The sequence below is a fragment of the Parabacteroides sp. AF21-43 genome (assembly GCF_003635435.1).
Classification (GTDB): domain Bacteria; phylum Bacteroidota; class Bacteroidia; order Bacteroidales; family Tannerellaceae; genus Parabacteroides; species Parabacteroides distasonis.
The window spans coordinates 1-57,671 of record NZ_QTMG01000025.1 but is presented as its reverse complement, the minus strand read 5'-3'; the positions used below and the strand labels follow the sequence as shown (position 1 = coordinate 57,671).

Annotated in this window: 39 protein-coding genes and 1 pseudogene (1 of these 40 running past the window's edge); 20 read left to right on the top strand and 20 right to left on the bottom strand. The window is 45.5% G+C overall.

Going from position 1 to position 57,671, the window contains the following annotated elements:
• The 7 genes and pseudogenes from DWX84_RS16075 to DWX84_RS16045 form a co-directional block, all read right to left on the bottom strand.
• Nucleotides 1-4,683, bottom strand: partial view of a hypothetical protein gene (locus DWX84_RS16075; protein ID WP_048926884.1) — the 5' portion only. It extends 1,152 nt beyond the left edge of the window; only the first 4,683 of its 5,835 coding nucleotides appear in the window; the start codon lies at nucleotides 4,681-4,683; its stop codon lies off the left edge, out of view.
• A 37-nt stretch (nucleotides 4,684-4,720) separates the two neighbouring features.
• Nucleotides 4,721-6,357 (bottom strand): annotated as a pseudogene (locus DWX84_RS22225) (hypothetical protein).
• Between the two features lie 24 nt (nucleotides 6,358-6,381).
• Nucleotides 6,382-7,491 carry a FimB/Mfa2 family fimbrial subunit gene (locus DWX84_RS16065; RefSeq protein WP_048926885.1) on the bottom strand — a complete coding sequence of 370 codons (1,110 nt, stop codon included), beginning with the start codon at nucleotides 7,489-7,491 and terminating at the stop codon, nucleotides 6,382-6,384.
• Between the two features lie 167 nt (nucleotides 7,492-7,658).
• Nucleotides 7,659-9,770, bottom strand: coding sequence for an Mfa1 family fimbria major subunit (locus tag DWX84_RS16060; RefSeq protein ID WP_048926886.1), 2,112 nt, complete (start codon nucleotides 9,768-9,770; stop codon nucleotides 7,659-7,661).
• A 63-nt stretch (nucleotides 9,771-9,833) separates the two neighbouring features.
• Complete coding sequence (locus DWX84_RS16055; protein ID WP_081024258.1) at nucleotides 9,834-11,303, bottom strand: DUF3868 domain-containing protein; 1,470 nt, start codon at nucleotides 11,301-11,303, stop codon at nucleotides 9,834-9,836.
• A 19-nt stretch (nucleotides 11,304-11,322) separates the two neighbouring features.
• Entirely contained in the window at nucleotides 11,323-11,913 is a 591-nt protein-coding gene (locus DWX84_RS16050) for a DUF3575 domain-containing protein (RefSeq protein WP_048926887.1), read from the bottom strand.
• A gap of 610 nt (nucleotides 11,914-12,523) precedes the next feature.
• Nucleotides 12,524-13,483 (bottom strand): site-specific integrase, encoded by a 960-nt coding sequence (locus DWX84_RS16045; RefSeq protein WP_048926888.1) that lies wholly within the window; start codon nucleotides 13,481-13,483, stop codon nucleotides 12,524-12,526.
• Between the two features lie 118 nt (nucleotides 13,484-13,601).
• On the opposite strand from DWX84_RS16045, the gene DWX84_RS16040 reads away from it, so the two are divergent.
• The 3 genes from DWX84_RS16040 to DWX84_RS16030 all read left to right on the top strand — a co-directional run bounded on the left by DWX84_RS16040 (nucleotide 13,602) and on the right by DWX84_RS16030 (nucleotide 16,572).
• Nucleotides 13,602-14,966, top strand: coding sequence for a sodium-dependent transporter (locus DWX84_RS16040; RefSeq protein WP_005863916.1), 1,365 nt, complete (start codon nucleotides 13,602-13,604; stop codon nucleotides 14,964-14,966).
• A gap of 77 nt (nucleotides 14,967-15,043) precedes the next feature.
• Nucleotides 15,044-15,772: a helix-hairpin-helix domain-containing protein gene (locus tag DWX84_RS16035; RefSeq protein ID WP_044545995.1), complete on the top strand. Its 729-nt coding sequence runs from the start codon at nucleotides 15,044-15,046 to the stop codon at nucleotides 15,770-15,772.
• Nucleotides 15,773-15,807: 35 nt separating this feature from the next.
• On the top strand, nucleotides 15,808-16,572 hold the full coding sequence (locus DWX84_RS16030) for an AAA family ATPase (protein WP_005863912.1): 765 nt from the start codon (nucleotides 15,808-15,810) through the stop codon (nucleotides 16,570-16,572).
• A 2-nt stretch (nucleotides 16,573-16,574) separates the two neighbouring features.
• Here DWX84_RS16030 and DWX84_RS16025 read toward each other — a convergent pair whose 3' ends face one another.
• Both DWX84_RS16025 and DWX84_RS16020 read right to left on the bottom strand, forming a co-directional pair.
• On the bottom strand, nucleotides 16,575-17,081 hold the full coding sequence (locus DWX84_RS16025) for a flavin reductase family protein (protein WP_008778870.1): 507 nt from the start codon (nucleotides 17,079-17,081) through the stop codon (nucleotides 16,575-16,577).
• A 39-nt stretch (nucleotides 17,082-17,120) separates the two neighbouring features.
• Nucleotides 17,121-19,448, bottom strand: a complete 2,328-nt coding sequence (locus tag DWX84_RS16020; protein ID WP_048927201.1) for a TonB-dependent receptor — start codon at nucleotides 19,446-19,448, stop codon at nucleotides 17,121-17,123.
• A 175-nt stretch (nucleotides 19,449-19,623) separates the two neighbouring features.
• On the opposite strand from DWX84_RS16020, the gene DWX84_RS16015 reads away from it, so the two are divergent.
• Both DWX84_RS16015 and DWX84_RS16010 read left to right on the top strand, forming a co-directional pair.
• Nucleotides 19,624-21,024: a sodium:alanine symporter family protein gene (locus DWX84_RS16015; protein ID WP_057327057.1), complete on the top strand. Its 1,401-nt coding sequence runs from the start codon at nucleotides 19,624-19,626 to the stop codon at nucleotides 21,022-21,024.
• Nucleotides 21,025-21,044: 20 nt separating this feature from the next.
• Nucleotides 21,045-22,256, top strand: a complete 1,212-nt coding sequence (locus DWX84_RS16010) for an acyloxyacyl hydrolase (protein WP_048926890.1) — start codon at nucleotides 21,045-21,047, stop codon at nucleotides 22,254-22,256.
• Between the two features lie 50 nt (nucleotides 22,257-22,306).
• On the opposite strand, the gene DWX84_RS16005 is transcribed toward DWX84_RS16010, so the two are convergent.
• The 6 genes from DWX84_RS16005 to DWX84_RS15985 form a co-directional block, all read right to left on the bottom strand.
• A complete protein-coding gene (locus DWX84_RS16005) occupies nucleotides 22,307-22,789 on the bottom strand; it encodes a hypothetical protein (protein WP_034526594.1) in 483 nt (160 codons plus the stop codon).
• Nucleotides 22,790-22,810: 21 nt separating this feature from the next.
• Nucleotides 22,811-25,015 (bottom strand): peptidase domain-containing ABC transporter, encoded by a 2,205-nt coding sequence (locus DWX84_RS16000; RefSeq protein WP_008778874.1) that lies wholly within the window; start codon nucleotides 25,013-25,015, stop codon nucleotides 22,811-22,813.
• 12 nt (nucleotides 25,016-25,027) lie between these two features.
• Complete coding sequence (locus DWX84_RS15995) at nucleotides 25,028-27,352, bottom strand: outer membrane beta-barrel family protein (RefSeq protein WP_158556954.1); 2,325 nt, start codon at nucleotides 27,350-27,352, stop codon at nucleotides 25,028-25,030.
• A gap of 29 nt (nucleotides 27,353-27,381) precedes the next feature.
• Nucleotides 27,382-28,704 (bottom strand): radical SAM/SPASM domain-containing protein, encoded by a 1,323-nt coding sequence (locus DWX84_RS15990; RefSeq protein ID WP_048926893.1) that lies wholly within the window; start codon nucleotides 28,702-28,704, stop codon nucleotides 27,382-27,384.
• A gap of 110 nt (nucleotides 28,705-28,814) precedes the next feature.
• On the bottom strand, nucleotides 28,815-28,994 hold the full coding sequence (locus DWX84_RS21435) for a hypothetical protein (RefSeq protein ID WP_129984287.1): 180 nt from the start codon (nucleotides 28,992-28,994) through the stop codon (nucleotides 28,815-28,817).
• Nucleotides 28,995-29,094: 100 nt separating this feature from the next.
• Complete coding sequence (locus tag DWX84_RS15985) at nucleotides 29,095-29,256, bottom strand: bacteriocin (protein ID WP_008778879.1); 162 nt, start codon at nucleotides 29,254-29,256, stop codon at nucleotides 29,095-29,097.
• A 237-nt stretch (nucleotides 29,257-29,493) separates the two neighbouring features.
• On the opposite strand from DWX84_RS15985, the gene DWX84_RS15980 reads away from it, so the two are divergent.
• The 3 genes from DWX84_RS15980 to DWX84_RS15970 all read left to right on the top strand — a co-directional run bounded on the left by DWX84_RS15980 (nucleotide 29,494) and on the right by DWX84_RS15970 (nucleotide 32,624).
• Nucleotides 29,494-30,753 carry a sensor histidine kinase KdpD gene (locus DWX84_RS15980; protein WP_229040573.1) on the top strand — a complete coding sequence of 420 codons (1,260 nt, stop codon included), beginning with the start codon at nucleotides 29,494-29,496 and terminating at the stop codon, nucleotides 30,751-30,753.
• Between the two features lie 20 nt (nucleotides 30,754-30,773).
• Nucleotides 30,774-31,460, top strand: coding sequence for a response regulator transcription factor (locus DWX84_RS15975; protein WP_048926895.1), 687 nt, complete (start codon nucleotides 30,774-30,776; stop codon nucleotides 31,458-31,460).
• Nucleotides 31,461-31,646: 186 nt separating this feature from the next.
• On the top strand, nucleotides 31,647-32,624 hold the full coding sequence (locus tag DWX84_RS15970) for an ATP-binding protein (RefSeq protein WP_121961345.1): 978 nt from the start codon (nucleotides 31,647-31,649) through the stop codon (nucleotides 32,622-32,624).
• Here the strand turns inward: DWX84_RS15970 and DWX84_RS15965 are convergent.
• Nucleotides 32,621-33,841, bottom strand: coding sequence for a pitrilysin family protein (locus DWX84_RS15965; protein WP_048926896.1), 1,221 nt, complete (start codon nucleotides 33,839-33,841; stop codon nucleotides 32,621-32,623). The genes DWX84_RS15970 and DWX84_RS15965 overlap by 4 nt on opposite strands.
• Before the next feature lie 174 nt (nucleotides 33,842-34,015).
• Between DWX84_RS15965 and DWX84_RS15960 the strand changes: the two genes are divergently transcribed.
• From DWX84_RS15960 to DWX84_RS15920, 9 genes are all read left to right on the top strand, one after another.
• Nucleotides 34,016-35,584, top strand: coding sequence for an ATP-binding protein (locus tag DWX84_RS15960; RefSeq protein ID WP_048926897.1), 1,569 nt, complete (start codon nucleotides 34,016-34,018; stop codon nucleotides 35,582-35,584).
• Between the two features lie 4 nt (nucleotides 35,585-35,588).
• A complete protein-coding gene (locus DWX84_RS15955) occupies nucleotides 35,589-37,235 on the top strand; it encodes a M20/M25/M40 family metallo-hydrolase (protein WP_048926898.1) in 1,647 nt (548 codons plus the stop codon).
• Between the two features lie 94 nt (nucleotides 37,236-37,329).
• Nucleotides 37,330-37,941 (top strand): SIS domain-containing protein, encoded by a 612-nt coding sequence (locus tag DWX84_RS15950; RefSeq protein ID WP_005860581.1) that lies wholly within the window; start codon nucleotides 37,330-37,332, stop codon nucleotides 37,939-37,941.
• An 18-nt stretch (nucleotides 37,942-37,959) separates the two neighbouring features.
• Nucleotides 37,960-38,889 (top strand): carbohydrate kinase, encoded by a 930-nt coding sequence (locus DWX84_RS15945; protein WP_005860579.1) that lies wholly within the window; start codon nucleotides 37,960-37,962, stop codon nucleotides 38,887-38,889.
• 73 nt (nucleotides 38,890-38,962) lie between these two features.
• The gene (locus DWX84_RS15940) at nucleotides 38,963-40,018 is read left to right on the top strand and encodes a tyrosine-protein phosphatase (protein ID WP_005863891.1); all 1,056 of its coding nucleotides are present in this window, start codon (nucleotides 38,963-38,965) and stop codon (nucleotides 40,016-40,018) included.
• A gap of 123 nt (nucleotides 40,019-40,141) precedes the next feature.
• Complete coding sequence (locus tag DWX84_RS15935; protein ID WP_048926899.1) at nucleotides 40,142-41,914, top strand: DEAD/DEAH box helicase; 1,773 nt, start codon at nucleotides 40,142-40,144, stop codon at nucleotides 41,912-41,914.
• A 120-nt stretch (nucleotides 41,915-42,034) separates the two neighbouring features.
• Nucleotides 42,035-43,075, top strand: coding sequence for a S9 family peptidase (locus DWX84_RS15930; protein ID WP_048926900.1), 1,041 nt, complete (start codon nucleotides 42,035-42,037; stop codon nucleotides 43,073-43,075).
• Nucleotides 43,076-43,102: 27 nt separating this feature from the next.
• On the top strand, nucleotides 43,103-44,713 hold the full coding sequence (locus tag DWX84_RS15925; RefSeq protein WP_121772798.1) for a dipeptidase: 1,611 nt from the start codon (nucleotides 43,103-43,105) through the stop codon (nucleotides 44,711-44,713).
• A gap of 73 nt (nucleotides 44,714-44,786) precedes the next feature.
• The gene (locus tag DWX84_RS15920; RefSeq protein WP_048926902.1) at nucleotides 44,787-45,956 is read left to right on the top strand and encodes an aminopeptidase C; all 1,170 of its coding nucleotides are present in this window, start codon (nucleotides 44,787-44,789) and stop codon (nucleotides 45,954-45,956) included.
• Between the two features lie 139 nt (nucleotides 45,957-46,095).
• On the opposite strand, the gene DWX84_RS15915 is transcribed toward DWX84_RS15920, so the two are convergent.
• Nucleotides 46,096-48,228 (bottom strand): S46 family peptidase, encoded by a 2,133-nt coding sequence (locus DWX84_RS15915; RefSeq protein ID WP_349213355.1) that lies wholly within the window; start codon nucleotides 48,226-48,228, stop codon nucleotides 46,096-46,098.
• Nucleotides 48,229-48,257: 29 nt separating this feature from the next.
• Nucleotides 48,258-49,616, bottom strand: a complete 1,359-nt coding sequence (locus DWX84_RS15910; RefSeq protein WP_048926904.1) for a TIGR00341 family protein — start codon at nucleotides 49,614-49,616, stop codon at nucleotides 48,258-48,260.
• Between the two features lie 132 nt (nucleotides 49,617-49,748).
• Between DWX84_RS15910 and DWX84_RS15905 the strand changes: the two genes are divergently transcribed.
• A complete protein-coding gene (locus DWX84_RS15905) occupies nucleotides 49,749-51,836 on the top strand; it encodes a sensor histidine kinase KdpD (protein WP_048926905.1) in 2,088 nt (695 codons plus the stop codon).
• Here DWX84_RS15905 and DWX84_RS15900 read toward each other — a convergent pair.
• Complete coding sequence (locus DWX84_RS15900) at nucleotides 51,833-53,329, bottom strand: lipopolysaccharide biosynthesis protein (protein ID WP_008778664.1); 1,497 nt, start codon at nucleotides 53,327-53,329, stop codon at nucleotides 51,833-51,835. The two genes, DWX84_RS15905 and DWX84_RS15900, sit on opposite strands and share 4 nt — an antisense overlap.
• Nucleotides 53,330-53,340: 11 nt before the next feature.
• Nucleotides 53,341-54,366 (bottom strand): Holliday junction branch migration DNA helicase RuvB, encoded by a 1,026-nt coding sequence (gene ruvB, locus DWX84_RS15895; protein WP_008778665.1) that lies wholly within the window; start codon nucleotides 54,364-54,366, stop codon nucleotides 53,341-53,343.
• A 128-nt stretch (nucleotides 54,367-54,494) separates the two neighbouring features.
• On the opposite strand from ruvB, the gene DWX84_RS15890 reads away from it, so the two are divergent.
• Nucleotides 54,495-55,670: a 6-bladed beta-propeller gene (locus DWX84_RS15890; protein WP_048926906.1), complete on the top strand. Its 1,176-nt coding sequence runs from the start codon at nucleotides 54,495-54,497 to the stop codon at nucleotides 55,668-55,670.
• 283 nt (nucleotides 55,671-55,953) lie between these two features.
• On the top strand, nucleotides 55,954-57,522 hold the full coding sequence (locus DWX84_RS15885) for an ATP-binding protein (protein ID WP_048926907.1): 1,569 nt from the start codon (nucleotides 55,954-55,956) through the stop codon (nucleotides 57,520-57,522).
• Nucleotides 57,523-57,671 lie beyond the last annotated feature (149 nt).

Here is a 57,671-nt window from a genome sequence, read left to right as displayed (position 1 = left end):
TCTCAATGTAGCGTTTTTCGTCTCCGGTTTCCACGGTTCATAGTCGTAAGAGTCATCCGCTTTCGGCAGGCGTACCAAGACATTTCCATTCAAAGCATCCGCATTCTTCTTTTCTACGCTGGCATAGAATCCCTTTCCTAATGCGTAAGGGACGTTCACATCGTTGTATTCACGGCTCCAGTTGGATTGGACTACCTCGTAATGAGTTGTATCCAAACCATTCTCCGGAAAAGAAGCTATTTGATCTGCTTCGCTCTTCGGCACGTACATCGTGATCGCCTTGTCCCAAGCTTTCTGGTAGAAGGCAGGAGCTTGGCGGTCGTTGTCAGCCGTGCTGTAGGTGATATCGGCGAAAGCATTGGTGTTCTGACGGCCCGTGTTCTTCACGGTGTACATATCGCCGGCGAATACGCTTTGCAGGGGCGATGCCATCCAATATTTCGCATTAGGTGTCATCTCGAATTCCACGCGGGCGGTGTCGTACGTCAGGAGTTGCTGACGGCGTAACTGCGCCTCGGGTTTGAAATAGATAGCCTTTACCTTATTTATATAGTACGGAGCTACGATAAGTCCTTTATCATTCTTATTTACCGCCATATCATATTGGATATATTGGGTAGCCTTTGTTTTAGATGTCGTATCAATTCCTTGCAGTAAATTCTTATCCTCTTTCAAGTCTTCCAATTCCAGCGTCTGCCCTCCCGGGATCGTGATACGGGTGAAATGAAGCGGGGCGAAGGCGGCAGTCACAAGATCTTTACCGTTGGCATCCGTACCGTCTGTTCCGTTCGGATCTATATACAATTCCCCTTTCGTGGATTGATGCCAGTTCATGTCATTATACCATGCCTCGCCGGTGTTTGTACCCTGCCAAGTCAGATACTCCGGTACGATCTTGACAAGCAAGGTAGCATATCCCTCGCAAGAGCCTTTTACGAAAATTCCGTCCTTATATTCACCGAATGGAATATAGAGTGAATAGATTTGGCCTTCGGCGAATTCTTTATAAGCATCCTCATTAAAGGTCATCGAGAATAATCCGCCGCCATAATCTTTTTCACTTTTAGCTTTCGCAAACAAAGCCGTCAAATCACCTACCTCTGTATAAATCTGCCCTTGCCGCAAGAATATAGTCGTAGCGTCACCGTTGGGCTTACCCAATTGGTTAGATCCTTTCATACCCATTGTCAAGCCTTCTCCTTGAATGGGAATATCCGTTATGCTTCCCTCCATGATATTCGGCAAGCCGATACGCAGGGGTACATGGGGATAATGCTCCATTCCTTCCGGGTACTCCACATCCGGGAAACCGGCAAGTAGTGTCGGAGCGGGAGCGGCTTCCATTGTTAATTCGTGAGGCTCATTACAAAAGAGCCATATACGTCCCTTTTCATCCTCATGATCATCAGGCAAGTAAGGAATCGCCACCACCTTTTCTGTCCAGCGGAACTCTGCTTTTCCATACTCACCACCAATCACTAATCGTGGCTCGTTGTCTACATCACCCAAAAGCAATTCCTTCAATTGTCGGGTTACCTCTTCCTTGTAGTTTTCTTCGCAGTACCGAATCAAACCATCCGCAGAAGCTTCAGAACCCTTAAGCTCATCTCTATAAGAGCGCAATATATCCGTTAACCCCAGCTTTCCGTCAAGAGTTGCAAAAGCCGACGAATCTCCCAAGAACCAATCGAATGTATATGGAACATCAGGGAAAACTTTTTCAAACTCATCTGTTACCCCAAGTGAATTATTGTCGTCATCTACTTCTTCCACCAACACGGTAGCCTTTTCAATCACGCTGATCCGTCCCTCGCAAGCGATCGCACCCTCCGGGAACTGGGTCTTGGTATTTGCCACGATCGTAACGGATGGGAGTACGGTGAAAGGAACCGTCAGAAGGCAAGGATCGTCGAAGCCATATCCCGCATAGGCATTCGGGAAATTCACCACTTCATCACTAGTCACTGTTGCGGCCGCACTAAATATCACCACATCATACTTGCCGGAAGCAGGCTCTACCTGCGTCCCGCTTCCGTATGGTTTCTCACCTTTATATTTCAGCTCCGTCTTATTCACATCAATGGCACCCAACTGGATGATATTTGTATTTTCCGCATCCCACCAAGGCACACGAGGACGAGAGATACCCATCACCGAACATACGGCTCGTATCAATTGTTCATATATCTCATAGCCGTTTATGACCGCATCTATATTAATATTTTGCGGATCCGGTACGATATAGTCCCAATTTTGTTTTTGACAAAGTGTTTTCAAACCCTCTGTCAAATAGTTGATATAGGCTGCCTTATCCTCGTATAGTCCACCATATTTTTTTGTAACGAGTGTGTCTATATCCGCATTCCAAACGTTGCTCTTGGCATCGTATAAGAAATCATTGATCATACGTAGGTTGACAACAATCTGCCGATGCATTGCGGTCTCATAACTTGTCAGACCTTGAAATCCATCATGATTTAACCCTTTCTCTGTCGGAACGATGATACGATACACTTTGCTTCGATTGTTATAGTTCTCATTCGCATAGTCCTTCAAATCCGTCTTCAATGTAATCCAGTCTTCAGGCTTGTCTATATCCCCGGTTTCCTTTTTATCGGTAGCTCCGACATAAACGTTTCCAATCGTTTCATTAAGACTCTCTTTTCTTTTCTTCGGATCACTCCCCATCAAACCATAGCGGTATTTCCATATATGCTTTGAGTCTTCCGTAACACCGTCTTTCATTCTATCTTTAATGGTAGCCAACGCATCCGGTTGAATGCTCCAGCCCATATTCTGAAGCAAAAGCTCATATTCCGTAGAAACGGTCAGGTTGGCAGAAGAACACACGTCTACTCGTTTCACGTCGATCTTGGGCTTGGTGCGGTAGATACGCAGACCATCGATGGCGTAGTCCGCACCGTTAGAGTGAAGGGTGTTGTTTTGTACTTCCAGATAATATTTTTCATAACCAACAAGCGATTCGGGCACAGAGAAGGTGTACATTAATTGTTGCCATTTGCCGATGTTACGATTTGTCCAAGATCCCCCATTTACAATTGAATCTTGGAGCGCATTTCCCGAAGAAAAACGGTGTAAAATGACTTCAACCTCTTTACCATCCTCCCCCTTCTTCACTCCGATAAAATTCATATTAATATTAGGAGGAAGAGTACTTCTAGCGGAGGAAAGAGTCATATCATTCACCCAAAAATTAACCAGAATACCAGTATGCTGGCATATCGTACCATCCAATTCCATTTTCACCAAGCGTCCCGGCAAATTCGCTGCATCTACATAAAAGAAATAGCCTAATGATTTTTTTCCCGTATTATAATAAGTCCGATCGTAGATTCCTTCTTTACTAGGAGAGCTACCAAGGAGCATAATCCAACGATATTTTCTGTTAGCAATTGATTCATTATTCGTTGATATTCCCTCTATATTCGCAGTACGAAATAATCCATATTGATTTTGCAGGGGTTTAAGATTATTTTCTATGATGTGATTCTTATAATCATACGGGGCATACTCTGTAATTCCCAAATCCAACCATTTCCCGCTTTCTGGAAAACCAATCGGTGCTATATTGTTCTCCGAGTTTAACTCATCTACGGATATAGTATCACCCCGGTCGAAATTTATATGCCCGATTCTCTCATAAAGATCCGGATGATTATCCGGGTTACGTCTTGTATCATCGGATATTTCTTGCCCCGACTGCAACATAAAACCATAATCACCGGGGATAAGCTTGTATTGAGCTAGCACAGGACTCTTCTTGCCACTTGCACTTATCGCCCGCACATCATACTTCACAAAATCCGTGTTTACCTCTATCGAACTTATCATCTGCTTCCAATGAAGTTTATCTCCCGATTCAATATTTGTCCATGTCCCTCCATCTTTGCGATATTGGTAATAATCTCCCTGCACAATAGTTCTATTATCATCATCGTACCACGCATAGTTATTGGCAATTTGGCCCAATTGTATATTGATCGTCTTGCTGTTTTCAGGAACGTATATATCCTCTTTAATAAAAGGAATCATATCATTCGCTCCGGAAGCTTTTATTCGCTCAGCGATCTCCTTAGCCGGACGAATAACGAACTTATAGCGTACGGAAAGGGTTGGTTCTGTAAATTCCTTGGAAGCTATGTTTTTATCATTATAATCTGTATTTTGGCTCACATCACAAAAAACAACATCGTCTTTCACCGTCTGTACTTGATATTCAATCGTAGACGCTCCCGGTACATTTTTGCCTGTGGCAAAACCTTTATACCAAAAAAGAGAAGTTCCTGCATCCCGTAAACAAGTAGGATACTTGTTCGGTTCTAAGGAACCTCCCTCCACAAAAGAACCATCATCCATAGGATTTACATCTTTACCTTTTATATTATCCTTTGTCAAGGTTTCACCATCCAATCGATACCAACGGACATACCAATCATACTCTGATAGATGAACACTTCTTAACTCCGGAATAAACAACTCCCTCGCTTCCCCGTCCGCTATATACACCGTATCCACACGTTCTGTAATATCGGTTTGGGGTGAACCATTCTTATAATTGATTGTGTACGTCTGCCCCCACGCCGACGCAACCGTACCGGCGGACAGGATCAGCAAGCAAGTTAATAACAGGGATTTATATCGTAGGTTGATTGATGGTTTCATCCGTCAGGTCCTCCTTTCTTAGTTTGTTGTTGTTATATTATGGTTGTTGTTGTTTTTCGTAGTTTCTTATTTGAATGGTGTAAGGGATTTGCATCTCTTGCTCCATGTTCTCGCCGTATTTTATCACGAGTGTGAGGACGACCGTGGCATCCGCTTCTCCGCCCAGTTCTTGGGTACGGATCGTGAAAGAGCCGGCTTTCTTCAGACCGCCTTGTCCCGTACCCGGCGTAAGCGCAGTTTCGGGAATATCCAATTCCGCATCCGTCTCAAAGCTCGTTCTGTCTACGTTTATGGCCGTGATTAGCGGTTTATTCGCATCGGCATTCTTCCAGCTGACGGAACTGTACTTCTCTGTCGCGACATTTCCCCCCTCCTTTTCCTCATAGCCCTTGATGGAGAAATCTCCTGTCACGCCATCTATGCCGGATATCTCGAAACGGATCGACAAGTCGCCGGCGGCTTGCAGGGTGTGTTCTACAGGTGTCAGGATCTGCACGCCCGTCTTCTCACCATAGACCAAGGCGGTCGGGTAGACTCCGATGGGGAGGCGTTGCTCGGCTACTTCCAATTTTGTCGTGATGTTGGTTATCAAGACCGGGATAATCAGCAGGTCGTTGCGGCGCACGAAACCGAAGCTCGTGGTATGCTCCGTGCGAGGACGGCCTTCGATATCGACACCCAGCAGGATCTCTCTCGCCCCCGCATTGCCTTCGGGGATGTAGCGGGTATAAGTCTTTATGTTGTGGCCTTCCGCACCGTCCTTGATCTTCGCAGGTACCTCTTGATTCGCTTCGGAAGGGATGATCTCCTCTTTAAATAAATCCGTTTCCTCTACCGTCTCTCCAGTCGGAAGATTCGGGGCAGTCGCTCCGCACCACCTTCTCCGGCAGTCTCCAAATACTTGTTATTTCCCCAAGGCAAGAGCCAGATCGGCAGGCTTCCCTTGCGGAGGTTCATGATGTCCAATTGTTTTACGGTTATAGGTTTGTCTAAGTTGTTAGTTATCTTCACTTGTACCTTGCCGATCATGCGGATCAAGGGAATCTCGAATTTGTTCTCTGCCGGAGCGGGTTTCAGCGTATACTCCTGGGCGTAGCTGCTCATGGGGATGCGCTTTCGAGACGCTTCCTCGCCTCCGAATTTACCCTTTTTCTCCTCATTCCTTGTATCGATACTCGTTCCCGAGTCCAATATCTTCACCTCCGACAGTTCCGCCAAGGAATGTGCCCCGGTAATTTTTTGATACAACGATGTACCATCTTCCAGCGACTGCAAATTGGCGAACGCATAAAAAGAGTATTTGCCGAGGGGTAACCTCATCTCTACCTCCGTATGAGAATCATCAGGATCATTGACATCCGGCGTCCACGTACCCTCTCTAGATGTATATCCGGCCAATTCAGCGTTCTCATCATCATACGCCACCACCAGCCAGTCCGTGATGTCTCGCTCGTATTCATCATCATCTTCCCAAGTAATTGTCTCGCCGGCTTTCGTTTGCGGCGGTCGTGCCGAGCGGGAAGTCCGCAGGGTGATGGTCACGACACAACTGTTCGGGTCGTCGTCGGGGAGATCGCCCCGCCGGTCTTCGCCGCAGGCTACGCAGAGCCAGCAGAGGCAAAGACCGGCGGCGACCGCCATCAATTGGTTATATAGGGTATAACGTCTCATCATTCGCGCTATTTAATAAATCTCAGTTTACAATATACCATCGTTGATACGGATCACCCAGTCTTTCACCTGTATCTTGAAGCAGGCGTACCCCACGATCGTAGGGTCTTCCGGATCAGGCCCATCGGGATTATCCGGGTTGTCAGGATTGTCAGGTCCCGGCGGATCCGGAGGCGTAGGCTTATCCGGGCAATCGGGGCATACCTTCGGCGTAAGGAAGAAGATGATCGAGTACTCATCCTGCCGGTCCAGATACTCCTGCGGGGAGATACGGTGCCCCTCCATCTTGGTGAGAAGGAGGTAATCGTTGAGGTTCACGTTCAGCACATCCTTCTCCCATCCGTGGTGACGGATGATGAGGCGGTAGTTGCGGCCCGCCATCAGGCGCATGGTGTTCATCTCGGCCACGGCCACGTATTGCCCGCCCACGGTAGCGCCGGGGGTCGGGTCGGCTCCCAGCTCCACGTTCTCCGTATAATAAGGCAGGTAGTGGATGGTGGGATCTTGCAGCAGGGAATTGTCGTAATCCATATACCCGTTGTCGGCCACGATCCGGAAGGAGAAGTTATTCACGTCCATGTCCTCCCCCATCACGTTTTGCAGCACGACACGTAGCTTGTTGGTATTCTTGGCGAGGCTGATCACCTTCTCCTCGGGCATGTCGCGCGTCACGGTGAAGGTATCGAGGCTATGCCAAAGCGGGTGCAGCTCGTTGGGTTGTGTCGTATCGTCCTCACGCAAGGTACGTACCTTGACGTCTTGCGCCCTCTCGACAGCCCGCGACGCCTCGGCGGGATCGTTCCATGCGTAACTGCCCTTGTCCAGCCCGGCCCAAGTGACTACCTGATAGGTACCCGGCTCCATGTCGAGGGCGATGGAGTTCCGCTCGTCCAGCTCGCTCTTCTCGATCCGCCGCTGGAAGAGGAAGTTCCCTTCTTGGTCGCAGAAGAAGAGCGTAACGAAGTCTACCTCATGCTGGAAAGCGTCGGCGAATTTCATATTATAGTCGTACTTGAAATACAGCCGGAACTCGCAAAGCGGCAGCGAGTCGTCGTGTATCCAATCGCAAGCGTATAGCCCCACGGACAAGGCAGCTACGCCAATCAACTGTTTGCAGGTATGAAATAAACGGTTCATAATCATTTTATTAAGATACACAGTAATCCTCCGCCCGTACTACCGGGGATGGAGGTAAACCATGATGCCCATTATAAGGTTCTTATGATGGGCATCGTAAGGTGGCTTGGATGGGCATCGTAAGGAGCTTACAATGCCCATCGTAGGAATCCCCCGGAGGGGTAGGGTTAAATAATGATGTCTTTGTTCGTGCGTTTCACCCAATCTTTCACGTAGATGGTGACGTCGATGGTAACATCATCCGTCTCATCCGGTTTGTCCGGCGTATCCTTACCCGGCGTGTAAGGCAGCGGGTCACCTAAGCCACGCACACCCGTCACGTACAATTGGTACACGTTGTTACGCACGATACAGAACTCCATCACGCCCATCATACCATCGTTCCCGTTATCGTTATGACGGATCCAGAACTTGTAATAGCTCTTTCCGCCTTTGTATAAGGAAACGTTGTAGAATTGGTACAAATTACCGATCTGATCCGGGGTGAAATCATTCGGATCAGTGTAGGTATCAGGGAGATGACCACCGCCATTCTCATTTTGTTTCTTTCTAAATTCAGTATAGCATAGGCGCATTGTTAGCTCTTCCTTCCAGTTTGTTTCGCCCTTAATCATGTCACTAAGATATTTCTTAAACGCGATCTCAAATCCGTTCTGATCAGACATGGAATTAATCGCCTTTTGTACATCAGCAAAATTCGGTAATGTTATCCCATCCCAGCCATTCATTAAGCCTTTCAATAAATTAGGATTCGAACCCTCTTCCAAATTAAATGCGCAAGCGGCAACAGACGGAAGATCTTTATAGACAGAACGGACAGTCGCACCCTCACCGTTCTTATGGACTGCCAAAAGGAATGTTTTATTGTTATCTAAAGGAACAGACTCAATAGAACCCGCATCTTTATTATAGAAACTGACTTTAAAATTATCACCATCTGGCATAAACTCAGACTCGAAAATAACGCCGGTAGAATAACCATTTACTTGCGCCTCACGATCCAACGTGTTCTCCTTGGTGTACACGACGGGGTAATATATTCTATCATTCAATCCTTTATAAAAAGCTTCAGTATTAGCATCAGGAATCTTAGCCATATTCTCAACCCTATTTAAGTCTTTGTTTTCCGGATTAAAATAGTTGATATAAGAGTCCTCGAATTGAGTCCAAGGATCATCGCCTTCATTCATAGGTACCTTTTTTCGGTTGATCGACGGATCCAGCACATAATTATAAGAGCCATCCGCATTATTTAGCACCGTCATAGACCATACTTCATCACCCAAATATTTAAAGTCATTACCACTTTTAGTATAACTTCCAACCATCGCATCCGTTAAACTTGACCCTTCGCCAAAGTTCTTTGTCGCTTTAGGAGAGACCTGCTTAAACACGTAGCAGTTACCCTTCCATTGGTTCACGACCTTGTAACCCGTCAATTTGAATGAGCCTTTATTCTTTACCGGAGAGCTTTCGAGTATTTTATCTGTCTCTAATACAGCAGCATATCCCAAGTCGATACGTGCGGCCATACGCTCCACGAATACGGTTGTTGTCGCCGGTTTCGTCTCATCTGTATTTTCCACGGAAATGCGAACAAGCGAATTCCCTATGCCATCTACGCCTTTCATCTTGTGCGTAGACATAATGAAGTGATCCGCTTTCGAAACCTGATTAGTGCCAGTCCATAAATCCTTTAAAGTTACTCTGTCTCGTAAGTCACCCAAAGTAGTAATACCCTCTATTCTATTTCCGGCATTAACTACTGTAAAGACTTGATACGTATGTCCTTCTGTTGTCAGCTCCTCATTCATCGTCACCTTCATCGTCACTTTTCCGGCACTGTCATGATTAGGCTCGCCACCTCCACTCGGATCAACACCGGTCTTAGATTCATACCAACCCTGTCCGGCAATCTCTAAACTTTTATTTACGTCATCATTAAAGAAGTCCAAGGGGTTAGAGTCAAATGTATTACCGTCATATTTCACCAAGAAGATATTAACATCATACACCTTACCCTCATTAGCGCCATCGAACTCTTCCAAGAAACCGTTGCCGTCCTCGCCCCAGCCGGCACCATCGTTATTAGGATTAGAAGGAGTTCCTCCCGCCTTCGTCAATGCCCCCTTCGACACCGTGGAGACGTTCACTGTCATATAGACTTTGCCGCTATCGCCCTCACCACCGGAATTGCCTCCGTTTTCGATATCATCGGAGCAACCCGTAACCGCCAGCAAGAAAGCGGCAGCCGCACTTAATAAATAATTCTTTTTCATGTTTCTCATCCGTTTTTATATTTGACACTCATTATTATCATCCTACGATCACGACTCTCGTCATCAATCAGCCAGTTCCTCCCGCTTCGCGGCGATCTGCCTCAAGTTCTCCTCAACCTGCGAGGCTACGGAAGGATCGTCGGACAACTTACCCAGCAGAGCCTCCGCCTCGTCCAAGCGGTTCTCCAGCATGGCGATGGCCGCCTCCGCCAAGGTACGCTCCGCGGAATCGGAAGTCTTCGCCAGATAACGGTGGGCCGATTCCAGGCGACCCGCGTCGATCGCCGTAAGGGCGGCGTTCAGGTTCGATACCGGATCGTCCGGATACATGCGCACGGCAATCTCGAACACCTCGCGGTAAGCGTCGCTACCCGGTTCCATCGTCTGCGCCACCCGGAACATCTCGTTTAGACTCAACTGCCTAGGGTCCGAATAGATCAACTCACGGGCCTCTTCTACCGTAAACGAACGGATCGTGTAGCGCACCGCGTAATCCGAATGGCGCAAGGCTGGATAAATATCGCGCAAGAGCACCCGATACGAGGCCCCCCCGTTCAACGCCTTCAGCTTCGCCTCGCGGCGGTCGTAATCCTTCGGTTCGTCCGCACGGATGATGGCCAGCAGCTCCTCCTTGTCCGCAAGCGAGGAGTTCTCCACCCGTTTCTCCAATCCGGCCCAGTCCTCCGGCTCGAAATCCACCGTGAAACGGGCCTGCTCGAAGTGGTAAAGACCCTTCACATATTCGATCAACGCCTTGGCGCGATGCTCGGCCAAATAAGTGTTATGCTTATAGGTACCTTCCGGCGACGCGAAACCCTTGATATATACCTCCGTGATGGTAGCGTAAGGATCCTCCTTCACCGATGACACGGTCTCGAGGATCTTGCGTAACTCCGAGGGATTGTCGCGATACTCGGGATATATCTCCGTGCGGTTTACCGGGAAGTCGAGGAAGGCGCTTCCTTCCTTCACACGCTCTTTCACACGTTCCGCCTCCGGCGTGACGTAGGCCAAAAGCGGCCGCAATACCACAGGCTCCGCGATTCGGATCGGGAAAAGCGGCGACTTGTCATTACTCAACGCCTCCCAGCCGCAACCGCAAAAATCGACTACCAGCGACACCTCCGAACGCTCCATCCACTTGGCGAAAGGAATGGAGGCATGGTAATCGAACGTCTGCTCCTTCCCATTGTAACGGCGTAAGACAAACTCCCCGTTCGCCGCCGCGTCGCGCCCGGACCGGTCGTACTGGATCTGGCGGTTACGCCCGTTCACAATCACGGGAGGCAAAGCCCTTACGCTATCGCCCCGCTCGATCAGCGGCGTACAGACCAAACTCCGGTTGGCCGATAGCGACAACTCGTCCAACGCTAGTTTCATATCAATTATCAAGCGATCGCCCACATGCTCCACCAACCGCTCCTTCACGACGATGGCGGTAGCCGTCTGCTGCGCCTGTACGGGAATCGTAGTACCCACACAACCGGCCAAACATGCGATCCCAAGTATCATCCATCCTTGTAGATTCTTCATTTTTCAGTCCTCCATCGATTTAAAATTGGTAAATGAGATTGATCGCCGCCTGCGTAGGCCCGAAGTAATGCTTCTTGATCCCTTCTTGCTTGCGGCCGCAATTTGCGCAGGGATACTTGTCCGACTTCAAGTACAGATAGCCCACGCCCACCGTGGCCTCCAAGTTCCAATGGCGAGACAGCAGCCACGAGTATCCATAACTGATACCGGCTCCCGCGCCCCATCCCTGGTGACGCTCGCCCTCTGTACCCAGCCATTTGATATCGGTTACATTATATAATAGGTACGGAGTATGCACGCCGAGGAAATGGCCGTTAAACGTCTCGCAAAACCAATACCTCAACTCCGGGTGCAGACGCAAATGCTTCAGTGAGCGGCCATAACTCCCATCATCGTTCTTGCCGCTGAACGGATTCAAGCCTGCCTCCAACTCAAGTGTCCAATGACGGGCGAGATAAACTTCAGCCCCCAAATTAAACGTGGCAGTAGCCCAATAAGGAATATTACTCTTGATCCCAATCATGGAGCCTTTCCCTTCGACCGGCACCCCCTGCGCTCTCGAAAGAAACGGGACTGACAACAAGAATAGCATGAAAATCGTCTTCTTCATTCTTTCTTATTCATTATGGTTGTTAATCTTATATCTTCTCACCCTTCTGCCCCTCAAGACCCAACTTCCTAAAATCAACTAACGGCAAGAATGGCCCGTGGACTTATTTATGGAATAAGGTTTAGCGTTTCAAAAACGTTAGAGGAGAATAAGCGTTAAACAACATCTTATTGTCGTTTATATAGTATATCAATAAACCACACGGAACGTTTCAGAAAAACATGTACATGTTTTCCTGAAAAGACGTACATGTTTTTTGGAAAACACGTACATGAAATCCAATAAATATTATGGTGTTTCTATACAGCTACCAATCAATGGCTTACATATAGGCCTATCCAAACGAGCTTATTGTATTATTTGTTTTTGATATTCAGGAGGAATTTGTAGAGTATAGAAATTCCTCTTTAGTTGAGAGAGTGAATCAATAAAGGTGAATATGGTTCATTTTAAAGACATAGCTTCCCCTAAATTCCTTATTTGGTGAAAAGAACTTGACAATTTTAATGCAGAAAAGTTGTGATAATAAAATATTTATTATGTATTTTTGTGAACTAATAGGGAGGAAGTTACTATTTTAACGCTAAAACTCCTTATTCCATAAATAAGTTCACAAACCATCCATCCTTTTCTCTAAAATCCGATTTACAGAGCCTATCACCTTCATGTTCGCATGAGCCAAACGTGATATATCCAATTCTTCCAGATAAAAACGAGTCGTTTTCTCCGACGAGTGCCCCAACGCCTGGCTGATCAAGGCCATCGGCATATCGCAACGTAAAGCTTCTGATGCCCAGCTATGGCGAACAACATACGACGTAAACGGATTCGGTAACCGTAAAGTTTGCCCAATCCGTTTCAGCCGGGCATTATGCCGAGCCAAGCTACGCTTATACCTCAAATGGTCCGGATTCCCGGGCGGAAGAATCGGGAACAAATACGACGATCCGGTCGCTCGCTGCCGATCCGCGTATTTCCGGATCAATTGCAACATACTACTGGTTATCTCCAACCGGATCATACGTCCTGTCTTATGACGGTGATATACCAACTCATTCCCCCGGATATTCTGCCTCGTCAAGTACGCTATATCCACAAAAGGCATCCCGCAAGCCATAAAACTGAATAAGGAAAGATCTATCGATAATTCCACTTGCGGGTCATCCACCACCTTGATCTGAGCGATTTGCTGGAACAAAGATGCGGGAATCGCACGCCTCGCCGTCATCGCACGCCGGAGTTTCAAATTCTCAAACGGATAATATGACGCAGGAATCAACGCCTCTTGGCAAGCCATATTATAAAGCGCCCGCAAACTACTGATATACGTATTTACCGTATTAGTAGCTAATCCTTTTCCCTGAAGATACGTGATGAAATCTATCACCAACGCACGATTCAAATCGGCCAAACAGAACCCCGGGTTCTTCACGAATCTTAAAAAATGCCTTACGGCCACCTCATACAACTCAGCTGTCCCTTCTTTCTTTAACTGCCGTTTCATGTCTCTTCGTTTTCCCATATAATCCATCAATGAGATTGCTAACTTTTTCTTACGTCCTCGTTTCATACTCCTTTCACTAAATTATTTATACTTTACACGAACAAATTAATTCAAATTATTACTTTTGCTCCCGAAAATAAGAAAATAGGTAACAATTAAAAGCATAAAAGCAACAATAAATAATATGGCAAACAATCGAGTCACATTCGGTAGTAAATTGGGCGTAGTACTAGCTACCGTAGGATGCGCCGTCGGATTGGGAAGCGTATGGCGCTTCCCGTATATGCTGGGAGCGAACGGAGGTGCGGCCTTCCTACTGGTCTACATACTTTTCATGATATTCTTGGGCATTCCGGTAATGATAACCGAGTTTTTCATCGGCCGGCATTCCCGCAGCAATACGGTGGGTTCTTTCAAGAAAATGGCTCCCGGTACAAAATGGTGCTGGATTGGGTACAACGGTATCTTGGCCGCATTTTTGATCTTAAGTTATTACTCGGTCGTCTCCGGTTGGACGCTTGAATATGTTTGGCAAACGCTAAGTGGCCGTTTGTATGGACAGCCGGATATAGACTATACGGCCGATTTTCAGGATTTCGCTTCCAATGTCTTCCGTCCGATCTTTTGGATGGGCGCTTTTATCGGGTTGACTCACTTCGTGATTGTCTCGGGTGTAGAAAAAGGTATCGAACGGGCCTCTAAGATCATGATGCCGCTTTTATTCTTGATCTTGCTGATCATGTGCGTACGTTCCGTGACCTTACCGAACGCTGAGGCCGGATTGCTTTTCCTTTTCAAGCCAGACTTTAGCAAATTGACTTCCTCAGTGGTCTTGAGCGCACTAGGACAGGCTTTCTTCTCTTTGAGTTTGGGTATGGGCTGCTTGATCACTTACTCCTCTTACTTCGGGAAAGATACGAATATGCAGGCCACCGCTTGGCAGGTGACAATCATTAATACGCTTGTCGCCGTATTGGCCGGTATCATGATATTCCCGGCGGTATTCAGTTTCGGCATCACCCCTTCCGCTGGTGCGGAACTCGTGTTTATCACGTTGCCGAACGTATTTGGACAATTACCGCTGAGTGGCTTGTGGTCCTGTATTTTTTATATCTTGCTAGCGATGGCGGCACTGACTTCCACGATCTCTTTACATGAGGTAGCTACGGCCTACGTTCTTGAGGAGTTCCACATGACACGCAAGAAAGCGGCTTTAATCGTTTCCTTAGGGGTATTTTTCTTAGGAATTTTCAGTTCTCTCTCATTCGGGGTGATGAAAGGATTCACGATTGGAGGCTTGGCCTTTTTCGACGCACTGGATTACCTGACCGCCAAGATCATGCTACCGCTGGGAGGTATGCTCACTTGTATTTTCGTAGGTACACGTGTCGATAAAAAAGTATTGAAAGCCGAGTTGACCAATGAGGGGACTCTTAAGTTCCGTCTTTTCGGCGCTTACGTATTCTTTATGAAATACGTGGCCCCAATCGCCATCGGTATCGTATTCTTGAACGAATTAGGGATCTTGAAATGGATTACCGGTAAATAATACCGAGAATTCCTTGTCAATAGAAACGGAACTTCTACCTTTGTCGGTGGAAGTTCCACAAATCAAAACATAAGACTATGAAATGGCGTGATTTACTTTATTTCTCCAAGGGGGAAAGGCAGGCTCTTACCCTACTCCTTTCCTTAATAGCGATGGCATGGATCGCAATTATCGGGACGGATTTCTACCGTTCCCAATTTCAAACAGTTCCATTGGTAAACACCGGAATCAAACAAGATTCCTCACGGATCTATTCGAATAAAACACCTTCAAATTCCATTCGGAAAGAAAAAGAATCCCATTCGAACGAAACTAAAATCCCTTCCGAATGGAAATCCAAACGCATCCGAAAGGAATCAAAGCCCCATTTTCCCTCTTATCCCCAAGCAGAAAAATGGCCGCAAGGAACGGTTGTCGAATTAAACTCGGCTGATACCACCGCCCTTAAAATGGTTCCGGGAATTGGTAGCGTTTTTGCCAAGCGGATCATTAAATACAGGGACTTACTAGGAGGCTTTTATTCCGTGGAACAACTAGGAGAAGTATATGGTATTGACGAGGAACGCTATGAAGCGATGAAATCGTGGTTTTCCGTGGACCCGTCAGTTATTAGTCATCTATTTGTCAACCAACTGTCAGCTAAAGAACTGGCCAGTCACCCATATGTCAGTTATAAACAAGCTAGGATCATCGAAAAAATGATCCGGAAAAAAGGGAAATTACAAGGTTGGGAGGATTTATCCCTATTGGAAGAGTTTCCGGAGCACGAACAACAACGATTACGATATTATCTTTCATTCCATTGATATTTTCACTATGTTTGTAACAAAACATATTCTGTATGATCTATCTGAAGCAAGTAAAATTACTGGACCCGGACTTGGTAGCCGGCAATCCCGAGGAGCTAAAGTATCCCTATAAAGCTCCGGCGGTACGTTTTACGGAATCATTCATTTTCCGCAAGCCGGTTACTTTCCTCGTGGGAGAGAACGGGGCGGGAAAATCCACCCTGCTGGAAGCGATGATGAGTAAATATGAGGAGAGGGATGAGGAAGAACCGGGTATGCTCTATGACGGAACCGAGGCCTACAAGATTTACGCCAATGTCTTACCCGAGCATATTAAGCTGATCGAGACCCGAAAACCGGAAAAGCATTTCTTCTTCCGGGCAGAATCCTTTTTTAACCATGCGGCCGAATTGGATAGGCAAGCCCAACTGGAATTACGTAAGTACAGCAAGATCTACGCCTATAAAGCTTACGGTGGCAGGAGTTTATTGGAGCAATCGCACGGCGAGAGCTTTCTCAGCGCTTTCCTGAATTATGCCAGCCGCAATACATTATTTATATTAGACGAGCCGGAAGCCGCACTCTCCCCACAACGGCAGCTGGCCCTTTTGGTGCGTATCCATGAACTGGTGAATAACGGTTGCCAACTGATTATCTCCACGCACTCCCCGATCTTGATGGCTTATCCGAACGCGGACATTTATGCCATCGATGATACCGGAGCACACATCACCCCGTATGAGGAAACAGAGCATTACCAGCTCACTAAATATTTCCTCACGCATACGGAGCAAATGATGAAAGAACTGCTTGAGTGAGATTACTTCTCCCAAGCATTTACGATCTCGGCAATGTAAACGATATGCGCATTGCCGTTCTTCTCATCATACCAACGAGGGAAAACGCTAGGATCTAAAAACTTAGCCTCCTCGATCTCGGACTTATAGACCACTTTACATTCCAACGTAAGGCGAGCTTCCTCGAATACAGGATTACCAGCCTCCGTAAAGAACGGTGTCAACCCCGTAGCGGCCACTTTATCAATCTCCCGGCCGGATTTAGAGCCACAAATGCTATGGGCTTTCCGGTGCTCCGGTCCTAGGAAAGTAATCGTGAACTCATTTTTAGCGTCGATAAACTCACGGGTATAACGCTCCGGACGAATAAAAGCAAACACCACCGGACGGTTCCATAACACTCCCACGCCGCCCCAACTGGCAGTCATCATATTAAACTTCTCCTTATCACCGGCGCTTACCAGCATCCACTCCTTACCAATCAACTCGATAAAGTTGTCTTTGATCTCATTCGGATTAATCGCTTTCATATCTCATTTTATTTTCCCTCAAAGATATAAAATATTCCCTTATTTACCGGTACTCATTACCCCCGAGTCATTATCGGCATTATTCACTTTCTTCTGACCAGCGCTAAATTTACGGCCGAAAGAGAAGTTATAGGAAATCGTCGCCACAAACAAACGGGAACTTTCCTTGATGTAATTCGAACGGTGGAAAGAGGCGTATTGGTTCCAGTTCTCGGTCTCCTGCTTATAGTTATCCGTAAACGGATTAAAGACACGCAAGCCAACCATCAAGTCTTTATGCCTATAACCGAGCTGGATTCCTTGGATATTCTCACCCCCACTCATCGTCTCGCCCTTAAACCAGTTCCAATTCGTCATCAACATATACATGAGTGACCAATTCTTCCAAGTAACGGAAACATTCGCATCGCACCACCAGTTCGTATATCGATGCGTGTAGGTATTACCGTTACTCATATAATGGTTCATACCACCATTGACTGAAAATTGCAAGATGTCCTTGATCGGACCGACCCGCAAGTTGACGGAAGCGATAACCCGTTGCCAGTTTTTCTGATTATCCCAAGTCTGGATGATCTTATTCCCTTCCAGATATTTCTCGTCCATGATAGCGTCCGGCTGATACTCATAAGCGCCCAAGGCATTCACGTAAAACAGACCTTTGCGAAACTCGTAATTCAATTCCGTATAATAACTCATATAAGACTTCAAGTTAGGATTACCCCGCTGTATTTGCAAGGAATCGATCACTTGGTCGATAGCGCTCAGCTCACCCAAAGAAGGAGTCACATTCCCCATCGTTGATTTCAAACGGATGGAAGATTCCCCGGGCAAAGCATAAAACAAGGTCAACCGGGGACTCACCGTATAACGTTCATAATCCGCATCCTCACCCCGTTGGCTATAAGACGATCGATTCACGGTCACACCCAACGAGTAATCCAGTTTTTTCACCTTTCCCTTGAATTCCGCATATACGGAACTCTCCATCTGTTCCATATGTGTCTTATAGTTATGCCCATTGATATAACTGTTATCCGAGAAAGATTGGTTATGGCGTAAACCGCCGCTCAACCGATTACCATTCGTTAATTTCTTCTCATAGATAGCCTCGCCGATAATCGAGTATTTATCACCATCCACCACATTATTTACATCAGTCAACAATTGTTCATGTTTACTCTCTTGATAGATACGGGTCGATTTCGTTTGGTTATAAGTCCCTACCACGTTAAACACCAAGGTTTGGTTATGCTTCAAATCCCGTTGGTAATATAAATCCAGCGCAGGAGCTTGATAAGCGGATCCCGATAGGTCGATCATATCCACCTTGTCCTCCGGATTCGCCTTATTCATCAAGACCCCTTGATAATCCCAATGCGGTTGGTGATTATTCCGGTAGCGGAACGTAGCGTTAAACAGATACTTATCCGGCTTTTGATAGCTATAGTTCACATTCAGGTTATGCATGAATAAACGAGCGTGCGAAGGTTCGCCTATCTCCACACGGTTCAAGGTCGTTCCATTCGCTAGATGAAACTCTTCCTCATTATTCCGTTTCATTCCATAAAAATCACGAGGACCGATCCGATAAGAAGCACCCCATTCCGAATTCTTATGATTGATCTTTCCCCGGACATTATGTTCGCCCCACATAGAATTGATACCTTGCGCCATATCCAGGCCGAAGCTGCCCCCCGTATCCGGACGGCGAACGATATAATCCAGCACGATATCGGCATTGCCATAACGTAAACCCGGATTATCATGATATTCTATACGGATGATATCCGAAGGATTCAAAGCCTTGATCTCATCCTGCTCCACCTTCACACCATTGATACGCACTTGGACTACACCATTTCCCGTGGCCTTGATCTCACTGTTCAACAAATCCACCTGCACTCTCGGTAGCATCATCTGCTGCAACAAATCCATACCGTTTCCCGAAGCCTTCATCTGGCGATCCGATGGGAAGATCACTTTTTTATCGGCATGGCTCGTCTGGGCAGAGGCGCTAACCGTCACCCCGTCTAAGGATACCGCATCATCATTTAAGGATATTTCTCCCAAAGAAATATTCTTGGACAAGCCTTCCAAGGAAATATACTCCGTCTTAAAGCCTAGACTAGAGACAGATAGAATATAACTCCCTTTTTTAATCTTATTTAATAAAAAATGCCCCTTCATATCCGTAGTCGTACCCGCTACAAAAGAAGAGTCCATCGTTTGCAATACCACATTTGCAAATTCCAAGATTTCTTTGTTGCGAGCGTCCCGCACCATTCCCTTTATCTCCAAGTTCTGAGCAAAAGCTCCCTGTACCATACCACCTAGCAGTATGATCCAAATCATCATCCGTTTCATTTTTATCGTATTTTTTCCGAATATAGCAGGGTGGCCTTTCCCGCTTATCATTTGTTTCTAACTATAAGACGACAGCCGTTTGGAAAACGTTACAAGAAAATGATAAAAAAATAATATTTCGATGAATTTGCTTCGTAGATACGTATCTTTGTAACCAAACAACAGATTATAAATCATGGAGCTATTGAATAATTGGATCAACGGAGTCAACGATATATTATGGTCATACATCCTTATTATCATGTTATTGGGATGCGCCGTATGGTTTACGATAAAAAGTAGGTTCGTGCAATTCCGCATGATTGGCGAGATGATCCGATTATTAGGCGATTCTGCCGGGAAAGGAGAAAAAGGGGAAAAGCATATCTCCTCTTTCCAAGCCTTCGCCGTATCTTTAGCCAGCCGTGTAGGAACCGGAAACCTAGCCGGTGTAGCGACAGCCGTAGCGATCGGCGGACCCGGATCCGTATTCTGGATGTGGCTGATCGCTTTGCTTGGTTCTTCCAGCGCATTCGTGGAGTCTACGTTAGCTCAATTATATAAAGAAAAAGGGAAAGACTCGTTCATTGGCGGTCCCGCTTACTATATGCTACATGGTTTGGGGTTACGATGGATGGGGGTATTATTTGCCGTATTGATTTCGATAACCTTTGGTTTTGCCTTTAATTCCGTACAAAGCAATACCATCTGCGCAGCTTGGGAAGGCGCTTTTGGCATCAATCATGCTTGGATCGGGGCGATTCTTACGGTACTTACGTTAATCGTCATATTCGGAGGTATTCATCGTATCGCGAGAGTAAGCAGTATTGTCGTACCGGTCATGGCATTAGGATATATAACATTGGCGTTGGGAATCGTACTGTTTAATATTACCCGCCTACCCGCTGTTATAGAAACCATTCTGTCAAACGCTTTTGGTTGGGAACAGGCGATAGGCGGCAGTGTCGGAGCAGCGTTGATGCAAGGGATTAAACGAGGTCTATTCAGTAATGAGGCCGGTATGGGATCGGCACCGAACGTAGCGGCTACGGCGCATGTCTCCCATCCGGTCAAACAAGGATTGATCCAAGCATTAGGCGTATTTACCGACACGCTGATTATCTGTACCTGCACGGCGTTCATCATCTTGTTTAGCGGAGCGCCATTAGACGGCTCCATCAATGGAGTCCAGCTCACGCAACAAGCTTTGAGTAACGAGGTGGGTAGCATCGGTAGTACGTTTGTCGCTTTAGCGATCCTTTTGTTCGCGTTCAGTAGTATTATCGGTAATTACTATTACGGAGAAGCGAATATTCGTTTTATCACGTCCAAGAGAAGTGTCTTATTTATTTATCGTATATTAGTCGGTGGAATGGTCATGTTCGGTGCGTTGGCTAGTTTAGACTTGGCTTGGAGCCTAGCGGACGTGACGATGGGACTTATGACGATCTGCAATTTGATCGCGATCTCATTGTTGAGCCGTCAAACATTCCTCTTATTACAGGATTACGTAGCCCAAAAGAAAGCGGGTATTAAAAGCCCTGTATTCGATAAGAACAAGATACCCGAGTTGAAAGACAAAGCGCAGTGTTGGTGATCAGACAAACGTATTGAAGTATGATAAAAAGCAAGATGATAAGCTTTTACATAGCGGTCATGATGATATGGACCTGTACGGTAAAAGCTCAAGATGATAATAAATCCCTAATCCACAAAATTGGATTCGACGTACGTCCCTCGTATGTCGCCCCGACTAGCAAATTCCTGAAAGATGATGGCTATGGAAACGGGCTTACTTTACGTAAGGCGGCTTCATTCCATTTGAAATACGGGTTCCAACAGAATCCGAACTCTAAGGAGGGCCAGCTCTATCCGCACACTTACCAAGGAATAGGCGTTTCTTATAATACCTTTGGCAATCGGCAGGAAGTAGGTAATCCTTGGGCGGCATATGTTTTCCAAAGCTCCCGCATCGCCAAGATCTCTTCCCGGCTATCCTTCGATTATGAGTGGAATTTCGGAGCCTCATTTGGTTGGCATCCGTATGATGATAACAATAATTACCGCAATAAGATCATCGGTTCTAAGATCAATGCCTATATCAATCTGGGCTTTTTCCTCAATGCGAAACTATCCCGTTATTGCAACCTGCTTGTCGGGGCGGATTTAACGCACTACTCAAACGGAAATACTCATCTTCCGAATGCGGGATTGAATACGATTGGTGGCCGGATCGGACTCGTCTACACGCTCAATCCTATCGAGGAAAGCCATCATGAGATAGGTACCGCACGTTCCTTACCTGAAAATCAGTTGTACCTCTCTAGCTTTTGGCAACGTGTCAGTTACGATGTCATCCTATACGGCGCGACCCGTGCTAAGGGGGTTATGCTTGGCGACGAGGCTCATATCTTTCCCGGTCATTTCGGTATCCTCGGATTCAACCTCAACCCGATGTACAAATTCAACCGGTTCCTAAAAGCAGGTATCTCCCTAGACGGCCAATATGACGAAAGCGCGAATATTTATTCCGACGAGATCATCCAAGTCGGCGAAGAACCCCGATTCTACCGCCCGCCCCTACACGAGCAAATCGGTATCGGCCTCTCCGCCCGTGGCGAGTTCACGATGCCATTCTTCTCGATCAATATAGGAGTCGGACATAATTTATTTTACAACAAAGGCGACCTGAAAGGATTATACCAGATCCTAGCCCTCAAGGTATCGGTTACACGAAATTTATTCCTGCATGTCGGATACCAACTGCACAAGTTCCATAATCCGAATAACTTGATGTTGGGAGTTGGGTATAGGTTCCATAATAAATAAAAGATAATATCCCGCTTGCTAAGATTATAAAGTTCAATCGTTCATAAAATCTAAGAAAACATATCGATCAAACTTCTTTTTGAAAGTAAAATTGAAGCTGTGCCTTTCATCTTTACTTGTAAGTGGTATAGCTCTATATCCTTTTTTTCTATAATAAGCTTCGTAGAGAAGAAGTTGTCTCCCGATACCGTAACAATAGAATCTTCTAACCCTTCTATTTCCGCTTTCAATAATCCATACTCTGATGAGGCGTACCCTTCAAACTCAATATCGGCCGACATACCTTTATGAACTTTCGTGATAAACCGGTAAGGTACAAGTGCCGTCACTTCCACATACCGCTCATCTACCTGTGTAACAAAAACACTCACCGTCACATTCTCCGGATAAGGTATAAAGCATGCTACCAACGCTAAACAGACAAGCACTGTTGTCAACATCCCGATGCCGTCACGCACGATTCCACCTGGAGCCTTACCAATTATCTCCTGTACCTTCTCACTACGCAACTCTATATTATCATACTCTGCCATACGTATATACATTTCTCATTCTCAAGACCCTAATTCCAATTGATTCTCCACTAAATTATAATAAGCACCACGTTTTTCACACAATGATTTGTGATTCCCAACCTCAACGATTTTCCCGTTATCAATCACAATGATCTGATCCGCATTTTTCACGGTACTCAGCCGATGAGCGACAACAACTACGGTCTTACCTCTATAAAAATCATTCAAGTTCCCCACGATAACCCGCTCGTTCTCGGCATCCAACGCATTAGTGGCTTCATCCAAGAAAATATATTCCGGATTTTTATAAACAGCCCTAGCTATCAAGATACGTTGTTTCTGTCCTTGACTAAGCCCAACACCATCCGGACCGATTTGTGTATTGTATTTCAATGGCAGTCTCATAATAAAACTTTTTATATTCGATATGTCTACGGCCCGGAGTAACCGCCCCGCATCAATCTCTCCATCATCCACGGCAATATTTCGTGCGATCGATTCAGAAAAAACAACCCCATCCTGCATAACGACACCGCATTGACGCCGCCACCATTTCAGATTCAACTCACTAATTGGGGTATTCCCGATACAGATCTTCCCTCCTGATACCGGATAATAACCTAATAACAATTTAATCAACGTAGTTTTACCACTGCCACTGGTACCGACAATAGCGGTCACCTTCCCTCCGGGAATCGTAAAACTCACATCATCTATCGTCTTTCGGAGACTGTGCGGATCATACTTAAAATCGACATTCCGAAAAGACAAATCCCGGTTATCATCCGGATAAGTAGCCAAAGAGTCGGAATGGTCCTCCTCATTCATTTGCGCATGGATCTCATTGATACGATCCAAGCTGATCTTCACATCTTGAGACGCATAAATGAAGTTCATCAATTGTTCAACCGGCCTGTTCAACTGCCCAATAATATATTGTACCGCCAGCATCATACCCAAGGTCATCTGTCCCTCCAACACGGAGGTAGCTGCCAAAATCGTTATCAAGATATTCTTCACTTGGGTAATACATACTCCACCGGCCTCTTGTGCCTGTTTCAACTTCAAGCTACGCATTTGCAAATGAAATAATCCAGCCTGTACATCCTCCCACTCCCAACGGCGACGTTGCTCGCAATCCTGCAACTTGATCTCCTGCATAGTGGTGATGAACTGGTAAGTCTTATTATTATTCTCCGCCTGTTTCTCGAATAGTTCATAATCCAGCACCTTACGCTTACGCAAGAAAAATGCGATCCATACGCCGTACAACACGCTCCCCATCACGAAAATCAGAAATATCATCTTATCATATATCAATAGTACGATCCCGAAAACAACAAATGTCAAAAACGAGAACAAAACCGTCAATGACTGAGTTGTGAGAAATTGCTCCACCCGCTTATGATCACCCATCCGTTGTATCAAGTCTCCCATCAACTTTGTATCGAAAAAACCCATCGGGAGCTTTAGTAACTTAATAAAGAAATCCGAGATAAGGGATATATTGATGCGCATGCTGATATGGAGCAAGATCCATCGCTGGATAAAATCCAAGATCGTTTGGCTGAAAATAAGGGTAAGTTGTCCAAGCAAGATTAGCCAGATAAAGCTCAAATCCTTATGTGTGATACCCACATCAACAATCGCTTGTGTCAAGAAGGGAAAGATTAGCTGCAAAACGCAGCCTACAATCAACCCTAAGATAATCTGTCCGAAATAATATTTGAATTGCTTGAAATAACCAAGCAAAAAAGCGAAAGTACGTTTTCCCGCAGCCTGAGTAGATTCTTGTTGATAAAAAGCAGGCGTAGGCTGTATGATCATGGCAACTCCCTTATCCTCTCCTTTCGAGCGGACCGTTATCCAACGATCCACAAAATCCTTCTCCTGATATTGCATCAGACCATTTCCCGGGTCCGCCACGTAGTAAACACTTTTCCTCCCTTTTCTGGATTTGATCTTGTAAAGAACTACAAAATGATTCTGGTTCCAATGTAAGATCACAGGTAACTCAACTTTCGCTAACTGATCGATAGACATTTTTCCGCAAGTTGTTTTCAAGCCTAATTCACCTGCCGCCTCGCTAATGCCCAGTAAGGATACACCGTCCTTACTGGCAAAGCATATCTTAGAGAGAGAATCTATCGAATAATTCTTCCCCAAAAAGGCACAAATCATCCGTAAGCATGCGATACCACACTGCATCGCATCGTGTTGTCGATAGAAAGGGAAACTACGCATAAGAATATTTATTTACAATCTGTTTATAACGTCTTGTCCTGCTCCCGAACCTTTGTATTTATTTCGTCCCATATTAAATTTAAACCGAACTGTTAGCCTGACAGACTCACTATCCAATTTAGCTCTTTGATAGGCAGTATTGATACCACTATACAAATCTATATTCTGTCGGCTTAAATGCCCTACATCAAACCATTGGAGATTAAAGCTCAAACGATCCTGCAAAAATGATTTCCGTAAACTTAAATCAATTTCCCCTGTCTGATTTAATATATAATTTTGTGATGCACCTTTTGTCTGATAAGAGAAATCAGCACGCACCACAAAACCTTTTGGCAAACTAAACGCATTATTGAAGTTAAACATCAACATCGGCTTATTCATAGCTTTGAAACCGTCCATCCAAGGAGTATCGAACCATTGTTTCCTAAGCCCTATATATGCCATTGGCTCCCAAAGACCAATTTTAGGAGATAAAGAGAGGGATGCGTTCAAACAATCCAGCTGTCCTTCGTTACGATAGGTTACGAACACTATTCTTGGATCCTTATCATAAGGATCTGCCACATTCAATATTACATCGTTGAATCGTTGATAATCCAAAGATAGTTGAACCCACTGATAAGATAAATCCAATCTCAAACTATGAATAATCTCCGGCTGTAACTTTGGATTTCCACCTTTATAGGAAAAACGATTTATATATACAATATTATTACTTAAATCCCCATAGTCCGGACGATGGATTTTCTCTGAATAGCTCAACTGGCTTTGAACTCGTCCTATAGGATAAGACAAAGAAACAAAAGGAAACAAGTTATCATAAGTCCGCCTAAGATCTGAATCTCCGGAAAACTTATCTTGGAAAGAATAATTCACATGCTCATATCGAACTCCCGCAGAAACATCCAGATTTCCCCAAGAACGAGTATAATCCAAGAAAGCCGTTTCCGTCTTCTCCTTTGCCACATTACCCGTACTTGGTAATATAGCTTCCTCATTTTTATAATACTCGTTTTTTTTCATGCTTGCAAATTCACCTCCAAATGAGAAATCCCCCCCCCATAAAGGATGGGATAAGATTAGTTTAGCAGCAAATAAATGAACTGAATTATCTGAAAAAGAACAAATTGCACGATCATCAAAATGTAAGCTACTCTCCTCTGCATAATCCTCTGCATAATCTTTATTCCATAATAAATCTGCGTTAAAATCAATATTTAATTTCCCGATCATTCCTGTATAATAAGCATTTAATTGTTGTTTAGGACCTCTACGTTCATTTGTCCGACTGTTATTCTCCCAGTAGTCGTACTGACTCTCATTCGCATATACCTGACTCCTCACAAAAGACACTTTCGAGTTTTTAGGCATAGCATTGATTGAATAGCGGACTCCTGCCGAATGCCTTTCATTAAACTGATTGTTAATCCCAATATTCCCGTCATAAATATGCCGCTTATAATCCGTATCAAACGTATAATTTTGTCGCCACAACGTATCTAAGCATGTAATCTGCTCTAACGTACTTTCTTGATAAAAATTCCGCAATGTATAAGCGAATCCCCCAAATAGGTCTAATCCATTTTTGCTATATTTGAGATTAAATTGCTCCATGAGTCCGGACTTATGCGACTGTTCCACACGGGAACGTACATCCAGCCCCAACCCTTCACCAACCGGACGAGCCGTCCGAATTCGTATAACCGCTTTAACACTTGCATCATATTGGACTCCTGGATTATTCAACACTTCAACCCTAGCAATATTCTCCGATCCAAGCCTTTCCAGTTCTGACAAATCACGAACCAAGCGTCCATTCAAATAAATAGAAGGTGTACCTTTTCCAAACACGGAATAGGCACCATCTTTACCTTGTACACCGGGTATATGATTCAACACATCACTAGCTGTTCCTATTTTACTCAGCAAGGAATTTTGTACATTTGTAATTAACTTCCCATTTTTCAATTCATATACAGGACGATGAGCTATAACCACCGCTTCTCCCAACACCAATGATTGCTCTGGGATCACGATAACGCCTAGGGAACCAATCGTACAATTTCTAAAAACAGTTTGGAAACCAACAGATGATATCTTAAGTAAATAATTATCATCAGACGGAACCGGTATAAGAAAACCTCCATCCTTATCACTTACCCCTCCATCCACAAAAAAAGAATCTGTAGTCATAACAACCACATTCGCATAACTTAATGGGGCATTATTGTTATCTTTCAAAGTACCTGAGATTGCCTGAGCCCCTAAAGTGAACACAGTCATCCACCAACCTGCAAAAAATAGCAAAAACCATCTTTTTTCTTTCCCACCCATTTTCATATTGTATTATCTAATCATTATTATTAAATCTCTAAAGCGTTTCGCTTGCAATAAGAGACAGAGGAAGTAAATTTCTTGCCCTCAAAGACGGGCTTAAGTCTACAATTTTTCAATGCACATTGTTTTTTAAACTGACATTTTGGACAATCATCCAAATCATTCAGTCGAGTTATTCCTCTGAATCTATCCAATTTAGAAGATCTCCAAATATCATCTATACTTTCATGTAACAAATTTCCAATGACATATTCCTCATGATCAAAAGCATAAAAACATGGATATATATCAAGATTTTCATCCATAGCCAAAATACTATTCCCCGCTGAACAAGCGATAATATCACTCTTTTCTTTTTCTACCAAAGAAAGGTCGTCGGACAATTCAAGTCTACGACCATATTTCTTATGGGCTTCATTATACACTCTATATACTTCTTGACTCTCATCCTCACTCAAAAACAAATTTTTATTATCACCAGCTCTTCCTACGGGACGCAAACAATTCAAGAACAAGACCTCTGCTCTCAAGAAATCTAATGTAAAAGAAATCATATCCCGTATTTGATAAAAGTTTCTTTTATTAATAGAGCAAGTTATTCCAAATTTAACACCTGCATCTCTCAATCTCAATAGTTGCCGAGAAATTACATCAAAAGCTCCCTTTCCCCTAGTGAAATCATGAGTCTCACTATCCAATCCATCCAATGAAATCCCTAAATGGATATCACCCAACCGGAGGATTTCAATATCTCTATCCTTTATTAGCATACCATTAGTCAAAACAATTGTCTCAAAATGCCTTTTAGATAATTCAAGAAGAATCTGATCAAAATTAGGTACCGTGAAAGGTTCTCCTCCCGTTATTTTCAAAGTTTTCAAATTAATCCTATCAAATTCACTGAAAATGCGGGAAAATACATCTATACCATATTCTCGTATCCCAAATTTTGGAGAAGCTCCTTCAAAACAATGTTTGCAAGCTAAGTTGCAATGTTTAGTAATAACAAAATCTATTCGTCCTGGACTTATTTCTGTCAATGGTGACAAATTCTTCTTATCTTTATAAAAATCAGGTATACAAAATGATTCCTTTGTCGGAACTAATAAGTCTATGAACTCCGGATTTCTCAGAAAAACCAAAAAATCATCCATATTGATACCCATATTCTCGAATTTTTCTTTCACGTATCCCAAAGAAAGGGACGAATGTCTAAATAAATTTAGAATAAAGAATAGCTTGTATGAGAGTTCATAACGTTTTTGAATAGACTTATTATATAATGAATACTGATCATCAAGCCCTTTTCTTAGTACATAATTTTGATTTATAGTCAATTCATCTTTCATAATTTATTCTATATAAAATTCCATGGATTCAAAGCACGTTCCTCAACCCATGGAATTTAATTAATATTTACATGTATTATTTCCACATACGCCATAAAATGGATTACAAATTACGACTCCTTTTCGTCATCTTTTTTCCCATTACAACAGTTGCCGATGACAGACCCATCACCATCCTTCGCGACCTCAAACTCTGTTTTCAGAATTCTGGCCTTCCCGCCTTTAAGCAATTCTAAAGACTCATTGTCGATTGCTTCAAAAAGCCCTACAGTCATGTGTTTTGTTTCCATGTCTCTTCAAATTAGATTTTCGTCCTACTCATAAGCTTTTCGGAATTCGCTCCTATGTTATACAGATAGGTTCTGTTTCTATTTATAAATTACCGGTAAATCAAAAATCACCTAAATAATTTTGGCTCTTAATCGGATAGCCTATGTCATCAATAACATGATCTTCTATCCATATCCATTCTCCATCCACATTTACCCATTCCCCTCCACGAATCTGAGATAACTCAAATTCTGTAAGTTTTTTAAATTTCAAATTTTCCATATTCTCTGTTCTTTGTTCATAATGTAAAGGAAGAGGTTTTCAAACAAATCATTTATAACGAAAACATAATATTTATATCATTATTTTCAAACTCTTTGGTTATATTTGCGTAATCAAATCAATTATAAGATGAAAAAATTCTATTATATAACACTAATAGCCATGACTGCAATTACCTGTATACAAATAGGTTACACGAATAACCTATATAATAATTATAAGAAAAAAGAAATAATCATGATAAATAATCATTTACTGATCGCTATTGACGAGGAGCTTCATCTACGAAAATTAGTTCCTAAATCAACTGATAAACGTCTTATAACATATAAAAGATTAGAAGACATGACTCCCCAAGAAAGGGATAGCCTATTAAAGATAACCAAACCAGGGGATACGATCAATATAGATCAAGCCAGAACACAGAATATAGGCACAAGTGTTGGAGAAATGATAGGGCAGCTACGTCAAGATATGGCCTTTAGCGAAGGAAATCCTTTAAACTTAGATACCCTTAACCATATCTTCTCTGATTCTATCCCCCCAAATTTAGCCTATCGTATCGTACAATATGATAAGGATACGTTAGCCATCGATTCTGTCGGGTATAGCGGAAAGAAATCGTGGAATTATGTCTCAGAGCTATTTCCAATAGGAACCAAGGGACATGTATTCTTACAGGTTAAAGCGGCCATTCCCTGGTTTGAATTTGTCTGGCATCAATTATGGGATTTGATCACCTCTTTATGTATCATGTTGGTTACTTTCATATGTTTGGCCATCCAATTGATAGAGATTAAACGGCAGAATGAGCTATTACGTAAGCGAAAAGCCACAATAAACGGTACCATCCACGACTTAAAGTCCCCACTAAATAGCGTGGTCACGATGTTAAGCTGGTTCAAGGCCACCGAGAATGATCCGCAAAAGAGAAAAATGATAGAGACCGGGCTTTCCGGCGTAAAGCATCTGGTATATACGATCGAATCGCTGCTGGTAATCGCCCGGAAAGACGAGCACCGGATCGTTCTCAATAAAACGAGGGTGGATGTCCCGAAGCTAGTGGAGAAAAACAAACAGGAATTGGCATTTCTCTATCCGGAGAAATACGAACATATCCATATCATAAATCAATTGCCGGAGGGCTTCACCGTACCGGCCGACAAGATGTACATAGACAACGTCATACGGAACCTGCTGGAGAACGCCTTGAAATACTCGGACGAGGAGGTGGAAGTGACGGTGACAATGGAGACAAAGGAGCAGATACTCGCCGTTTCCGTGAAAGACAATGGCTGGGGAATCGCTCCTCAACACCAGAAAAAGTTGTTCACCCAATTCTACCAAGTTCCTCGCGACGAGGATAAACTCCGAAGAGGATATGGAATCGGCTTGGCGCAAGCCAAATATATTATAGAGGAGCATCAAGGGGAGATAAAGGTAAGCAGCGAGGAAAATAAAGGTAGCCTATTCACCTTTACGGTCCCACTTCAATAAATCAAGAAAAACAATCGATCATGGGAAAAATAAAAGTCTTATTCATCGATGATGATATAGCATTGGGAAATGTCGTTACGGTAGCATTGGATAGTCTTGGCTATGAGACTTATTACCAGACATCCCTTGTAGCCATCCGATCTGTCATTAAAGAATTATGTCCGGATATCCTCATACTGGATGTAGAGATCGGGCAAAAGAATGGTATCGAAGCTACACCCGAATTGAGGCTTATCTTACCGGATATACCCATCCTTTTCGTATCGTCGCATACCGAAAGCTCTTTTGTGACGCAGGCATTGGATGCCGGAGGGATCGCATATCTGAAGAAACCTTTCGAGATTGATGAGTTAGTGGCTTATATCAAGAGACATACAAATACCTCATCGCATGCTTCCTTCCTACAGATAGGACAGCTCACTCTCTATACGCAAGACTATATCCTGATGAAAGGAGAACAAATCGTAAAGAGGCTCACCCTATCCGAGGGTAAATTATTGACACTCCTCGCCAATCATCCGGATGAAACCATCAGCCGACAAGAAATGGAGCAGGAACTCTGGGAGGATGGCTATACGAACGAACAAAGCTTGAATAATTTCATGGCGAAACTCCGCAAGTACCTGTCCGAAGACGATACCCTGGAACTAACCACTATACCCAAGGTAGGCTACAGGCTGGCAACAAAACATAAGCCCGGGATTTGAGCATAAGTTCCATAATCCTCGCTAGCCACTCATCGGATAATCGGGAGAAAACGCATCATACATTTTGTATGATACATTTTGTATGATATTTTCGTTATCTTTGTAAGCAAACAAAAGCGTATAAGACATGGCAACTTCTAAAGTAAATCCATTTCCTACAACAGGTTATATGGGGAGAGAATATTTTTGCGACCGGGAAGAGGAACTTTCATCCTTGAGGAAATTCGTGGAAAACGGAATGATATCTATGCGAGTCAGTCCATAAAGGAATTTACGGAAAGTTTGTCACAAGCCATTTTGCAGCAAATCCCGGAGCAGAAAAGTATTGGGAAACGCTTTCTGGATCTACTGAAAGGTTTCCATCCGATCCTTTCTTACGATGCGCTAACAGGACAACCGGAAATCAGTTTTGAGTTTACCGAACAAAAAGGTGCCGAGAAAACCTTGGCGGCCATTTTCCAGTTTCTGGAAACCCAAGATCGAAGAATATTGATCGCTATCGACGAGTTTCAACAAATAGCCAACTACCCGGAAACCAATACGGAAGCATTATTACGCTCCTATATCCAGCAACTGAAGAATGTACGGTTTATTTTCAGCGGCAGCAACAAGCATATGATGAACGAACTGTTCAACAGTGCCAAACGCCCGTTCTTCTCCAGTACGCAAATGATGCCGCTAGCCGCCATTCCCAATAACTTTTACGCTACTTTCATCAAGAATAAATTTACAGAGTCAAATCGTGAGATTAGTGACGAAGCCATTCATTTTCTTCTCACGTGGACACGCACTCATACTTATTATACCCAAACATTATGTAATCATTTATATGCGTCTTCCTTAAAACGCATCCAAGAAGAAGATGTAAGAAACATTTGTAGCGACCTCTTGTCTTCCCAACAAGCTACCTATATCCAATACAGACGATTGCTAAGCCCGGTACAATGGCAATTGCTGATAGCCATCGCGAAAGAAGAGCGAGTGTTCCAGCCCCAGTCTAAAGCCTTTCTCGCCAAATACAAGATCGGCACACCCGCTAATTCCAAGCGGGCGCTAGAGGCTTTGTTGGACAAAGAGATGATCTTCAAGGAAGAGGATTTGCGAAATAGCTGGTATCAAGTGTATGACGTATTCTTGTCCCGATGGCTGCAACTGACGTTTTAATCATAGATTAAGCAAAACAACCGTTCCGGAGCGAACACCTCATTCGCCACGTCTAGGATTTGCTCGGCGGTCAGTTTCTCGATCTGGGCAAAAACCTCGGGGAGAGTATCGTAACGGTTGTAATGGAGGTAGCTTTTTCCTAAGCCAAGGAAAAGGCCCTCCCGGTTATCGCCCGACACACCCAGTTGACCGATTACCTGCTTCTTGGCGGCGGCTAATTGAGTGGCGGACAGTTTTACGTCACGTAAACGGGCTAATTCCTTATGCACCAAACGCATCGCTTTCTCACGGTTCTTCGGGTCTGTCCCGAAATAGATACTGGCTAGTCCGGTATCGGTATAAGAGGTTATATTGGATTCTACGTTATAGACCAAGCCATGCTTTTCCCGCAAGGAGACATTCAAGCGGTTATTCATGCCCGGACCACCCAAAATATTATTCAACAAAAATAAAGGAATGCGCTTTTTATCGTGCATACTGAAAGCCCGGCCACCGATCAGTACATGGGCTTGATGGGTATCTTTATGGATCTGGCGTACGCAAGCCTCGATGGGGTCCGGAGCTTTCCGGATCCGTTCAGCCATAGGGAAAGAGATATCGCTTAAAGCGGATTCCGCTGATTTCAAGATCTTCTTGAAGTCTTTTCGTCCCATCGAGAAGAACACCATATTCTCCGGGGCGTAGAAACGACGCATGAAAGAACGACCGGACTCGGAGTCAAAGCGAAGAAGAGATTCCTCATCCCCTAAGATATTATGCCCGAGGGCATGACCCTTATAAAGCAAGTTCTCAAACTCGTCGAATATAAGTTCCGAAGGACTATCCTCATACGAATTGATCTCATCCAAGATGACATCTACCTCCTTCTCGATCTCCTGTTTGGGGAATTGGGAATGGAAAACCAGATCGGTCAATAGCTCAAACGCCCGGCCGAAATCCTCCTCCATAAAAATGGAATAAACAAAGGTCTCTTCCTTCGTAGTATAGGCATTCAACTCCCCTCCTACGTTCTCCATACGGTTCAGGATATGCCACGCTTTCCGTTTCTCCGTACCTTTGAAGATCATGTGTTCAACGAAATGCGCCAAGCCAAACTCATCCTCGTTCTCATCCCGTGTACCGGCGTTCACGGCGAAACCGCAGTAAGAGACCGGGGAATTAACCGGGAGATGTACCATGCGAAGTCCATTCGGCAATGTATGAGCGATATAATCCATTTTCCTTCTTGTTTGTATCAGCCCGCAAAGGTACGAAAGACTTTCCGGAAAAACATGTACGTCTTTTTCAAAAAACATGTACGTGTTTCCGGAAAAAGACGTACGTGTTTTTTTCGATCTATTTGCCTCCTTGGAAAAAATACCTACATTTGTGTAAATTAAACAGATAAGGCTATGGGAAATATCGTCCGAAAATTACCGATAGGCATACAGAGTTTTGACAAACTACGTACAGAGAACTATTTGTATGTTGACAAGACCAAGTTCATTTATCAAATGGCATACCAAGGTGTCCCTTATTTCCTAAGCCGCCCCCGGCGATTCGGGAAAAGCTTGCTGCTATCGACATTCAAGGCTTATTTCGAGGGGAAGAAAGAATTGTTCCGGGGATTAGCCATAGAGAAACTAGAGACCGAGTGGAAAGAGCATCCGGTACTTCATTTCAGCCTCAACGCCGAGTTGTACGATAGCCGCAAGGCATTGGAGAATATGCTGGAACGCCAGTTGAGGGAATGGGAAAAAATATATGATACCGGAGGAGAGGGTATCACCTATTCCGGACGGTTCATGACCATCATACGAAGGGCGGCGGAGATAACCGGAAGGAAGGTGGTCGTACTGATCGACGAGTACGATAAGCCATTACTTAGGAACCTGCACAACGAAGAGCTACAGAACGAGTTCCGGGAATTATTGACCGCCTTCTATACGGTCCTCAAAGATGCCGATCCTTGGCTGCGCTTCGTATTCATAACCGGTGTCACCAAGTTCGCGCAAGTCGGTATTTTTAGCAACCTGAATCATTTGAACGACATCAGCCTAGCCCCGCAATACGCGGCCCTTTGTGGCATGACATTGCCCGAGATCGAGGCGACTTTCCAGCCGGAGCTTCATGCCTTGACCGAAGCGAATAAGCTTTCATACGAAGGTACCATCGAGAAAATTACACGCCGGTACGACGGCTACCATTTTGATTTCCGCAGCGGTATCGCCCTTTATAACCCGTTTAGCATATTGAACGTGTTGAGTAAACAGGTCTTTTACGACTATTGGTTTGCTTCCGGTACCCCGACATTCTTGGCGGAGATGTTACGGAAAACGAATTACGATATACGGGAGCTGGACGGGATCGAGGTATCCGAGGTATCCCTTTCGGACGATCGGGCGAACATCAATAACCCGGTTCCCCTGATTTATCAAAGTGGATATTTGACGATTAAAAGTTACGATGAACGTTTCCGGTTATATACGTTAGGATACCCGAATGAGGAAGTTAAATATGGATTTTTGAATTTTGTCGCCTCCATTTATGCGCATTTACCGGAAACCGAGACTCCTTTTTATATCGGGAAGTTCATCCAAGAGCTGGAGAACGGAAACGCCGAGGCTTTCCTCACCCGCCTAAAGGCTTTCTTCGCCGATATCCCTTACGAGTTGAACGACCGGACCGAGCGTCATTACCAAGTGGTCTTCTACATCGTATTCAAGCTACTAGGGCAATTCACCGAGGCCGAGGTACGTTCGGCCCAAGGACGTGCCGATGCCATCGTAAAAACTCCTCGCTACATCTACGTATTCGAGTTCAAGCTGAGAGGTACGGCGGAAGAGGCGATCCGGCAAATCGACGATCGAGGCGATCTGATTCCTTATACGGCCGACGAACGGGAAGTAGTCAAAGTGGGGGTCGCTTTCGACGCAGCCACTCGCAACTTAGGTGAATGGCTGATTGAAAATACATTATAATTCTATGAGAAACATGAAAATAGCAACCTGTTTACTAACGATCACCTCCTTGGTTCTTTCCGCCTGTGGAGGAGGAGACAACGATATAGAGAAGGCGAAAAGCCTTGCGACCACGGAACATCTAAAGCGATACACCGAGGCCATCTCGCATGACTCCTGCCAAGGCCGTAAACCATTCTCGGAAGGGGCCGACCGTGCGGTGAACTATATCGCCCGCCAAATGAAGGAAGTCGGCCTGAAACCCATCAACGGAGATTCTTATCTCCAACAGGTTAATATCATATCCTCACGTACGCAATGCCCGAAGCCGATGGTCTTGAGTACCCCGGAAGGAAAGATCTCATTGGATTGGCTAGAGGGCTATACCGCTTTCTCCGCACGGATCGAGCCGGAGATCGATATAGACAACGCGGAACTGGTATTCGCCGGCTATGGGATCGTAGCCCCCGAGTATGGGAAAAATGATTTCGAGGGAATCGAGAACCCGCGGGATAAAGTAGCGGTCGTTATCGTAAATGACCCGGGACTCGGAAGCGACAACACGGATTATTTTAACGGTGATATCATGACCTATTACGGCCGTTGGATGTATAAATTCGAGGAGGGCGCCCGACAGGGATTAAAAGGAGTCTTGATCATCCATGAAGACCGGGGAGCAGGCTACCCTTGGTCGGTCGTACGAGCTTCCGCCCAATCTAAGATGTATGTGGACAGCGATAGCGATGCTTATCATTGCCCGCTAAACGGCTGGATCCAATTCAATGCCGCCAAGCAATTGCTAGCCGATAATGGCTACGACATTGACCAACTAATCGAGCAATCTAAATCGCCGGACTTCAAGCCCATCTCCTTGAAATCTACGGTAACCGTCTCGATGAGGAACACCTTCGACCGCCAGCAAAGCCCCAACGTAATCGGTTATATTCCCGGTAGCGGGAACACGGATGAGAGTGTTATTTATCTAGGCCATTGGGACCATCTAGGCTATGGAGCACCGATCAACGGCGACAGTATCATCAACGGCGCTACCGATAACGCCGTAGCCATCGCATGGATGCTCGAGATGGCACGTTGTCTCAATGCCTTGAAAGAGAAACCCCGCCGGAATATCGTCTTCCTCTCCCCTACTTGCGAGGAGACCGGATTCCTCGGTACGAAATACTATGTGGAGCACCCGTTGTTCCCGATCGATAAGATAGCCGCCGTAATCAATCTGGATGTCTTCCCGCTATGGGGCGAGAACAACGATGTCACGATCACCGGATACGGCAACTCCGAGCTGGATGATACCCTAGCCGAGCTAGCGAAGAAATACAACCGTTACATCATGCCCGACCCCGACGCTTATAACGGGATGTTCTATCGCTCCGACCATTTCCCTTTCGTACAAAAAGGCATCCCGGCCATGTTCGCCAAAGGTTGGAACGACAACCGCAAACAGGGTAAGGAGTGGGCCAAAGAGCATATCGCACATTATTGGGCGGAAACTTACCACAAACCGACCGACCAGACCCATCCCGACACGGATGATTACAGTGGTCTGTTACAAGAAGTACAATTATTCTTCGACCTCGGTTATAAACTGGCGCAAGATACCGGATACCCGAAATGGAAGCCGAAGTCCGAATTCGCAAACGTCTTAAAAAGATAAATTGTCTGAAATAGATGATGCCAATATCAGTAAATATAAATACTTTCGCGATCGTTATTCAGGCAGGAATGCCGTAAAACAATCAATCAACAATATGGTAAACGAAAATATCACCTCTTTATTGGAGCAGGAAGCGGAAGCGGTTCGCAACATACCCGTTACGCCCGGATATGAGGAAGCGGTATCGCTTATAGTGAAACATGTACACGACCTAGGTGGAAAACTGATCATGAGTGGAATGGGTAAAGCCGGGCAAATCGCCTTGAATATCGCTACCACCTTTAGCTCGACCGGTACACCTGCTTTTTTCTTACATCCCAGCGAGGCACAACACGGAGATCTGGGAATCGTATGCAAGAACGATATCATGTTATTGATCTCCAATTCAGGAAAGACACGTGAACTGGTGGAATTGGTAGATCTCACGAGGGGTTTGGTGCCAGACATGAAATTTATCGTTATCACCAGTAACCCGGATAGTCCTCTAGCCGCCGAGGCGAACGTATGCCTGTTGACCGGCGCTCCCAAGGAAGTTTGCCCGTTAGGCCTTACGCCGACTACCTCCACGACCGTCATGACGGTAATAGGCGATATCCTCGTGGTCGGAACCATGAAGCGTATCCATTTCACCAACAAGGATTACGCCAAGCGCCATCACGGGGGCTACTTAGGCTCCAAGAGCCGTGAGCTAAGCAAGAACGAATAACAAACCAGTATATAGATCATGAGAAAAGTCTTTGGTATAGGAGAAACCATCCTCGATATCATTTTTAGGAACGACCAGCCACAGAAGGCCGTTCCCGGTGGTTCCGTTTTCAACGGATTGATATCATTAGGTCGATTGAATGTCCCCGTATCCTTTATCAGCGAGCTGGGCAACGACCGGGTTGGCGACATGATTCGGGATTTCATGGAAGATAACCACATCACGACCGAGTTCGTAGACCGTTTCCCCGATGGGAAAAGTCCTATATCACTCGCTTTTCTGGACGACGATAAGAACGCTAATTATATCTTCTACAAGGATTACCCGGCGCAACGGCTGGAGGTGCCCCTGCCTAAGATCGAGAAAGACGATATTTTCGTGTTTGGCTCTTATTATTCCCTGAACCCGGTCTTGCGGACTCGTATGGTAGAATTTCTGCAATACGCCCAAGAACGGAAAGCGATCATCTATTACGATCCCAATTTCCGCAAGGCACACGCTCATGAGGCGATCCGCCTCATGCCTACCGTACTGGAAAATCTGGAATTCGCCGACATCGTCCGGGGCTCGGACGAGGACTTCCAGAACCTTTATGGCAAGAGCGACGCGCAGGAGGTTTACAAAGAGCATATTCAGTTTTATTGTGATCGTTTCTTAACAACTCACGGGGCAAACGGAGTCAATCTCCACACCCGTAATTTCACACGACATTTCGATTCCCCGCAAATCCAGCCGCTTAGTACCATCGGCGCCGGCGACAATTTTAACGCGGGTATTATCTACGGACTTCTAAAGTATGACGTACGCCATGCCGACCTTCCCTCTCTGGATCAGGATACTTGGGGAAAAATCATCCGCTGCGGAATGGACCTCGCCTCCGAGGTTTGCCAAAGCTATGATAATTATATATCCAAGGAGTTCGCGGCGAAGTATGTTAGTCAGTCTTAAATATCATTAATGAAGAAGCGGGAAAAACTTGTTTTACTATCTTTGTAAGGAAAGCTTATTATAATAGAAGACAATGTTAGGAAAGATTCTCTCTCTATTCGCCAGTGTGATCCTGTTAGTGGGTTGTTCCTCTAACGCGCCCGACATACGAGCGATTTGCCTACGTGATGACATCGGAAATTACGTGATAAAATGGGAAACCGATCCGGTAATGGAGGGGATTGTCAAGATGACCGTGTCCGACAACCCGGATCTTTTCACCAACGAGTCCCCGATCATTTACGCCAACATCAAGGATGGCGTGGCTACTTACATCACGAACGATAATATATCACGTAAGTATTTCCGCCTTTCTTTTAATGATAAATACGCACGGATCATCGGGGCACGCTCGGCGGTTATGGATAGCGTACAGAATTTCCGGGATCTAGGCGGTTATACCTCTACAAACGGGAAGACGGTGAAATGGGGCAAGGTATTTCGCTCCGGCGAGTTAAGCAGCTTGAGCGAATGGGACTCCATCCGATTGGATAATCTAGGGATCAAGACCATCATCGACCTCCGTACGAACCAAGAAACCCTCACCGCCCCTATCAAATATACGAAAGCAAATATCCTGCAAATCCCTATCTCGGTCGGCAAGATCGCCGATGCCCCCCAACGTGTTATCGAGGGACGAATGCGGAAAGGAGACGCCGGGGTATATATGGAAGACGAGTACCTGCAATTCGTGACAGATAATACCGATCAGTTCGCCAAGGTACTGGAACAGTTCCAGAACGAGGATAATTACCCCATTCTCATCAGTTGTTCCTACGGAAAGGATCGTACCGGGTTTCTCACCGCCATGTTACTCGCCGCCTTGGATATTCCCCGGGATGCCATCATGGAGGACTACTTGACTTCCAATCAATATATCGATACGAGTCATTTAGCTGATATCGTGAAACATCTCTCCACAGACGCCCAAGAAAGCATTACGGTATTCCTTACGGCCAACGAGGGACTCATGGACCTAGCTTTCCATAAAATCAAGAAAGAGTACGGTTCCACCGAGAAATATTTGTCGAAAGGATTACGTCTTACTGATAAGAAACGTGAAAGGCTAAAAGATATATTACTTTATTGATATGAATCCGAATTATTTACGTACCTTTGCGGCCACTGAATATTATCATATATACACAATCGCATTTTGAAAACATTTGAAGAATTAGGAGTTGCCGCACCGATATTAAAGGCAATTCAAGAGATGGGCTACGAATCGCCCATGCCCGTACAGGAAGAAGTGATTCCTTTCTTACTGGGAGAAGATAACGACGTAATCGCATTGGCACAAACAGGAACCGGCAAGACAGCCGCTTACGGCCTGCCGATCCTGCAAAAGATCAATGTCTCTCAATATCAGCCCCAAGCGCTTATCCTTTGTCCGACACGCGAGCTTTGCCTACAGATAGCGGATGATTTGAACGATTATTCTAAATACATCGATAACCTGAAGGTTCTCCCTGTATACGGAGGTTCCAGTATAGAGAGCCAGATCAAGACACTGAAGAGAGGTGTACACGTGGTAGTGGCTACCCCGGGACGTTTGATCGACTTGATGAACCGCAAGACGGTTGACTTAAGCAACGTAAAGAACGTCATCCTCGATGAGGCGGACGAGATGTTGAACATGGGTTTCACCGACAGTATCAACGAGATCTTGGCGGCTATACCGGAAAACCGAAATATGCTGCTCTTCTCCGCTACCATGCCGAAAGAGATCGCCTCTATCACCAAGAAATACATGAAGGATCCGAAAGAGATCGTCATTGGCAGGAAGAACGAGGGAAACAAGAATATCCGCGACATTTATTATATGGTTCGTGCGCAGGATAAATATCTCGCCTTGAAACGTCTAGCCGATTATTACCCGAACATCTACGGTATCATCTTCTGCCGTACCCGTAAGGAGACACAGGAGATCGCCGATAAATTGATTCAAGACGGTTATAACGCCGACTCCTTGCACGGCGAGCTGAGCCAAGCGCAACGTGACTACGTGATGCAGAAGTTCCGTATCAAGAATATCCAGTTATTGGTCGCTACGGACGTAGCCGCACGTGGTTTGGACGTGGATGACTTAACCCATGTAATCAATTACGGTCTGCCGGATGAGGTAGAATCTTATACCCACCGCCGCGGACGTACGGGCCGTGCGGGAAAAACGGGTATCGCTATCTCTATCTGCCACGTAAGGGAAAAAGGCAAGATTCGCGAGATCGAACGGATCATCAACAAGAAATTCGACAGGGGCGAGATGCCTACCGGTGAGCAAATCTGTGAGAAGCAATTGTTCAACTTGGTAGACCAAATCGAGAAAGTGAAAGTGAACGAGGAGGAAATCGCCAGTTTGATGCCTTCTATCTACCGTAAATTGGAATGGCTGGATAAGGAAGATATCATCAAACGTGTCGTATCCTTGGAGTTCAACCGGATGATCGACTATTATAAAGATAACGATGATATCGAGGTTGTAGACGAGAACGCTCCCCGAGAGAGAGGTAAACGGGGTGGCAGAGGCGAAGCGGAAGAAGGTTACACCCGTTTCTTTATCAACTTCGGAAAGACAGACGAGCTTACGCCTCCTCAACTTATCGAGTTAGTCAACAAGTGCGTACCAGGCAAGGTTCGTATCGGTCGTATCGACTTACGTGATAATTTCTCATTCTTTGAGGTAGAAGAGGGAGAAGCCAACCGTGTCATGGACTCGATGAACGGCTTCGAGGTAGACGGACGACGTATCTCCGTGGAACCGGCGCAAGCGAAAGGCGAGGGAGGAAAAGGTGGACGTAGTCCTCGTGGAGGCAGTCGTGGAGGCAATGGCTTCCGAGACAGACGGGATAGCGGTAGAGGAGGCAGAGACAGCCGCCGGGAAAGTGACCGTGGAGACCGTGGCGGCAGACGTTCCAGCCGTAGTGACGACAAACCGAAGCGCAAATTCTATGAGGACACTCCTCGTAGCAGGAAGAAACGCAAGTAACATACAACTTATACATAATTTATCAAAGAAGCGTGGTTCGTTTATTACGGATCACGCTTCTTTTATTGTATATTTACAGCCGGAAAATCACAGTCAATCACAAATTCAAAGATAAGTCACATGAAGACACTGCTTAAACATCTTTCCTGCTTTTGCCTCTTCTTTATATTCGGAGCAAACTATGCCATAGCGCAAAACTACCAACATGATTTTGACCAAGTCGTAAAGAAGGTAGATGACCTCCTATGGTACGAGAAAGTGGGCGACATCGCCCATATCGACAAAGTCTACCTTTGCGGCCCCGCCCGCTGGAAAGAAACGAATCCTACCGGGATGAGCGCCGGAAACGAACTGAAATTCTGGACTTATATCTTCATCCCTAAAAGTGTGGATCCCGACAAGAAATATCCTTTGATCGTTCTCCCGCATAGTGGTGTACATGCGGATTTCAACACGTATTACGCCCATATCGTCCGGGAACTGATCGCCCAGGAATACATCGTGGTCTCCGCTGAATACCGGGGTAGCACGGGGTATGGCAAGGCTACTTACGATAATATCGATTACGGAGGATTGGAAAACGAGGATGTCTACGTTAGTCGTAATTATATGGTAGAGAATTTCGATATCGTAGATGCCAATCGTATCGGTATCATGGGATGGAGCCACGGGGGAATGATCACACTGATGAACCTCTTCACCTACCCCGGTAAATATAAATGCGGTTTCGCCGGAGTACCGGTAAGCGACGTGATCATGCGCATGGGATATTCCACCGATGATTATCGGAAAATCTTCTCCGACGAAGGCCATATCGGGAAGACTCCCCGGGAGGATATGGCGGAATACAAACGCCGCTCACCGGTCTGGCACGCGGAAAAACTACAAGATCCCCTGCTCATCCATACCAATACTAGCGACGATGACGTGAACGTAGTGGAAGTAGAGCATATGATACGCGCTCTCAAGGCCGAAGGAAAGAAGTTCGACTACAAAATATTCGACCGTGCTCCCGGTGCCCATAGCTTCGACCGGACCGACACGAAACAAGCTTCCGAGATACGACTCGGCATCTACCAGTTCCTCGCCAAGCATCTAAAACCCAATAAGCCATTCAAATCCGTAAAAGACGTACGAAAAGCGGCCTACAAATTTAATTGATACAAACATCTAAATAACACAAGAAAGATGAAGAAACTTTTTACCTATGTTCTTATGCTTTGCGCCAGCCTATCCGTTTCGGTAGCGCAACAAATCCAGTATCCGGAGCCGATCTTGAACCCGGAGAGTTGTACGAGTATCATGGTCGGTAAAAAAGCCTCGGCGGATGGCTCCGTGATGACTAGCCACACCTGCGATAGCAATTACCGCACTTGGATGGATATCGTACCTTCCGCCTCGTACGATCACGATACGACAACCACGGTCTATACCGGACGTATGCATACCGAATATGCCGAGGGAACCCGGGGGATGATAACGAAAGGAACACTGCCCGAAGCGCAGTCTACGTATCAATTCCTCAACACGGCCTATCCTTGCCTGAACGAGAAGCAACTAGGCATCGGGGAAACAACAATCACCGGCCGGAAAGCCCTTGTCAACAAGAAAGGTATGTTCATGATCGAGGAACTTCAGCGAATCGTCTTACAACGTTGCACGACCGCCCGTGATGCCATCCGTGTGATGGGCGAGTTGATCGAGAAATACGGATATGGCGACTGGGGCGAGTGCCTTACGATAGCGGATCCGAAAGAGGTATGGCATTTCGAGGTCTTCGGCGAGGGTCCGGATAAGATCGGTGGCGTATGGGCGGCGATCCGTATCCCCGACGATCATGTAGGCGTATCGGCGAATATCCCGCGTATCTCTAAGGTCGATCCGAAAGATACGGACAATTGCATGGCTTCCGCCAACGTATTCGAGGTAGCCAAGCGCATGGGCTTCTGGGACGGAAAGAAACCGTTCCGTTTCTGGGAAGCGTATGCCGGTGGGAACTATGCCGGTGAACTGAAATCATTCAGTATCCGTGAGTTCTTTATATTGAATAAATTAGCGCCTTCCTTACGTTTATCGTATGACGCGGAAGAACTTCCCATCAGCGTAAAACCGGACCGGCAAGTATCCGTAACGGATGTGATGGCTCTCCTCTCCGAAACGTACGAGGGTACGGAATACGATATGACCCAGAACTTGAAAGTAGCCGTAAAGAAAAAAGATAGTAACGAGACCGATACGGTTATCAGTCCGGTAGCCAATCCTTGGATGACTCGGGATATGGTGAACATGTTGAATGGGTTAAAACCGGACGCCGTAAAAAGCTACCGTTTGGTTGCCGTACCACAATGCTCCTACTCTACCGTGATCCAGTTACGTGACTGGTTACCCAATGCGGTAGGCGGCGTGGTTTGGATGGCCTATGATAATCCCGGACAAAGCCCCCGCATCCCCATCTTCTGTGGGACGAAAGATCTCCCGGCTTGCTTCAAGGTTTGCGGACAGCACCGTTACCGGGAAGATGCCGCCGTATGGGCTTTCCGTCGTGCCAATAAACTCGCTACCGTACGTTGGGGAGCGACTAAAGATCGTATGAAAGCATCTATCGCCCATTTTACGGAGAAAGGGCAGACAGAACTTCCTTTCGTAGAGAGCCGTTACAAAGAGATTCTTACCCAACAAGGTGAGGAGGCCGCAAAAGAATACCTAACCGGATATACCGCCGATTTCGCCGGAGCCACGATGCTACGCTGGAGAGAAATGGGAGACTCATTCTGGACCCAATTCGAAAGAGGCTTCTAATCACCACATCCGATAGTAGAGACGAGGCACACCCCGTCTCTACAATAATAATATAAACTTAAATTCATATACAATGAGAACATTCATTCTATCATGCGCCTTAGCGTTAGGTTCCTTGAGCACATTCGCTCAAGGCTACCAATTTACGGATGTAGTAAAGGTACCCGCCACGCCAGTCAAGAATCAAGCATCCACGGGAACCTGTTGGTGCTTCGCCACGACCTCTTTCATGGAGTCGGAATTACTCCGTATGGGAAAAGGGACGTACGATCTCTCCGAGATGTTTATCGTCCGCCAGAAATACATGAACCAGTTGCAGGATAATTATGTCCGCCAAGGTAGAGGTAATATCGGTCAAGGAAGTCTCTCCCACACCTTCATGAACGCTTTCAACCAAGTAGGTATCGTTCCGGAAGAGGTGTACTCGGGTATCAACTACGATTCCGACCGGCACAATCATGCCGAGATGGTAAAATACATCAAGGCGATCGCAACGACAGCTGTGGACATGAAGAAACGCAGCCCGGAATATTACAAACTAATCGATAACCTATTCGATACCTACCTAGGCAAGCTTCCGGAGAAATTCACTTATCAAGGCAAGGAATATACCCCGAAGACATTCGCCGCCTCCCTAGGGTTGAATATGGACGATTATATCGAGCTGACAAGCTTCACGCATCATCCGTATTACCAGAAATTCGAGGTAGAGGTTCCCGATAACTGGGAACATGCGCAAATGTATAACCTCCCGTTGGATGAGATGATGCAAGTCGCGGATTATGCTTTAAATAATGGTTACACGGTATGTTGGGATGGCGACGTGAGCGAGAAAGGTTTCTCTTTCAAGAACGGTGTAGCTATCAACCCGGAGGTGAAGAAAGTAGATGATTACTCTACTACCGACCGTGCCCGCTTTGAGAAAATGGACGAGAAGGAACGTCTGGAAGAAGTCTACAAATTCGAGAAACCTTTCCCGGAAGTAAACGTTACTCCGGAAGTCCGTCAAGAAGGCTTCGAGACATTCGTCACGACCGACGATCATTTGATGCACCTTACCGGCATCGCCAAGGATCAAAACGGTACGAAATATTATATCACGAAGAACTCTTGGGGAACCGAGCGTAATACTTTCGGAGGTTACTTGAACATGTCCGATAGTTTTGTCCGTGCCAAGACGATCTATATCATGGTACATAAGGATGCGATACCAAAGGCAATCAAGTCTAAATTAGGCATTTAGAACTTTCCTATCGTATAGGATATTACAATGCCCATCGTAAGGTTGTTAGAATAGGCATTCAAAGCACCTTACAATGGGCATTATTAGCTCCTTAGAATGGGCATCCGCGGAAATCATGGATGCCCATCTCTTTTTTCTCTCATCGAACCAGCTTCAACTCCTCAATCAACCTTGGGCATTTACCCCATTTATCGATCATGAAAAGGACATAGCGGATATCTACGCCGATGCAACGTTGCAAATCCGGTTCAAAAGCGATATCACCACTCATCGCCTCCCAGTTACCGTCGAAAGCAAGTCCGATCAAACGGGCGTTTTTATCGAATACCGGGCTACCGGAATTACCACCAGTGATATCATTGTTCGAGAGGAAGCACAGCTGCAATTCCCCTTTTTCATTTGCGTAAGGTCCGAAATCACGGCTACGAACCAGATCCAGTATCTCCGGTTGTACCCAGAACTCATCGCTCGTCGGGTCCTCTTTCTCTAGGATACCTTTATCCGTTGAGTAATAATTGTACCATGCGGCATCATAAGGACGATACCCTCCGATAGAACCATAGCTTAAACGCATCGTGAAATTAGCGTCGGAAGACAAAGCTTTCTCCGGATACATCTCCTTCAAGCCCGCGAAATACAAACGTTCTCCCTTAGCGATATCATACTCCGCATCACCCATCAACTGCTGTAACTGGAAGATAGACACCAATACGGACAAGCTCAGTTCCGCCGCCGGATCTTTTCTCAATTTCTCATATTGCTTCGGATTTCTCAACATCTCGGCGATCTTGTCGTACGACAATAAGGAAGTCTTCTTAAATACATCCGCCGCATATTTCTCATAATTTCCTTTATACTTCTTATCAACGCTCGTATAAATATCCGGCAAGAACTCCGAAGATACACGTTCTTTCGCGATCTTCATCATCGCGGCCAATACCTTCTGATCCAAAGACGGCTCGTAATCCTTGAAGAACGGTTGGATACGATCCTCTAAAAAGACAGTAATCTCTTCCGGAGTAGCTCCGTTTATATCCACCGATTGCACCATACGAGCCAAACGAATAATCTCCGCTCCACTGGAAAACGCCTCATTCAAATAGGTCAACGCCTCCCTATACTTATTGGTCGAGGTATATCCTTTTTCCAGCAAATTCAAGACCTCGCCATATTTAGCGCCCCGGGCCTGATCTTTCGCTACCCAATCAGCGAAGGCCGTCTCCTCCGCACGTTTACGTTCGATCACGTTTAGATTCGCCAATCCTTTATTCATACCGATCGAGTTCTTCCAATAATTGGAGCTTCCCGCATATTTGGAGGCATATTTGATACGTACGGCGTCGCTAGCCGACATAGCCTCTTTCCAGATGCCCTGCTTGATGCCACGCACCTCGATACGGGGCTTATTACTATTCTCGATACGCTGTTGCACGCCCCAAGAACACAAATAACGATCCGTGCTTCCCGGAAAACCGATTGTCATGGCATAATCCTTATCTTGATAACCTTGCATAGACACCTCCGCTACATATCTCGGGGTATAAGGCTTATTATCCGCGTTGTATTCCGCCGGTTTATTATCCGCGTTGGCGTACACACGGAACACGGAAAAATCACCGGTATGGCGGGGCCACATCCAGTTGTCCGTATCCCCACCGAACTTACCGATAGAGCTAGGCGGAGCGAACACCATGCGCACGTCACGAAATACGTCATATACGACCAAGAAATACTTGTTATTGTTATAGAAAGGAACCACGTCGGCTGCCTGGAACTCACTATTACCCACAGAGTCACAAATCACACGACCGATAGAATCGGCGGCGGATAAACGCTGGAACTCGTCCTCTATACCGGCGATCTGGCTGTTAATACGATCGCTCACGTCTACCGTCTCTTTCAAATAACGTACCGACAAACCCGGGACCGGCAACTCCTCTTGCTTGCTTTGGGATACAAAACCATCCTTCAAATAATCATGTTCCACGCTGCTCAATTGCTGGATAGAACCGAAACCACAATGGTGGTTCGTAAAGATCAAGCCCTCGTCCGAAACCGTAATACCCGTGCATCCGCCACCGAAGATTACCACGGCGTTCGCCACGCAAGGATCCGTCTCACTATACAACTGATCATAGGATGGGGTAAAACCCAACTCGGCCATTCTCGCCAAATTCTGCTTATTCAATTCCTTCAGCACCCACATGCCCTCATCGGCATATAACTGGCCGGAAGCGGCTAAAAGCAACAAAGCCGCCCACACTCTTTTCATCAACTTCATTCTTCTCTTATTAGTCTAAATTATTCGATTAGTAACTTAATGTTTTTTACCTCGACACGGGCCGACAACCATTCTGTAATCTTTTTACGCTCAACCTCTTTCACCTTCGTCTTACTCTTCAGATAAACCAGCATGACCGTATCCGGTTTCGCCGTCTCCGTATTCACGATATAGGTATGCGAGCAAGAAGCCTCTACCACAAAGGGGAACAACACTTTCATTTCCGGGATCAACTCGGATGTCAGGCGCCCATAACTCTGGTATTTGTCAACCTGCCGTTTTAAAGAATCGATCTGGATGGTTTGCACACGCAGCACCTCTTCGCTATTCTTATACAAATCCTGCATCAACAGGCTCTTCAGCTCGTTGATATCCGTCGCTTCCTGGCCAAAGCCCTGCTGTACGATCAAATGGACATTTTTCAATCCGTATTTTGGCATTTTGGCTTTTGCGTTCGCGATCATCTCGTCTGGTACGGTTTGTCCGATCAACACCACTTTTACCTCTTTCTTCTCGCTTGTATCCGTAATCACCTTACTCAATATTTGCGTATTCGGGAAACTCAGTTCTTCGGTGACAAACGTTCGTACCCTCTCATTAAAATAACTGCTACGGATTAAGTTATAACTCAAGAAAAGACTGGGTACGATCGTAAAGAATACGATAATACCGACATAGCGGGTCACGATCTTTTCCCGTTGTTTATCCAGGAATACTTTCTTCGGATACTTCAATAAACGTACCACCACATAAGTAGCCAAGCTAATAAATACCGTATTGATAAAATACAGATAGAAAGCGCCGAAAAAGTAATATAAATTACCACTCGCCAAACCGAATCCCGCCGTACAAAGCGGAGGCATCAACGCCGTAGCGATAGCCACACCCGGGATCACGTTTCCCTTGCTTTTCGTAGAGCTCGCCACGATTCCCGCCAGACCGCCAAAGAAAGCGATCAACACGTCGTATACCGTGGGCTGCGTACGGGCAAGCAACTCGCTTTGGGCCTCACTGATCGGTGATATGAGAAAATACAAGGTAGACGTTATTACGCTGAAGACCGTAGCCGTGGCAAAATTACGGAACGACCGCTTGATCAACTCGAAATCAGAGATACCCAATCCCAAGCCGAATCCCATGATCGGTCCCATCAGCGGCGAGATCAACATCGCGCCAATGATCACTGCCGTAGAGTTGGTATTTAACCCGAGAGAAGCGACAAACGTAGCGAAAATAAGTACCCATAAGTTCGTCCCCTTAAACTCTATCCCCTTTTTAATGGATTCTATCGTCTCCAGCTCATCTTCCTTTTCCTGCCTGACGTCGAAATTACGGACAAAAAAATCCATAATCTGTTTATGTAGCAATCCTTTTTCCATGCGGTATTAATCTTGTCCCATATTTATGCAAAGATATTTCAATTGTTTGTTTTTCTAACTATCTAATCGTTTTTTTATAGTGAGATTACGTATATTTGCACTTGTAACACAACAAAAAGAGATCCTATTTGTATGAAACGATATCTAATGCTTTTATGCTTATTGTTTATGTCCTTTGTCGTTTCATCTCAAACGACAACGCCAGACTCGCTTAAAAGCGCCTTGAAAAAAGCAACCTCCGAACGCTCTAGACTGGAAATCCTTACCAATTTAATGGATATCTCACGAAACGATGACATATTAGTAAACGCTAAACAACTCTATCAGGAGGCCTTAAAAGCGAATGACAATTACTATAAGGAAGCGGCGTTGACCGAGATTCTCCGACGTTATATCAACACGGACCAAACCGATAGCGCAAATATCTACATCGCCAAGGCCGAGCAGGAGCTAAAAGGAGAAGCCAGAGCCAGCCTCGTGTCGTTCATGAAAATGATACAAGATACGCGCGTCATATTCTACACATCCGGTGAACCGAGAAAGAAAGTCCTCATGAATTGCCTATTCAAGCTGGAAGAACCTGATAAATTGTCTCCCTACGAGAAAATAGCCTGCAATTATATACTTGGTATGGCTGTCAGCAACAGCATTATGGAAGAAAATATGCTTAAGGAGGACTTTAAGCAAGGAAGAGAATATTTCGACAATGTTCTGGCCGAGGCGGAAAAACTGCCCCTACGATATGCGTACAATTTCTTGCCTAACACCTATTTCATGCTATGCGCTTATGCGAGTAACCCTCAAGAACGAGGACAATATGCTACCCGTTACCTAAATACGATCTTAGGTTACTCTAACATCCCGGAGATGAGGAAACGTCCTTACGCAGTCAACAAACGTCAATTATTAAGCGCTTATTCAAACCTTGCCATTAGCGCCGAGGCTATTGGAAAGGATTTGGCGACCTCTTATTACCGTAAGTTCATGAATCTGCTGAAGGCTTATCCGGAATCAGCTAGCGCCGCCCCGGAGTATGAGCTCTACTACACCTCATCGAATTATTACCTAGGTATTAAGGACTATAAGAAATTCATTGAGTTCAGTGACTCTTTGATCAATTTCTCCAAACAGATACCGCTTTACAAGGAACATGTAATCGCTTATGTGTCCGCGAAAGCTGCTGCTTACGACAGCCTCCGGATGTACAAGGAAGCCTATGAGACATCCAAGGAATACGCTGTATTGCTAGACACCTTACGTATGCAAGAACTCAGGAAGAAAATGGAAAATCTGGAGATCGAGAAAGGGGCGAACGAGTTGGTGATCGAAAAGAGATCATTGGAATTGGAATTACAGAAAAGCAAGAAAGAGAATTACCTGTATATATCCTTATTGCTTCTAGCTTTATGCGCCGTGTTCTATATCTTTTTCCGATTAGGCAAGATGAGATCTCTTTATCGGGCATTGCAGAAGTCTAACGAGCAGGTCTTGATAGCGAACCAGAAGGCACAAGAGAGCGAGGAGATGAAGACCGCCTTCATCCGGAATATGTCGCATGAGATACGGACTCCCTTAAACGCGATCAACGGTTTCTCGGAACTCATCACCAACGGCGATATCTCCATGGACGAGAAACAGGCTTTCAGCCGTATTATCTATGAAAACTGTTACCACTTGACTTCCATGCTGAACAATCTCCTTGAGATCGCCCAGCTCGATAGCGGCAATGATTCCCTTCCTCTTGTTCCCACACGTATCCATGAGCTTTGTTTACATGAGATGCAACAGGTAAAGAAATATCAAGAGAAGCCGGAGATCAACTATGTGGTGGAAGGCGATAAGGAGAATGATATGATCTTGACCAATCGTGCTTATTTCAGTTTGATCATCTCGCATCTGCTGGCAAATGCGAATAAATTCACGGAGAAAGGAAGTATCACGCTTTCATACCATCTGGATAGCGGAGCCAATTTAGTGACCTTGTCGGTAACAGATACGGGTTGCGGCATCCCTCAAGACAAGCAGGAATGGATATTCGAGCGTTTCACGAAGACCAATGATTTCATTCCCGGCTCTGGCCTGGGGCTTTACCTATGTCGCTTGATCGTTAACCGGCTAAACGGTAAGATAAAGACAGATCCGTCTTATACGAAAGGCTCACGCTTCGTTATCACGATGCCAATCGCCACGCCGTCCAAGCCCTCCGAACCTACCGATTAACGGAAGAAACGTCCTACGTACGGGAGTTCTCGTAAAGGTAAATCCCTTTTAACCATAAATGCGATGAATACGCCTAATAAGATCGTGCGGTATCCCAACCGGAGCCATTCAGACTGTATCGGCAGTGCCATGCCTGCCACGTATAACACCGTCGCCACTCCGAAATAAAGAAACGCGGATTTCAAGTCGTACTCGATCGGGAATTTCTTTTGTCCTACAAAATAGGATAAAAGCATCATCAATAAATTACAAAAGAACGATGCCCACGCACAAGCCATATAACCGTACGAGGGACCGAACAGCAAGATGATAGAGACCGTGGCCACACATCCGATCGTGGAGAAATAGGCGCCCCATCGTGTCTGGTCGATCAGCTTATACCATAAGGAGAGGTTGAAATAAATACCGAAGAACAACTCGCCCAGCATCACGATCGGCACTACCCGTAATCCGGGATAATAGGCCGGCCCGACAAAGTACTTCAAGATATCGATATAGAACATTACCCCGAGGAAGATAAACAAGGCGAATATGATGAAATATTTCATCGCTTCCGAGTAGGCTTTCTTATTATCATCGCTCTTGTTTTTAGCGAAAATAAACGGCTCATAGGCATACCGGAAAGCCTGCGTGAACATCACCATCACCACGGCGATCTTGAAGCATGCGCCGTATATACCCAATTGCTCGTTCGCATACTCCTTATCATCAAACAAGAATGGAAACAGGATCTTATCTGCCGTCTGGTTAAAGATACCGGCAATACCTAGAATGAGGATCGGGAAGGAATAACGCAAGATTTGTTTCAATACCGTTCCGTCTACTTTCGCCCGTATGCCCGGCAAGATATCCGGGATCAAAAGCAATAAGGTTATCAGTGTCGTAAACACGTTCGCCACGAATACATAGCCTACCCCATAATCCGGACGATAGAACCAGCTTATCGCCTCCGGATAGTGCGTATGCAACCACGGACAAGTGATCAAGAAGAATATATTCAAGATAATATTCAAGAAAATACTCAGCAACTTAATCCCGGCGAAACGCCATGCTTTTCCCTTATACCGAAGATAAGCGAACGGAATGCAACAAAAAGCGTCTACCGCCACGATACCCGCCATCATCCCGATATACTCCGGATGGTCGCCATATCCCAAGCCGGCACTAATAGATGGTAACAAGGCGAAAACCGCTACGCTAAACAGCGCCGAACTTCCCAGCAGGCAATACAGCACGGAAGCGTACACCCGCATCGGCTCTTGCTCCTCTTTCTTATTGATGAAACGGAAGAACCCCGTCTCCATGCCATAAGTAAGCAAGACCAGCAACAGGGCTGTCCAACCATATAAATTCGTCACGATCCCATAATCCCCTGTTCCGGCCAACACACGTGTGTACATCGGCACCAACATCCAATTCAGGAAACGCCCCACTATACTACTCAATCCATAAACGGCTGTCTCTTTAGCGAGCCGCTTCATTCCTCCTGCCATATCGTATCTGTCTAATCAAATAAAGAACCTTGTTCCCCCACCCGGCTACGTCCCAGATGGGTATAAGCTAAATCGGTGACCTCACGGCCACGGGGCGTGCGTTTGATAAAGCCCTCTTTGATCAAGAAAGGCTCGTACACTTCTTCTAGCGTTCCGGGGTCCTCGCCCAAAGCCGTGGCGATCGTCGTTAATCCGACCGGGCCTCCCTGGAATTTATCAATGATCGTCGTCAGCAACTTATTATCGATCTGATCCAAGCCATACCGGTCTATATTCAACGCCTCCAGAGAGAAGCAAGCGATCGCCTTATCGATATCTCCGTTCCCCTTCACTTGAGCGAAATCACGCACACGGCGCAATAAAGCGTTGGCGATACGAGGCGTACCCCGGCTACGGGAAGCGATCTCCCTAGCGGCGTTCAACTCACATTTTACATTCAAGATATTAGCACTACGGAGCACGATCTTCGTCAGCGTCTCCATATCATAATACTCCAAGTGCATATTGATACCGAAACGGGCACGCAGCGGACTAGTTAGCAAGCCGCTACGGGTCGTAGCGCCAATCAATGTAAACGGAGCCAAATCGATCTGTATCGAGCGAGCGCTTGGTCCTTTATCGATCACGATATCGATCCGGTAATCCTCCATAGCGGAATATAGGTATTCCTCCACGATCGGGCTCAACCGGTGAATCTCATCGATAAAAAGCACGTCGTTCTTCTCCAGCGAGGTCAATACCCCGGCCAGATCTCCCGGCTTATCCAGCACAGGCCCCGACGTGACCTTGAAACCAACCCCCAACTCGTTCGCTATAATATTCGACAACGTCGTCTTTCCCAACCCGGGAGGTCCATGCAAAAGCACATGATCCAGCGCCTCCTTACGCATGCGGGCAGCCATGACGAACACCTTCAGGTTCTCCACCACCTTCGCCTGTCCGCTGAAGTCACGGAGCGAAAGCGGCCGAAGCACGTTCTCGTACTCTCGCTCGTTTTCCGGCATCCGGGCATCCCTTATATCAAAATCATCTTCCATATTCACGTTCATTGACTTGCAAAGATAATGTTAAACAACACATTCACGAAAATAGATGTATAAAATATTTTTCTGACAGTGAGAAAAGCATATGTTTGCTAAAGGGACACCTTTAAAAACATACTACCATGAAACTTATACTCACAATCTCTGCGATGATCCTGTTCCTGATAACGGGATGCGAAAGTGGCAAGCAACCGGCTAACGACTTTTTAACCGTGGATATCACGGCAAATTATCCGAAGAAGGAACTGATTCTTCAAGACTTTTTGGATGTGGAATACATCCCATTAGAAACGAATGAGGAATTCATAACCTCAGCCAGCATGCAAGCCATCGGCAAAAATCTCATAATCCTTAGAAACAAGAACGGACAAGACGGAGATATATTTATCTTCGACCGGACCGGAAAAGGCCAGAGAAAAATCAACCGCAGCGGCCAAGGTAGCCAAGAATACACGAATATCGGGTCTATTGCCCTCGATGAGGAGAAAGGTGAGCTGTTTATCAACAACTACTATTCGAGCCAGTTTATCGTATACGACCTGTCCGGAAACTTTAAGCGAACTTTAAAGTACGATAAAGATTTTAATTTCAATAGCGGGAAGATATACAATTTCGATCAAGACAACTTAATCTGCTACGATGAGATTGGCAATTATAAAAATCTGAGAAAAAGCGCATTTTGGCTCCTGTCCAAACAAGACGGGAGCATTGTCAAGGAAATCGAACTCCCTTATGAGCATAAGATATCACCGTTTTTATCAAAAGGAATTTGGTCCGCAGGACCTCGTAATACCGAATTAATTTCCCAAAATGGAAGTTGGGTCTTAATAGAGCCATCTACAGATACGATTTATAGTTATTCCCAAGATCACTCTATCAAACCCTTTATCGTAAGGACTCCACCTATCCGCTCTATGGCCCCGGAAGTATTTCTTTATCCAAGTATTCTTACCGACCGGTATTATTTCATGCAAACAACAAAGAAACAATGGGATTTTGAGAAAGAAACCGGATTCCCCAGAACCGACTTGGTATATGATAAACAAGAGGACGCTATCTTTGAGTGTGTCGTATATAATAACGATTTCGTAGATCAGACACCCGTTGATATGTGGTACGAACACGGAATACTAAAGATCATCAATAACGATGGGATCGCTTTCATAAAGAAACTAGAAGCCAATGAGTTGGTGGAAGCCTACAGGAAAGGTAAGCTGAAAGGCCGCTTGAATGAGATCGCAGCGGGATTGAATGAGGAATCCAACCCCGTGATTATGGTGGCTAAGTATAAGGAGTAAAAAACTTCTTACTTATTGTCTATTTTTCCAGACTTGTTTTTTATTCGTACATGTTTTTCGGAAAACACGTACGTGAATTTCCAAAAACACGTACGTGAATCCGTGAAAACATGTACGTGTTTTTACGGAAATCCGACAAGCATATTTATCTATCTTATTATCAGCTAGTTATGAATCGACTTCATAGTAAGATATTATTGTTGAAAATTTACTTCTAAAGATACGGTTCCTCTCCTATATTTTATGTAACTTTGCTTATAAGTCGCATAAAATATAGGACGATATGAACCAGACAATTTATCCCATCGGCATACAGAACTTCGAGAAAATTCGCAAGGACGGCTATCTCTATATTGACAAGACAGCCTTGGTCTATCAATTGGTTACTACCGGACAGTATTACTTCCTCAGCCGCCCCCGACGCTTCGGGAAAAGCCTGTTGCTGTCCACGCTGGAGGCCTACTTCCAAGGGAAAAAGGAGTTGTTCGAGGGACTGGCCATGGAGAAACTGGAAAAGGACTGGAAAGAATACCCGATCCTCCATTTTGACCTGAATATCTCCCAATACGACTCTCCGGATAGCTTATACAAGATATTAAACGACATCCTGTCCCGGTACGAAGACGAATATGGGACACGTCCCTCGGAAGTGACCCTGCCCCTCCGTTTCGCCGGAATCATCGACCGGGCCTACCGCAAAACCGGACAAAGGGCCGTGATCCTGATAGACGAGTACGACAAGCCCTTGCTACAGAACTTGCACGACAAGGAGATGCAAAACCGGCTCCGGAACATGCTCAAACCCTTCTACGGCGTATTGAAGACCATGGATAGGGCCATCCGTTTCGCCCTGCTCACAGGTGTGACCAAGTTCGGCAAGATAAGCGTGTTCAGCGACCTCAACAACCTCATGGACCTGTCGATGGATAATCGGTACGTCGAGATATGCGGCATCACAGAGAAAGAGATACATGCCTATCTGGATGACGAAGTGAAGGAACTGGCTGATACCCAAATGACGACCTACGAGGAAACCTGCCTAAAACTCAAGCAACGCTATGACGGATACCATTTCACTGCCAAGTCCGAGGGTATATACAATCCATTCAGCCTATTGAATACCTTCGCTAAGATGGAATTCGGAGACTACTGGTTCGAGACCGGAACACCCTCCTACCTCGTGGAGCTGCTCAAGCACACCCATTACGACCTCTACGAGATGGCCAACACGGAGACTGACGCCGACGTGCTCAACAGCATCGACTCCACCTCGAACAATCCCATACCCGTCATCTACCAAAGCGGATACCTGACCATCAAGGGCTATGATCCTGAGTTTGGCATTTATCGACTGGGGTTCCCGAACAAGGAGGTGGAAGAAGGTTTCGTCAAATACCTACTTCCTTTCTATACGAGCATACAAGCCTCTAAGACCCCCTTCGAGATCGGACAGTTCGTACGGGAGATACGGTCTGGCAATTACGACGCCTTCTTCCACCGCCTCCAAAGCTTCTTCGCCGACACACCCTACGAGGTGATCGCCGGGCAAAAGCCGGAACGAGACACGGAGCTGCATTACCGGAACGTCCTCTTCATCGTCTTCAAGCTGGTCGGCCTGTACACGCAAGTGGAGTACCATACCTCGAACGGGCGTATAGACCTCGTCTTGCAAACCGATCGCTATGTATATATCATGGAGTTCAAGCTCAACGGAACCGCCGAGGAGGCCCTGCGGCAAATCGAGGAGAAAGGCTACGCCCTACCCTTCGCCGGAGACAATCGGGAGGTCTTCAAGATCGGCGTGAACTTCTCTGCCGAGACCCGCAATATCGAGAAGTGGCTGGTTGGGTGAAAAAGTCATGTTTTTATCCAGATATACTTACTTTGCCGATACAGTATATATCCTATGCCCGGAGAAGATATACTTCAAGTGGCATCGAAGTATATCTTCTCCCCAAAAAGGCTTCTCAAGTTGACTATGCCTAAATTTACTTCACAGAT

Excerpts from the sequence above, each read along its gene's own strand:
- DWX84_RS16065 (WP_048926885.1), bottom strand. The coding sequence starts at position 7,491 with ATGAACCGTTTATTTCATACCTGCAAACAGTTGATTGGCGTAGCTGCC.
- DWX84_RS16060 (WP_048926886.1), bottom strand. The coding sequence starts at position 9,770 with ATGAAAAAGAATTATTTATTAAGTGCGGCTGCCGCTTTCTTGCTGGCG.
- DWX84_RS16055 (WP_081024258.1), bottom strand. The coding sequence starts at position 11,303 with ATGAAGAATCTACAAGGATGGATGATACTTGGGATCGCATGTTTGGCC.
- DWX84_RS16050 (WP_048926887.1), bottom strand. The coding sequence starts at position 11,913 with ATGAAGAAGACGATTTTCATGCTATTCTTGTTGTCAGTCCCGTTTCTT.
- DWX84_RS16045 (WP_048926888.1), bottom strand. The coding sequence starts at position 13,483 with ATGAAACGAGGACGTAAGAAAAAGTTAGCAATCTCATTGATGGATTAT.
- DWX84_RS16040 (WP_005863916.1), top strand. The coding sequence starts at position 13,602 with ATGGCAAACAATCGAGTCACATTCGGTAGTAAATTGGGCGTAGTACTA.
- DWX84_RS16035 (WP_044545995.1), top strand. The coding sequence starts at position 15,044 with ATGAAATGGCGTGATTTACTTTATTTCTCCAAGGGGGAAAGGCAGGCT.
- DWX84_RS16030 (WP_005863912.1), top strand. The coding sequence starts at position 15,808 with ATGATCTATCTGAAGCAAGTAAAATTACTGGACCCGGACTTGGTAGCC.
- DWX84_RS16025 (WP_008778870.1), bottom strand. The coding sequence starts at position 17,081 with ATGAAAGCGATTAATCCGAATGAGATCAAAGACAACTTTATCGAGTTG.
- DWX84_RS16020 (WP_048927201.1), bottom strand. The coding sequence starts at position 19,448 with ATGAAACGGATGATGATTTGGATCATACTGCTAGGTGGTATGGTACAG.
- DWX84_RS16015 (WP_057327057.1), top strand. The coding sequence starts at position 19,624 with ATGGAGCTATTGAATAATTGGATCAACGGAGTCAACGATATATTATGG.
- DWX84_RS16010 (WP_048926890.1), top strand. The coding sequence starts at position 21,045 with ATGATAAAAAGCAAGATGATAAGCTTTTACATAGCGGTCATGATGATA.
- DWX84_RS16005 (WP_034526594.1), bottom strand. The coding sequence starts at position 22,789 with ATGGCAGAGTATGATAATATAGAGTTGCGTAGTGAGAAGGTACAGGAG.
- DWX84_RS16000 (WP_008778874.1), bottom strand. The coding sequence starts at position 25,015 with ATGCGTAGTTTCCCTTTCTATCGACAACACGATGCGATGCAGTGTGGT.
- DWX84_RS15995 (WP_158556954.1), bottom strand. The coding sequence starts at position 27,352 with ATGGGTGGGAAAGAAAAAAGATGGTTTTTGCTATTTTTTGCAGGTTGG.
- DWX84_RS15990 (WP_048926893.1), bottom strand. The coding sequence starts at position 28,704 with ATGAAAGATGAATTGACTATAAATCAAAATTATGTACTAAGAAAAGGG.
- DWX84_RS21435 (WP_129984287.1), bottom strand. The coding sequence starts at position 28,994 with ATGGAAACAAAACACATGACTGTAGGGCTTTTTGAAGCAATCGACAAT.
- DWX84_RS15985 (WP_008778879.1), bottom strand. The coding sequence starts at position 29,256 with ATGGAAAATTTGAAATTTAAAAAACTTACAGAATTTGAGTTATCTCAG.
- DWX84_RS15980 (WP_229040573.1), top strand. The coding sequence starts at position 29,494 with ATGATAAATAATCATTTACTGATCGCTATTGACGAGGAGCTTCATCTA.
- DWX84_RS15975 (WP_048926895.1), top strand. The coding sequence starts at position 30,774 with ATGGGAAAAATAAAAGTCTTATTCATCGATGATGATATAGCATTGGGA.
- DWX84_RS15965 (WP_048926896.1), bottom strand. The coding sequence starts at position 33,841 with ATGGATTATATCGCTCATACATTGCCGAATGGACTTCGCATGGTACAT.
- DWX84_RS15960 (WP_048926897.1), top strand. The coding sequence starts at position 34,016 with ATGGGAAATATCGTCCGAAAATTACCGATAGGCATACAGAGTTTTGAC.
- DWX84_RS15955 (WP_048926898.1), top strand. The coding sequence starts at position 35,589 with ATGAGAAACATGAAAATAGCAACCTGTTTACTAACGATCACCTCCTTG.
- DWX84_RS15950 (WP_005860581.1), top strand. The coding sequence starts at position 37,330 with ATGGTAAACGAAAATATCACCTCTTTATTGGAGCAGGAAGCGGAAGCG.
- DWX84_RS15945 (WP_005860579.1), top strand. The coding sequence starts at position 37,960 with ATGAGAAAAGTCTTTGGTATAGGAGAAACCATCCTCGATATCATTTTT.
- DWX84_RS15940 (WP_005863891.1), top strand. The coding sequence starts at position 38,963 with ATGTTAGGAAAGATTCTCTCTCTATTCGCCAGTGTGATCCTGTTAGTG.
- DWX84_RS15935 (WP_048926899.1), top strand. The coding sequence starts at position 40,142 with ATGGGCTACGAATCGCCCATGCCCGTACAGGAAGAAGTGATTCCTTTC.
- DWX84_RS15930 (WP_048926900.1), top strand. The coding sequence starts at position 42,035 with ATGAAGACACTGCTTAAACATCTTTCCTGCTTTTGCCTCTTCTTTATA.
- DWX84_RS15925 (WP_121772798.1), top strand. The coding sequence starts at position 43,103 with ATGAAGAAACTTTTTACCTATGTTCTTATGCTTTGCGCCAGCCTATCC.
- DWX84_RS15920 (WP_048926902.1), top strand. The coding sequence starts at position 44,787 with ATGAGAACATTCATTCTATCATGCGCCTTAGCGTTAGGTTCCTTGAGC.
- DWX84_RS15915 (WP_349213355.1), bottom strand. The coding sequence starts at position 48,228 with ATGAAAAGAGTGTGGGCGGCTTTGTTGCTTTTAGCCGCTTCCGGCCAG.
- DWX84_RS15910 (WP_048926904.1), bottom strand. The coding sequence starts at position 49,616 with ATGGAAAAAGGATTGCTACATAAACAGATTATGGATTTTTTTGTCCGT.
- DWX84_RS15905 (WP_048926905.1), top strand. The coding sequence starts at position 49,749 with ATGAAACGATATCTAATGCTTTTATGCTTATTGTTTATGTCCTTTGTC.
- DWX84_RS15900 (WP_008778664.1), bottom strand. The coding sequence starts at position 53,329 with ATGGCAGGAGGAATGAAGCGGCTCGCTAAAGAGACAGCCGTTTATGGA.
- ruvB (WP_008778665.1), bottom strand. The coding sequence starts at position 54,366 with ATGGAAGATGATTTTGATATAAGGGATGCCCGGATGCCGGAAAACGAG.
- DWX84_RS15890 (WP_048926906.1), top strand. The coding sequence starts at position 54,495 with ATGAAACTTATACTCACAATCTCTGCGATGATCCTGTTCCTGATAACG.
- DWX84_RS15885 (WP_048926907.1), top strand. The coding sequence starts at position 55,954 with ATGAACCAGACAATTTATCCCATCGGCATACAGAACTTCGAGAAAATT.